This window comes from Microbacterium jepli, assembly GCF_047237905.1.
Lineage (GTDB): Bacteria > Actinomycetota > Actinomycetes > Actinomycetales > Microbacteriaceae > Microbacterium.
The window spans coordinates 283,099-337,687 of the sequence record NZ_JBDFLW010000003.1; the positions used below are offsets into that span (position 1 = coordinate 283,099).

At 71.1% G+C, this 54,589-nt stretch carries 59 protein-coding genes and 1 pseudogene (2 of these 60 running past the window's edge); 34 read left to right on the forward strand and 26 right to left on the reverse strand.

Translation table 11 applies throughout. The features are described 5' to 3' along the window. The 6 genes from ABC304_RS01950 to lysS form a co-directional block, all read left to right on the forward strand. Positions 1–109 carry the final stretch of a DUF3180 family protein gene (locus ABC304_RS01950; RefSeq protein ID WP_412928632.1) on the forward strand. It extends 368 nt beyond the left edge of the window, so 109 of the gene's 477 nt are visible here — the last part of the coding sequence; its start codon lies beyond the left edge, outside the window; its stop codon occupies positions 107–109. After that, positions 66–641: a PH domain-containing protein gene (locus tag ABC304_RS01955; protein WP_412928633.1), complete on the forward strand. Its 576-nt coding sequence runs from the start codon at positions 66–68 to the stop codon at positions 639–641. Before ABC304_RS01950 ends, ABC304_RS01955 begins: the two co-directional genes overlap by 44 nt. Beyond that, on the forward strand, positions 638–2,269 hold the full coding sequence (locus ABC304_RS01960; protein WP_412928634.1) for a PH domain-containing protein: 1,632 nt from the start codon (positions 638–640) through the stop codon (positions 2,267–2,269). Before ABC304_RS01955 ends, ABC304_RS01960 begins: the two co-directional genes overlap by 4 nt. Continuing rightward, complete coding sequence (locus ABC304_RS01965) at positions 2,266–2,985, forward strand: DUF2520 domain-containing protein (RefSeq protein WP_412928635.1); 720 nt, start codon at positions 2,266–2,268, stop codon at positions 2,983–2,985. The genes ABC304_RS01960 and ABC304_RS01965 overlap by 4 nt, the downstream gene beginning before the upstream one ends. Next, complete coding sequence (gene panC, locus ABC304_RS01970; protein ID WP_412928636.1) at positions 2,982–3,827, forward strand: pantoate--beta-alanine ligase; 846 nt, start codon at positions 2,982–2,984, stop codon at positions 3,825–3,827. The genes ABC304_RS01965 and panC overlap by 4 nt, the downstream gene beginning before the upstream one ends. A gap of 171 nt (positions 3,828–3,998) precedes the next feature. Further along, the gene (lysS, locus tag ABC304_RS01975; RefSeq protein WP_412928637.1) at positions 3,999–5,534 is read left to right on the forward strand and encodes a lysine--tRNA ligase; all 1,536 of its coding nucleotides are present in this window, start codon (positions 3,999–4,001) and stop codon (positions 5,532–5,534) included. 6 nt (positions 5,535–5,540) lie between these two features. Here the strand turns inward: lysS and ABC304_RS01980 are convergent, their stop codons facing one another. Continuing rightward, the gene (locus tag ABC304_RS01980) at positions 5,541–6,674 is read right to left on the reverse strand and encodes a DUF4192 family protein (protein WP_412928638.1); all 1,134 of its coding nucleotides are present in this window, start codon (positions 6,672–6,674) and stop codon (positions 5,541–5,543) included. 211 nt (positions 6,675–6,885) lie between these two features. Between ABC304_RS01980 and ABC304_RS01985 the strand changes: the two genes are divergently transcribed. The 3 genes from ABC304_RS01985 to ABC304_RS01995 all read left to right on the forward strand — a co-directional run bounded on the left by ABC304_RS01985 (position 6,886) and on the right by ABC304_RS01995 (position 9,563). After that, positions 6,886–7,095, forward strand: a complete 210-nt coding sequence (locus ABC304_RS01985) for a hypothetical protein (RefSeq protein WP_412928639.1) — start codon at positions 6,886–6,888, stop codon at positions 7,093–7,095. A 151-nt stretch (positions 7,096–7,246) separates the two neighbouring features. After that, positions 7,247–8,713, forward strand: coding sequence for a cardiolipin synthase (cls, locus tag ABC304_RS01990; protein WP_412928640.1), 1,467 nt, complete (start codon positions 7,247–7,249; stop codon positions 8,711–8,713). A 136-nt stretch (positions 8,714–8,849) separates the two neighbouring features. Then, on the forward strand, positions 8,850–9,563 hold the full coding sequence (locus ABC304_RS01995) for a hypothetical protein (RefSeq protein ID WP_412928641.1): 714 nt from the start codon (positions 8,850–8,852) through the stop codon (positions 9,561–9,563). Between the two features lie 21 nt (positions 9,564–9,584). On the opposite strand, the gene ABC304_RS02000 is transcribed toward ABC304_RS01995, so the two are convergent. Together ABC304_RS02000 and ABC304_RS02005 are read right to left on the reverse strand one after the other, a co-directional pair. Continuing rightward, the gene (locus tag ABC304_RS02000; RefSeq protein WP_412928642.1) at positions 9,585–9,818 is read right to left on the reverse strand and encodes a helix-turn-helix domain-containing protein; all 234 of its coding nucleotides are present in this window, start codon (positions 9,816–9,818) and stop codon (positions 9,585–9,587) included. Further along, positions 9,815–10,423, reverse strand: coding sequence for a hypothetical protein (locus tag ABC304_RS02005; protein WP_412928643.1), 609 nt, complete (start codon positions 10,421–10,423; stop codon positions 9,815–9,817). Before ABC304_RS02005 ends, ABC304_RS02000 begins: the two co-directional genes overlap by 4 nt. 230 nt (positions 10,424–10,653) lie before the next feature. On the opposite strand from ABC304_RS02005, the gene ABC304_RS02010 reads away from it, so the two are divergent. Then, on the forward strand, positions 10,654–13,176 hold the full coding sequence (locus ABC304_RS02010) for an ATP-dependent Clp protease ATP-binding subunit (RefSeq protein WP_412928644.1): 2,523 nt from the start codon (positions 10,654–10,656) through the stop codon (positions 13,174–13,176). A 116-nt stretch (positions 13,177–13,292) separates the two neighbouring features. Further along, entirely contained in the window at positions 13,293–13,805 is a 513-nt protein-coding gene (locus ABC304_RS02015) for an amino-acid N-acetyltransferase (protein ID WP_412928645.1), read from the forward strand. A gap of 13 nt (positions 13,806–13,818) precedes the next feature. On the opposite strand, the gene ABC304_RS02020 is transcribed toward ABC304_RS02015, so the two are convergent. From ABC304_RS02020 to ABC304_RS02065, 10 genes and pseudogenes are all read right to left on the reverse strand, one after another. Beyond that, a complete protein-coding gene (locus ABC304_RS02020) occupies positions 13,819–14,589 on the reverse strand; it encodes an enoyl-CoA hydratase/isomerase family protein (protein ID WP_412928646.1) in 771 nt (256 codons plus the stop codon). Between the two features lie 9 nt (positions 14,590–14,598). Next, positions 14,599–15,720, reverse strand: coding sequence for a 1,2-phenylacetyl-CoA epoxidase subunit PaaE (gene paaE, locus ABC304_RS02025; protein ID WP_412928647.1), 1,122 nt, complete (start codon positions 15,718–15,720; stop codon positions 14,599–14,601). Continuing rightward, positions 15,720–16,211 carry a 1,2-phenylacetyl-CoA epoxidase subunit PaaD gene (paaD, locus tag ABC304_RS02030; RefSeq protein WP_412928648.1) on the reverse strand — a complete coding sequence of 164 codons (492 nt, stop codon included), beginning with the start codon at positions 16,209–16,211 and terminating at the stop codon, positions 15,720–15,722. The genes paaE and paaD overlap by 1 nt, the downstream gene beginning before the upstream one ends. Beyond that, positions 16,208–17,023: pseudogene (gene paaC, locus ABC304_RS02035) on the reverse strand (1,2-phenylacetyl-CoA epoxidase subunit PaaC). Before paaC ends, paaD begins: the two are co-directional and overlap by 4 nt. Then, positions 17,020–17,301 carry a 1,2-phenylacetyl-CoA epoxidase subunit PaaB gene (gene paaB / locus ABC304_RS02040; protein WP_127094451.1) on the reverse strand — a complete coding sequence of 94 codons (282 nt, stop codon included), beginning with the start codon at positions 17,299–17,301 and terminating at the stop codon, positions 17,020–17,022. Before paaB ends, paaC begins: the two are co-directional and overlap by 4 nt. Further along, positions 17,298–18,251 carry a 1,2-phenylacetyl-CoA epoxidase subunit PaaA gene (gene paaA, locus ABC304_RS02045; RefSeq protein WP_412928649.1) on the reverse strand — a complete coding sequence of 318 codons (954 nt, stop codon included), beginning with the start codon at positions 18,249–18,251 and terminating at the stop codon, positions 17,298–17,300. The genes paaB and paaA overlap by 4 nt, the downstream gene beginning before the upstream one ends. Before the next feature lie 97 nt (positions 18,252–18,348). After that, a complete protein-coding gene (gene paaI / locus ABC304_RS02050) occupies positions 18,349–18,768 on the reverse strand; it encodes a hydroxyphenylacetyl-CoA thioesterase PaaI (RefSeq protein WP_412928650.1) in 420 nt (139 codons plus the stop codon). Then, complete coding sequence (paaZ, locus tag ABC304_RS02055) at positions 18,765–20,843, reverse strand: phenylacetic acid degradation bifunctional protein PaaZ (protein WP_412928651.1); 2,079 nt, start codon at positions 20,841–20,843, stop codon at positions 18,765–18,767. The genes paaI and paaZ overlap by 4 nt, the downstream gene beginning before the upstream one ends. After that, the gene (locus ABC304_RS02060; RefSeq protein ID WP_412928652.1) at positions 20,840–21,712 is read right to left on the reverse strand and encodes a 3-hydroxyacyl-CoA dehydrogenase family protein; all 873 of its coding nucleotides are present in this window, start codon (positions 21,710–21,712) and stop codon (positions 20,840–20,842) included. Before ABC304_RS02060 ends, paaZ begins: the two co-directional genes overlap by 4 nt. Next, positions 21,709–22,452 (reverse strand): enoyl-CoA hydratase/isomerase family protein, encoded by a 744-nt coding sequence (locus tag ABC304_RS02065; protein ID WP_412928653.1) that lies wholly within the window; start codon positions 22,450–22,452, stop codon positions 21,709–21,711. The genes ABC304_RS02060 and ABC304_RS02065 overlap by 4 nt, the downstream gene beginning before the upstream one ends. A 131-nt stretch (positions 22,453–22,583) precedes the next feature. Between ABC304_RS02065 and ABC304_RS02070 the strand changes: the two genes are divergently transcribed. Then, positions 22,584–23,201: a TetR/AcrR family transcriptional regulator gene (locus ABC304_RS02070; RefSeq protein ID WP_412928654.1), complete on the forward strand. Its 618-nt coding sequence runs from the start codon at positions 22,584–22,586 to the stop codon at positions 23,199–23,201. A gap of 53 nt (positions 23,202–23,254) precedes the next feature. Continuing rightward, complete coding sequence (locus ABC304_RS02075) at positions 23,255–23,974, forward strand: hypothetical protein (RefSeq protein WP_412928655.1); 720 nt, start codon at positions 23,255–23,257, stop codon at positions 23,972–23,974. Between the two features lie 368 nt (positions 23,975–24,342). Here ABC304_RS02075 and ABC304_RS02080 read toward each other — a convergent pair whose 3' ends face one another. Then, a complete protein-coding gene (locus ABC304_RS02080) occupies positions 24,343–25,893 on the reverse strand; it encodes an amino acid permease (RefSeq protein WP_412928656.1) in 1,551 nt (516 codons plus the stop codon). Between the two features lie 156 nt (positions 25,894–26,049). Between ABC304_RS02080 and ABC304_RS02085 the strand changes: the two genes are divergently transcribed. From ABC304_RS02085 to ABC304_RS02110, 6 genes are all read left to right on the forward strand, one after another. Then, the gene (locus ABC304_RS02085; RefSeq protein WP_412929043.1) at positions 26,050–27,405 is read left to right on the forward strand and encodes a glutamine synthetase family protein; all 1,356 of its coding nucleotides are present in this window, start codon (positions 26,050–26,052) and stop codon (positions 27,403–27,405) included. Beyond that, positions 27,386–28,162, forward strand: a complete 777-nt coding sequence (locus ABC304_RS02090; protein WP_412928657.1) for a gamma-glutamyl-gamma-aminobutyrate hydrolase family protein — start codon at positions 27,386–27,388, stop codon at positions 28,160–28,162. The genes ABC304_RS02085 and ABC304_RS02090 overlap by 20 nt, the downstream gene beginning before the upstream one ends. Next, positions 28,159–29,514: an aldehyde dehydrogenase family protein gene (locus tag ABC304_RS02095; RefSeq protein WP_412928658.1), complete on the forward strand. Its 1,356-nt coding sequence runs from the start codon at positions 28,159–28,161 to the stop codon at positions 29,512–29,514. Before ABC304_RS02090 ends, ABC304_RS02095 begins: the two co-directional genes overlap by 4 nt. A gap of 46 nt (positions 29,515–29,560) precedes the next feature. Further along, the gene (locus ABC304_RS02100; protein WP_412928659.1) at positions 29,561–30,340 is read left to right on the forward strand and encodes a 3-oxoacyl-ACP reductase; all 780 of its coding nucleotides are present in this window, start codon (positions 29,561–29,563) and stop codon (positions 30,338–30,340) included. Between the two features lie 148 nt (positions 30,341–30,488). Beyond that, positions 30,489–31,202 carry a FadR/GntR family transcriptional regulator gene (locus tag ABC304_RS02105; protein WP_412928660.1) on the forward strand — a complete coding sequence of 238 codons (714 nt, stop codon included), beginning with the start codon at positions 30,489–30,491 and terminating at the stop codon, positions 31,200–31,202. Positions 31,203–31,224: 22 nt separating this feature from the next. After that, positions 31,225–31,635, forward strand: a complete 411-nt coding sequence (locus tag ABC304_RS02110) for a dehydrogenase (protein WP_412928661.1) — start codon at positions 31,225–31,227, stop codon at positions 31,633–31,635. A gap of 126 nt (positions 31,636–31,761) precedes the next feature. Here the strand turns inward: ABC304_RS02110 and radA are convergent, their stop codons facing one another. Together radA and ABC304_RS02120 are read right to left on the reverse strand one after the other, a co-directional pair. Next, complete coding sequence (radA, locus tag ABC304_RS02115) at positions 31,762–33,129, reverse strand: DNA repair protein RadA (protein WP_412928662.1); 1,368 nt, start codon at positions 33,127–33,129, stop codon at positions 31,762–31,764. Positions 33,130–33,242: 113 nt separating this feature from the next. Then, positions 33,243–34,625, reverse strand: coding sequence for an MFS transporter (locus tag ABC304_RS02120; RefSeq protein ID WP_412929045.1), 1,383 nt, complete (start codon positions 34,623–34,625; stop codon positions 33,243–33,245). 144 nt (positions 34,626–34,769) lie between these two features. Between ABC304_RS02120 and ABC304_RS02125 the strand changes: the two genes are divergently transcribed. Further along, a complete protein-coding gene (locus ABC304_RS02125) occupies positions 34,770–35,633 on the forward strand; it encodes an LLM class F420-dependent oxidoreductase (RefSeq protein WP_412928663.1) in 864 nt (287 codons plus the stop codon). Here the strand turns inward: ABC304_RS02125 and ABC304_RS02130 are convergent. Then, entirely contained in the window at positions 35,626–36,087 is a 462-nt protein-coding gene (locus tag ABC304_RS02130; protein WP_412928664.1) for a DUF3237 family protein, read from the reverse strand. The genes ABC304_RS02125 and ABC304_RS02130 overlap by 8 nt on opposite strands. Positions 36,088–36,229: 142 nt before the next feature. On the opposite strand from ABC304_RS02130, the gene ABC304_RS02135 reads away from it, so the two are divergent. From ABC304_RS02135 to ABC304_RS02180, 10 genes are all read left to right on the forward strand, one after another. Further along, positions 36,230–36,469 (forward strand): hypothetical protein, encoded by a 240-nt coding sequence (locus ABC304_RS02135; protein ID WP_412928665.1) that lies wholly within the window; start codon positions 36,230–36,232, stop codon positions 36,467–36,469. A gap of 317 nt (positions 36,470–36,786) precedes the next feature. Continuing rightward, positions 36,787–37,308, forward strand: a complete 522-nt coding sequence (locus tag ABC304_RS02140; protein WP_412928666.1) for an Asp23/Gls24 family envelope stress response protein — start codon at positions 36,787–36,789, stop codon at positions 37,306–37,308. After that, the gene (locus ABC304_RS02145; RefSeq protein WP_412928667.1) at positions 37,305–37,493 is read left to right on the forward strand and encodes a DUF2273 domain-containing protein; all 189 of its coding nucleotides are present in this window, start codon (positions 37,305–37,307) and stop codon (positions 37,491–37,493) included. The genes ABC304_RS02140 and ABC304_RS02145 overlap by 4 nt, the downstream gene beginning before the upstream one ends. Then, positions 37,493–37,894 carry an Asp23/Gls24 family envelope stress response protein gene (locus ABC304_RS02150; protein ID WP_412928668.1) on the forward strand — a complete coding sequence of 134 codons (402 nt, stop codon included), beginning with the start codon at positions 37,493–37,495 and terminating at the stop codon, positions 37,892–37,894. Before ABC304_RS02145 ends, ABC304_RS02150 begins: the two co-directional genes overlap by 1 nt. Continuing rightward, a complete protein-coding gene (locus ABC304_RS02155; protein WP_412928669.1) occupies positions 37,891–38,475 on the forward strand; it encodes an Asp23/Gls24 family envelope stress response protein in 585 nt (194 codons plus the stop codon). The genes ABC304_RS02150 and ABC304_RS02155 overlap by 4 nt, the downstream gene beginning before the upstream one ends. Next, complete coding sequence (locus ABC304_RS02160; RefSeq protein ID WP_412928670.1) at positions 38,472–39,086, forward strand: hypothetical protein; 615 nt, start codon at positions 38,472–38,474, stop codon at positions 39,084–39,086. The genes ABC304_RS02155 and ABC304_RS02160 overlap by 4 nt, the downstream gene beginning before the upstream one ends. A 26-nt stretch (positions 39,087–39,112) precedes the next feature. Beyond that, positions 39,113–39,334, forward strand: a complete 222-nt coding sequence (locus ABC304_RS02165; RefSeq protein WP_412928671.1) for a hypothetical protein — start codon at positions 39,113–39,115, stop codon at positions 39,332–39,334. A gap of 50 nt (positions 39,335–39,384) precedes the next feature. Then, the gene (locus ABC304_RS02170; RefSeq protein WP_412928672.1) at positions 39,385–39,651 is read left to right on the forward strand and encodes a GlsB/YeaQ/YmgE family stress response membrane protein; all 267 of its coding nucleotides are present in this window, start codon (positions 39,385–39,387) and stop codon (positions 39,649–39,651) included. A gap of 71 nt (positions 39,652–39,722) precedes the next feature. Continuing rightward, positions 39,723–39,893: a CsbD family protein gene (locus ABC304_RS02175; RefSeq protein ID WP_412928673.1), complete on the forward strand. Its 171-nt coding sequence runs from the start codon at positions 39,723–39,725 to the stop codon at positions 39,891–39,893. Positions 39,894–40,015: 122 nt separating this feature from the next. Continuing rightward, positions 40,016–40,540 carry a hypothetical protein gene (locus ABC304_RS02180; protein ID WP_412928674.1) on the forward strand — a complete coding sequence of 175 codons (525 nt, stop codon included), beginning with the start codon at positions 40,016–40,018 and terminating at the stop codon, positions 40,538–40,540. Positions 40,541–40,562: 22 nt separating this feature from the next. Here the strand turns inward: ABC304_RS02180 and ABC304_RS02185 are convergent, their stop codons facing one another. The 4 genes from ABC304_RS02185 to ABC304_RS02200 all read right to left on the reverse strand — a co-directional run bounded on the left by ABC304_RS02185 (position 40,563) and on the right by ABC304_RS02200 (position 43,640). Further along, positions 40,563–41,624: an alpha/beta hydrolase gene (locus ABC304_RS02185; RefSeq protein ID WP_412928675.1), complete on the reverse strand. Its 1,062-nt coding sequence runs from the start codon at positions 41,622–41,624 to the stop codon at positions 40,563–40,565. Between the two features lie 100 nt (positions 41,625–41,724). Continuing rightward, a complete protein-coding gene (locus ABC304_RS02190) occupies positions 41,725–42,156 on the reverse strand; it encodes a hypothetical protein (protein ID WP_412928676.1) in 432 nt (143 codons plus the stop codon). 91 nt (positions 42,157–42,247) lie between these two features. Then, positions 42,248–42,913, reverse strand: a complete 666-nt coding sequence (locus tag ABC304_RS02195) for a hypothetical protein (RefSeq protein ID WP_412928677.1) — start codon at positions 42,911–42,913, stop codon at positions 42,248–42,250. A 7-nt stretch (positions 42,914–42,920) separates the two neighbouring features. Further along, the gene (locus ABC304_RS02200; protein ID WP_412928678.1) at positions 42,921–43,640 is read right to left on the reverse strand and encodes a GntR family transcriptional regulator; all 720 of its coding nucleotides are present in this window, start codon (positions 43,638–43,640) and stop codon (positions 42,921–42,923) included. An 88-nt stretch (positions 43,641–43,728) separates the two neighbouring features. Between ABC304_RS02200 and ABC304_RS02205 the strand changes: the two genes are divergently transcribed. Further along, positions 43,729–46,530, forward strand: coding sequence for an FAD-binding and (Fe-S)-binding domain-containing protein (locus ABC304_RS02205; RefSeq protein WP_412929047.1), 2,802 nt, complete (start codon positions 43,729–43,731; stop codon positions 46,528–46,530). Between the two features lie 21 nt (positions 46,531–46,551). On the opposite strand, the gene ABC304_RS02210 is transcribed toward ABC304_RS02205, so the two are convergent. The 3 genes from ABC304_RS02210 to ABC304_RS02220 form a co-directional block, all read right to left on the reverse strand. Next, the gene (locus ABC304_RS02210; RefSeq protein WP_412928679.1) at positions 46,552–46,938 is read right to left on the reverse strand and encodes a DUF7882 family protein; all 387 of its coding nucleotides are present in this window, start codon (positions 46,936–46,938) and stop codon (positions 46,552–46,554) included. Positions 46,939–47,123: 185 nt separating this feature from the next. After that, entirely contained in the window at positions 47,124–48,275 is a 1,152-nt protein-coding gene (locus tag ABC304_RS02215) for an NAD(P)-binding domain-containing protein (protein ID WP_412928680.1), read from the reverse strand. Positions 48,276–48,311: 36 nt separating this feature from the next. After that, positions 48,312–49,193, reverse strand: a complete 882-nt coding sequence (locus ABC304_RS02220) for an ATP-grasp fold amidoligase family protein (protein ID WP_412928681.1) — start codon at positions 49,191–49,193, stop codon at positions 48,312–48,314. 293 nt (positions 49,194–49,486) lie between these two features. On the opposite strand from ABC304_RS02220, the gene ABC304_RS02225 reads away from it, so the two are divergent. Continuing rightward, entirely contained in the window at positions 49,487–49,702 is a 216-nt protein-coding gene (locus ABC304_RS02225) for a hypothetical protein (RefSeq protein ID WP_412928682.1), read from the forward strand. A gap of 21 nt (positions 49,703–49,723) precedes the next feature. Here the strand turns inward: ABC304_RS02225 and ABC304_RS02230 are convergent, their stop codons facing one another. Both ABC304_RS02230 and ABC304_RS02235 read right to left on the reverse strand, forming a co-directional pair. Next, complete coding sequence (locus ABC304_RS02230; RefSeq protein WP_412928683.1) at positions 49,724–51,331, reverse strand: amidohydrolase; 1,608 nt, start codon at positions 51,329–51,331, stop codon at positions 49,724–49,726. Further along, positions 51,328–52,548, reverse strand: a complete 1,221-nt coding sequence (locus tag ABC304_RS02235) for an MFS transporter (protein WP_412928684.1) — start codon at positions 52,546–52,548, stop codon at positions 51,328–51,330. The genes ABC304_RS02230 and ABC304_RS02235 overlap by 4 nt, the downstream gene beginning before the upstream one ends. A 401-nt stretch (positions 52,549–52,949) precedes the next feature. Here ABC304_RS02235 and ABC304_RS02240 point away from each other — a divergent pair, with 401 nt between their 5' ends. Further along, complete coding sequence (locus tag ABC304_RS02240; RefSeq protein WP_412928685.1) at positions 52,950–54,374, forward strand: APC family permease; 1,425 nt, start codon at positions 52,950–52,952, stop codon at positions 54,372–54,374. Further along, a protein-coding gene (locus tag ABC304_RS02245; protein ID WP_412928687.1) for an alpha/beta hydrolase crosses the window boundary here: on the forward strand, positions 54,358–54,589 show its beginning. Its footprint extends 707 nt past the window's final position; the window shows 232 of its 939 coding nt (coding positions 1–232); it begins with the start codon at positions 54,358–54,360; the stop codon falls past the right edge of the window. The genes ABC304_RS02240 and ABC304_RS02245 overlap by 17 nt, the downstream gene beginning before the upstream one ends.

Sequence of the window (54,589 nt, forward strand, 5' to 3'; positions counted from 1 at the left end):
CGGGGCGATCCTGGTCGCCGCCGCCCTCGTCGCGGAGCACATGTGCACGATCCCGAAGGACGACGATGACGAACAGCCTGGAAGCACCGGTGCCGGACCCGACACCTGACCCGGTCCTCGACGCCGGCACGTACACGAGCATCCGCGAGCCGCGCAGCGCGCGCCGCCTCCCGCTCGGCGACGGCATGTGGCATCAGATCTCGCCCGCCTACGTGCGGGTGCAGCTCATCTCGAACGGCCTTTTCCTCCTGGTCGTCGTCGCCGCGATGCTCGCCGTCGCCCTCGTCTGGCAGCAGTGGTGGGCGTGGATCCCCGGCGGCACCGTCTCGCTGCTCATCGTGTGGACGATGGCGATCACACCGCGCCAGGCACGCTCCATCGGCTACCAGCTGCGCGAGGACGACCTCGTCTTCCGCCGCGGCATCCTGTGGCAGCGCACGGTCGCCGTGCCCTACGGGCGGATGCAGCTGGTGGACATCACCCACGGACCGCTCGACCGCGGGTTCGGCATCGCGCAGCTCAAGCTCGTGACGGCCGCGGCGTCCACGGGCGTCGTCATCCCGGGGCTCGCCCAGCAGGCCGCCGACAAGCTCCGCGACACGCTCATCGACGTCGCCGAGACGCGCCGGACCGGACTGTGACCGACCCGATCCCCGCCGCGGGCCGAACGGACATCGGCCCTCCGGCGCCGTCCGCGCCTGAGACGCCGCCGACCGCTCCGGACCCGCGACAGGTCGGATCGCCGCTCAGCGACGGCGAGTGGCATCGCCTCCATCCGCTCACCCCGCTCTTCCGGGGCGGGCTCTTCCTCGTCGTCGTGATCGGCATCGTCATCGCGAACTTCCGCGATCGCCTGATCGAGCTGTTCTTCCCGCTGCCCGCCGGCCGCAACGGACGCGCCGCTCCACCCGATCCCATCGACTACGTCCTCAGCCACGACCTCGCCGTCGTCGCGGTCCTGGTCGTCGTGGGTGTCGCCGCCCTCCTCGTCGGGGCGTTCTACGTCTCGTGGCGGTTCCACACCTTCCGTATCACCGGCGATGACGTCGAGGTGCGCTCCGGCGTGCTGTTCCGCTCGCACCGCCAGTCGCCGCTGGACCGCGTGCAGGGGGTCAACCTCACGCGCCCGATGGTCGCGCGGCTGCTGGGCATGGCCAAGCTCGAGGTCGTCGGCGCCGGGCTCGACGCGAACGTGAAGCTCGAGTACCTCTCGACCTCCAGCGCGGAGGCCGTGCGCGCCGACATCCTGCAGCTCGCCTCCGGGCGCCAGCTGGCCGAGCGCGCCCTCCGCGGCGAGCCGCGCACCCGCCGCGAGGCGGCCTCGTCCGCGGTCAGCGAGGGAATCACCGGACTCATCGTCGGCGCGGAGCAGCCGGTGGAGGACCCCTCATCGGTCGTCCACATCCCGATCGGGCGCATCGTGGCATCCCATCTCCTCAGCGGCTCGACCATCGGCCTCGTGATCCTGATCGCGGCCATCGTCGTCGGAGCGGTCCTCGGCACGCCGTGGATCCTGTTCGCCGTGCTGCCCACCGTGCTGGGCTTCGGCGCGTACTGGGTGCGCGGCATCACGAAGACGCTGCGATACTCGATCGCGCCGAGGTCCACCGGCGTGCGCATCACGTTCGGGCTCTTCACGACGGTGACCGAGGTTCTGCCGCCCGGCCGCATCCACGCCGTCGAGATCCGCCAGTCGGTGCTGTGGCGGCCCTTCGGCTGGTGGTCGATCACGGTCAACCGCCTCTCCGGCGGGAGCGCCGCGCAGAGCGCCGCCGACCCCTTCACCACCGTGCTGCCGGTGGGCGCGCGCGAGGACGTGGCGAAGGTGCTGCAGCTCCTCCTGCCCGCGATGCCCGAGGCGGAATGGCCCGTCGTCTTCGACGACGGAGTGCTGGGTCCGCGCGCGGATGACCCGTACACGAACACCCCGCGACGCGCGCGTCTGCTGCGTCTGCTCTCCTGGCGCCGCAACGGCTTCCTCCTCGTGCCCGGCGTGCTGCTGCTGCGCCGCGGGTTCATCTGGCGCACGCTCGGCATCTTCCCCCTGGCGCGCGCACAGAGCTTCGGGCTGGAGCAGGGTCCGCTGGCCCGGGCGCTGGGCCTCGCCGCGGTGACGGTGCACACGATCGCCGGCCGGGTGACCGGAAACCTCGGCGTCGTCGATCGGGATGCTGCGCTCGCCCTGTTCGCGGACGTGTCGGCCGCCACGGTCGCCGCGGCCGCCACCGATCGCAGCCACCGCTGGGCCGGCGGGGAGGATCTCTCGTGAGGCGCGACGGACGCCTGGGCGTCGGCATCATCGGCGCGGGCCGGGTCGGACCCGTGCTCGGAGCGGCGCTGGCCGGCGCCGGACACGCCCTCACGGGCGTCACCGCGGGATCCGATCCCGAGCGGGTCGAGGCGGTGCTGCCGGGAGTTCCGGTGCTGGACGCGGTCGAGGTGGCGCGACGCAGCGAGCTGGTGGTCCTGGCCGTTCCGCACGACCAGCTGCCCGGCCTCGTGAAGGGCCTCGCCGACCTCGGAGGGTGGCAGCCCGGACAGCTCATCCTGCACACCGATCCCGCCTACGGCGTGGCCGTGCTCGCACCGGCGATGGCGATCGGCGCGATCCCGCTGGCGGTGCACCCGGCGATGACCTTCACCGGCACGTCGATGGACCTCCGGCAGCTGCCCCACAGCTACGCCGCGGTGACCGCCCCCGGACCGGTGCTCCCCATCGCGCAGGCGCTCGCCGTCGAGATCGGCTGCGAGCCCGTCGTGGTGGCCGAGGCCGACCGCCCCGACTACGCCGAGGCGATCGCGACGGCGACGGAGTTCTCCCGCTCGATCGTGCGGCAGGCGGCCTCGATCCTCGCGCGCGTGGGCGTGGAGAACCCGGGGTCGTACCTCTCCTCCCTGGTGCACTCGACGGTCGACCATGCCCTCGCAGACGCCGGGCGGCGCGTCACGGACGACGGTCCGCTCGACGCTACGATCGACGGATGATCCGCACCGTCTCGGAATTGCGTTCGCGGCTGACCGAGGCCCGTGCCGCTGCCGGCACGCCGCGGGTGGCCTTCATCTCGACGATCGGCGCGCTTCACGACGGGCACATCGACCTCGTCCACCACGCGCGTGAGATCGCGGACATCGTCGTGGTGTCGGTCTTCGTCAACCCGCTCCGCTTCCGCACCGCGGACGAGCGCGCCGCCTATCCGCGTACGCCCGACAACGACGAGGAGCTGCTCGCGTCGCTCGGGGTCGACATCGTGTTCGCGCCCGATGAGGCGGAGCTGCTGCCCCGCGGCTTCGACACGACCAAGATGACCGCCGGTGACCTCGGCCTCCGCTACGAGGGACGCACGCGCCCGTTCTACTTCGACGGCCTCCTCACCGTCGAGGCGAAGCTGCTGAACATCGTCCGCCCCGACGTCGCCGTCTACGGGCTGCGCGACCGGCAGCGGGTGTTCCTCGTCGAGCGCATGGTGCGCGACCTGTTCATGGACGTCGAGATCGCGACGGTCGACACGGTGCGCGGCGATGACGGCCTGCCGATCTCGACACGTGTCGGCATGCTCGAGGATCGCGACCGCGCGGCGGCGGCGAAGCTCCCCGCGGCGCTGGACGCCGCAGCATCCAATGCCGACCGCGGTGTCGACGCCTGCATCGCCGCCGCCCAGTCGTCGCTGATGGGCGAGCCGCGCATCCGCCTCGAGTACCTCAGCGTCGTCGATCCGGCCACCTTCCTGCCCGTCGACGAGGGGCACGCGGGTCGCGCGCTCGCGCTGATCGCTGCCTCCGTCGCCGGGCACCGGTTCATCGACAACGCCGAGATCGTCCTGAACTGACGCGGGTGCGCCCGCGCCCGCGGGTGGCTCAGGGCATGTCCCACTTCTAGCACAACACGCCGGGGGGTTGTGCAGGAAGTGGGACATGAAGTCCGGCGCGGGGCAACACACTGCTCGGGGTCGCCCGGGCGCCGCCGGTAGACTTCCGGAGACTTCCGAGGAGCCCCCACCGTGACAGACACGTCGTCGCCCGCGCCCGCCGATCCGGAGATCTCCGCCGAGGAGATCGCCGACGTCTTCGAGCAGAAGGCCGTGCGCCTCGCCAAGCGCGAGCGCCTCATCGCGGAGCGGACGGATGCCGCGGGTGGCGCCTATCCGGTCTCGGTGCCCGTCAGCGACACCATCCCCGCACTCCGCGAGCGCTTCGGCGCCCTCGAGGCGGGCGAGGAGACCGGCGTGACCGCCGGTGTCGCCGGCCGCGTCGTCTTCAGCCGCAACACCGGGAAGCTCTGCTTCGCCACGCTCCAGTCGGGCGACGGCAGCCGCATCCAGGCGATGGTCTCCCTCGCCGTCGTCGGCGACGAGAGCCTCCAGGGCTGGAAGGAGCTCGTCGACCTCGGCGACCACGTCTTCGTCTCGGGCGAGGTCATCTCGAGCCGACGCGGCGAGCTGTCGATCATGGTGTCGGAGTGGACCATCGCCTCCAAGGCCGTGCTGCCGCTGCCCAACATGTACTCGGAGCTGAACGAGGAGAGCCGCGTCCGCAGCCGCTTCCTGGACCTCATCGTGCGCGACCGCGCGCGCGAGACCGTCCTCGCCCGCGCGAAGGTCAACGCGAGCCTCCGCGCCACCTTCACCGCGCACGGCTTCGTGGAGGTGGAGACGCCGATGCTGCAGGTGCAGCACGGCGGAGCGTCCGCCCGCCCGTTCGTGACCCACTCGAACGCCTTCGACGCCGACCTCTTCCTGCGCATCGCGCCCGAGCTGTACCTCAAGCGCGCCGTCGTCGGCGGCATCGACCGCGTGTACGAGATCAACCGCAACTTCCGCAACGAGGGCGCCGACTCCACGCACAGCCCCGAGTTCGCGATGCTCGAGGCGTACCAGTCGTACAGTGACTACAACGGCATCGCCGACCTCACGCAGGAGATGATCCAGAACGCGGCGGTGGCCGTGACCGGCTCCACCACCGTGACATGGGCCGACGGCACCGAGTACGACCTCGGGGGTCAGTGGGACCGTCTGTCGATGTACGACTCGCTCTCGGAGGCGGCGGGACGGTCCATCACGCCGCAGACGCCGCTCGACGAGCTCGTCGCCTTCGCGGCCGAGGTCGGCGTGGACGCCCCGCCGCACCCGACGCACGGCAAGTACGTCGAGGAGCTGTGGGAGCACTTCGTCAAGGGCGGCCTGACCCGCCCGACGTTCGTGATGGACTTCCCCGTCGACACCAGCCCGCTCGTGCGCGAGCACCGGTCGATCCCCGGTGTCGTGGAGAAGTGGGATCTGTACGTCCGCGGGTTCGAGCTCGCGACCGGCTACTCGGAGCTCATCGATCCCGTCATCCAGCGCGAGCGCTTCATCGAGCAGGCGGCGCTCGCCGCCTCCGGCGACGTCGAGGCCATGCGCATCGACGACGAGTTCCTCCGCGCCCTCGAGCACGGCATGCCGCCGACCGGGGGAATGGGAATGGGCATCGACCGCCTGCTGATGGCCATCACGGGCCTGGGCATCCGCGAGACGATCCTCTTCCCGCTGGTCAAGTAGCACCGTTCACCGGCTCTCGCCGGCGCGGAAGGCCCAGTCGGGCAGATGCCCGGCGACCACGAACGAGCGCACGATCTCGGCGAGGCCGTGCTCGGGCTCGATCTCGCACGCCCACGACGCGTACTGCTCGGCGTGGCTGGAGCGTCCGAGCGCCCAGGAGAGCCAGGCGCACGTCGCGAGGGCGCCGGCGCGCTGTGCCGGCGGCGCGGCCCCCGCCGCGCGCCGTGCGACCTCCAGCGCCCGCGCGAGCCGGACATGGTCGGGCACCGGCCCTTCGCCCCACATGCGCATCGCGAGCCCCGACGGATACTCCTCGCCGGCTTCCCACCGCAGCTGCGCGTCGAGCGCCTCGTCGCCGTCGTCCACGCCGCCGCACCACTGCACGAGCGCGATGTCGCGCAGCGACGGCCGGCCGAGGGTCCAGATCAGGAGCGCCGTCTGGAACGGGGTGAGGGCCGCGGCATCCCATCCCAGGGCGTCTTCGAACAGCGAGGGCACATCGTCGAGCGCGCACATCGCCGTCAGCGCCGTCGGGTCGACACGGCCGGCCGCGCCCGTCGCCTCGGCGGCCGCATCGGGACCGCAGACGAGGGCGATGGCACGGCGCAGCGCGGTGAGCGCCCGCGCGACGTCCTTCCGCTCCGACGCGCCCGCCGCGGGCAGCGCCGCGCCGGCGAGCTGATCGCCGGTCGGCAGATCGGGCATCTCGCCCTCCGGTGCGGCGATCTCGTCGAGTGGCCGGCCCGTCGTCGGTCCGTCCGGATCGAGGAACGAGCCCCAGCCGTCCGCGGCGACGCAGAGCATGTCCGTCACGTGCAGCCCGCATTCGCGGGCGCGCAGGGCGAGCGCCTCGGCGAGGCCGCGATGAGGCATGCCGTCCGGCCTCCACGCGTCGTCGGTGTAGACGACCACGGCGACGGCGTCGACCGCGGAGACCCGGCACACCATGCCGATGAAGGTCGCCGCGAGCGGCGCGGGCGCGAGGTCGTTGGGTGGCAGGTCCACCCGCATCCCGCCGAGGCTGCGACCCCGCCCGAACGGGATCAGCACGATGCTGCGCCGCGGCAGGAAGCCCACCATGCGCGGCACGAGGGCGAGGAACTGCGCCGCGTCGGCGGCCTTCACAACCGGAGTGTCCATGACCTGAGGATCGGATGCCGCGGCTCCGGCCGTGCGGAGTCTCCACAGGGCGCGCACCGGGGCGCGGCGGGCCAGGCAGATGCATGCGGGTCACACGGAACGGGGGAGGAGCGGGCGATGGGGGAGGGATCGCCGAGACGGCCGAGCTGGGGAGGAGGCGCGTACGGGTCCTGCTCAGCCGCGACGTTCCGGGGCCGCGTATTCTGGAGCCATGGACAGCACATTCTGGGTGGCCGCGTTTTGGTCGCTGGTGCCGACGATCGTCGTCAGCACCCTGTTCTTCTGGGTGCTGCGCAGCATCATCCGCTCCGACCGCACGGAGCGACGCATCTACGCGCGCATCCAGGCGGAGGAGCGCGCCAAGCGCGGTCTGCCGCCCGTTCCGGCGACCGGATCCGCGGCCGCCCCCGCCGAGCGCTGAGCCGCGCCACCGCTGAACGCTGAGCCGAGCGCTGAGCCGCGCCACCGCTGAGCGCCGCGCCGCGGACTGAGCGCAGGGCTGAGCGCCCGCTCCCAGGGAGCCGTCCCGGGGCGCACTACGCTGGGTGGACTGCCCGCCGGGAGGACGTTCCGTGGTCGACATCACCTTCGACGCGTCATGGTGGCTGATCCTCGTCTTCGTCAGCGATGTGATCATCCGCATCGCCGCCATCATCGTGGTGCCCCGCAACCGCCGTCCGACGGCCGCGATGGCCTGGCTCCTGGCGATCTACTTCATCCCGTTCGTCGGGGTGCTGCTCTTCCTGCTCATCGGCAACCCGCGTCTGCCGCGCAAGCGGCGGCGCAAGCAGGAGCAGATCAACGAGTACATCACCGACACCAGCAGCCACCTCGACTTCGGCACGCTCCGCCCGCATGCGCCCGACTGGTTCACGTCGCTGGTGACGATGAACCGGCGCCTGGGCGCCATGCCGCTGGCGGGTGACAACGCGGCGCACCTGATCGCGGACTATCAGGAGAGCCTCGACACGATGGCTGCCGCCATCCGCACCGCCCAGGGCTACGTGCACGTCGAGTTCTACATCCTGCAGACCGACGACTCCACCGACAACTTCTTCCAGGCGCTGGAGGAGGTCGCGGCCCGCGGGGTGACCGTGCGGGTGCTGCTGGACCATTGGGCCAACCGCGGCAAGCCGTTCTACAAGAAGACCCTCGCGCGGCTCGATGCCATGGGCGCGCAGTGGCGGCTGATGCTGCCGGTGCAGCCGCTCAAGGGCAAGTACCAGCGTCCCGATCTGCGCAACCACCGCAAGCTGCTGGTGGTCGACGGCACCGTCGCGTTCATGGGATCGCAGAACGTGACCGACTCCACCTACAACCTGCGCAAGAACATCCGTCGCGGGCTGCACTGGGTCGACCTGATGGTGCGCCTGGAGGGGCCGGTCGTGGCATCCGTCAACGCCGTCTTCCTCAGCGACTGGTACAGCGAGACCGACGAGGTGCTCACAGACGAGATCGACCTCTTCGACGTCACGAGCGGCCCCGGAGATCTGGACTGCCAGGTCGTGCCGTCGGGTCCCGGGTTCGAGGTGCAGAACAACCTGCGCCTGTTCGCCGCCCTGCTCTACTCGGCCCAGCGCCGCATTACGGTCGTCAGCCCGTACTTCGTGCCCGACGAGGCCATGCTGCTCGCGATCACCACTGCGTGCCAGCGCGGGCTGCAGGTCGAGCTGTTCGTCTCGGAGGAGGGCGACCAGGCGATGGTCTACCACGCGCAGCGCAGCTACTACGAGTCGCTGCTGCGCGCGGGGGTGAAGATCTGGATGTACCGGAAGCCGTACATCCTGCACACGAAGTGCTTCACGATCGACGACGAGGTCGCCGTCATCGGCTCCAGCAACATGGACATGCGCTCGTTCGGTCTCAATATGGAGATCTCGCTCCTCGTGCGCGGCGAGGAGTTCGTGCAGGAGATGCGCGACGTCGAGGACCGCTACCGGCGCATCAGCCGCGAGCTCACGCTGGAGGAGTGGCTGAAGCAGCCGCTGCGCTCCACCATCCTCGACAACATCGCGCGCCTCACCTCAGCGCTGCAGTGACGCGGTGACCACCGCGGGGCGGATCGCGTTCCCCCAATGGGCTCTGGGCGAACCGTTACAGGGGTGTAGCCAACCCGTTATGGCGCCGTGACCGCATTCGCCGGGAACCCCCGGAGGGCTCGGACAGAATCGAGTCATGCCCCTCTTCTCGCGTCGCGCCGTCGCCGCGGCATCCGCTCTTGCATTGGCCGTCGGCCTCGCCGGGTGCGCCACCGCCTCGGGCCCGGGGTCCGCGCCCGCCTTGCCGTCCGATGACCCGACGGCGACGGCGCAGCTGCACGCGGCGTGGCTCGACGACGGTCGCGCCGTGGGCATCGTGACCGAGGGCAGCTCGACCTGCGTGCCGATGGCCGACGAGCCGACGTACGCCGACGGCGTTCTCACGGTGGAGCTCGCCGACCCCGAGGGTCAGGCCTGCACCAAGGACCTCGTGCCGCGCGCGAGCGTCGTCACGCTCCCGTCCGGTGTCGACCCGGCGGCCGGCCTGTCCATCGTCGTGACCGGCACCTACGCGGGGGAGGCCGACCTCGAGGGCGACGACGCACTGACCGGCGTGCCCGGCGACCCGACCGAGTACCTGCCCAGCGCCGGCTGGTTCGACAGCGGCGCCCTGGTGATCCTCACCTGGGGCAGCTCGACCTGCCTGCCGGTGGCCGAGTCGGTCACCGCGACGGGTCCGAGCGACGTGACCGCGGTCTTCGCGACTCCGCCGGCTGATCAGGTCTGCACGGCCGACATCGCCCCGCGCGTGCTGGTCACCGCGGTCGACGGCCTCCAGGAGCAGAGCGGCGCACACCTCACTCTGCAAGGCGACAAGTTCGACGGCGTCCGGATCCCGATCGCGGGCTGATGCCGAGGGGGCGCGCGGCGGTCAGTCGGTGCGCACCAGCAGGTCGCCGACGCTGCAGTCCAGCGCCCGGCAGATCGCTGACAGCGTCGAGTAGCGGACGGCCCGCGCGCGGTCGTTCTTGAGGACCGACAGGTTCACGATCGACACGCCGACCAGCTCGCTCAGGCGGGTGAGCGTCATGCCCCGCTCGGCGAGGAGCTCGTCCAGACGGCAGTGGATGCCGGACGGACCGTCGTCGGCCTCCGCAGGGCTCATACGAGCCCCTCGGTCTCGCGCTGCAGCCGCTCGCCCACCTGGAACGCCGTGGCCACCACGGTGAGGGCCAGAAGGGCCACCACCGGGGCGAAGTCGAACTCGAACGACGTGCCGTCGTAGGTGTGGTCGCTCACGGCGGAGAGGGCTCCGTTGACGGTCATCGAGGTGAGGATGGAGCCGGCGAACCACCCGACCGCGAGGATGCCGATGCCCGTGTAGACGAGGCGCGACGTGCCCTTCTTGAACGCGAGCCCCCGCGCCAGCCGCAGGCAGAAGAGGGCGGCCACCACGATCCCGGCGATGATCGCCAGTCCGATCACGATCGGCTGCGCCCACAGTGCGAACAGCGTAGCGGCGGCGGGGTCGGCGACCGTCACGGTCGCCTCGTGCACGGTCACCTCGACGGGCGCGCCGCCCGGGCCGATGGGAAGAGCGGCCGTCTCGTCGACGAAGGGGACCAGGACGGGGATGTCGCGGCCCCGTGCGACCTCGATCAGCCGGCCGATGACGAAGACGAGCACTGCGCCGATCCCCACCGCGCCCACCCCCGCGTAGAGGTACATGCCGAGGCGGTCGCTCTGGGACAGCTGGGTGTCAGAGAACATCGGAGTCTCCTATCGATGATCGTTACCAACGACTTTCGATAACAACGATAAACGATACAGACGCCGTGTCAAGACCTCGTTCTCGAGCACCGCCGCGTCGGAAGAGGACGGCGCCGCAGGGGCCGCTATGCCGACGGCGAACACGGGGATGCGGCATCCGTCGCCTGGTTACCCTCGTTACAAGACGCGGAGACCCGCATCGGAAGTGGCCCCCGGCCGGAGGAATTGAGATGTTCGAGAGATTCACGGACCGTGCTCGACGCGTGGTGGTGCTCGCCCAGGAAGAGGCGAAGATGCTCAACCACAACTACATCGGCACCGAGCACATCCTGCTCGGGCTGATTCACGAGGGAGAAGGCGTCGCAGCCAAGGCCCTCGAGTCCCTGGGCATCTCGCTCGACGCCGTGCGCGAGCAGGTGCAGGACATCATCGGCCAGGGCCAGCAGCAGCCGACGGGGCACATCCCGTTCACGCCGCGCGCCAAGAAGGTGCTCGAGCTGTCGCTGCGCGAGGCTCTGCAGCTCGGCCACAACTACATCGGCACCGAGCACATCCTGCTCGGCCTCATCCGCGAGGGCGAGGGCGTCGCCGCCCAGGTGCTGGTCAAGCTCGGCGCCGACCTGAACAAGGTGCGTCAGCAGGTCATCCAGCTGCTGTCGGGCTACCAGGGCAAGGAGCCGGCGGCCGTCAGCGGCGCAGCCAACGAGTCCGGTCAGGCGGCCCAGGGCGGCTCCGCGGTGCTCGACCAGTTCGGCCGCAACCTCACGCAGGCCGCCCGCGACAACAAGCTCGACCCGGTGATCGGGCGCGAGAAGGAGATCGAGCGGGTCATGCAGATCCTCTCGCGTCGCTCCAAGAACAACCCCGTCCTCATCGGCGAGCCCGGCGTCGGCAAGACCGCCGTCGTGGAGGGTCTCGCGCAGGCCATCGTCAAGAACGAGGTGCCCGAGACGCTGAAGGACAAGCAGGTCTACTCGCTCGACCTCGGCTCGCTCATCGCCGGCTCCCGCTACCGCGGTGACTTCGAGGAGCGCCTGAAGAAGGTCACGAAGGAGATCCGCACGCGCGGCGACATCATCGTCTTCATCGACGAGATCCACACCCTCGTGGGTGCGGGTGCCGCCGAGGGCGCGATCGACGCGGCCTCGATCCTGAAGCCGCTCCTCGCCCGGGGAGAGCTCCAGACGATCGGCGCCACCACGCTCGACGAGTACCGCAAGCACTTCGAGAAGGATGCTGCGCTCGAGCGCCGCTTCCAGCCGATCCAGGTCGCCGAGCCGAGCCTGCCCCACGCGATCAACATCCTGAAGGGGCTGCGCGACCGCTACGAGGCGCACCACAAGGTGCAGATCACCGACGGCGCGATCGTCGCGGCGGCGAACCTCGCCGACCGCTACATCTCCGACCGCTTCCTGCCAGACAAGGCCATCGACCTGATCGACGAGGCCGGCGCCCGCCTGCGCCTGTCGATCCTGTCGAGCCCGCCGGAGCTGCGCGAGTTCGACGAGAAGATCGCGAAGGTCCGCGAGGACAAGGAGCGCGCCTCCGAGGAGCAGGACTTCGAGAAGGCCGCGGGGCTCCGCGACGAGGAGAAGTCGCTGCTCGCCGAGCGTCTGCGCCTGGAGAAGCAGTGGCGCAGCGGCGACGTCGCGTCGCACGCGGTCGTCGACGAGGGCCTGATCGCCGAGGTGCTCGCCCAGGCCACCGGCATCCCCGTCTTCAAGCTCACCGAGGAGGAGTCGAGCCGGCTCGTCTTCATGGAGAAGGCCCTGCACCAGCGGGTCATCGGCCAGGAGGAGGCGATCGCGGCGCTGTCGCGCACGATCCGCCGCCAGCGCGCCGGCCTTAAGGACCCCAAGCGTCCCTCGGGATCGTTCATCTTCGCCGGCCCCACGGGCGTCGGAAAGACGGAGCTGGCCAAGGCCCTCGCGGAGTTCCTCTTCGACGACGAGTCCGCGCTGATCTCGCTCGACATGTCGGAGTTCGGCGAGAAGCACACCGTCTCGCGGCTGTTCGGTGCCCCTCCCGGGTTCGTCGGCTTCGAAGAGGGCGGCCAGCTCACCGAGAAGGTGCGCCGCAAGCCGTTCTCGGTCGTGCTCTTCGACGAGATCGAGAAGGCGCACCCCGACATCTTCAACTCGCTGCTGCAGATCCTCGAGGAGGGTCGCCTGACCGACGGTCAGGGCCGCGTCATTGACTTCAAGAACACGGTCATCATCATGACGACCAACCTCGGCTCGTCGGCCATCGCCGGCGGACCCGTGGGCTTCCAGGTCGAGGGCAACGCGAAGACCAGCTACGAGCGGATGAAGGGCAAGGTCGACGAGGAGCTCAAGCGCAGCTTCAAGCCCGAGTTCCTCAACCGTGTCGACGACGTCATCGTCTTCCCCCAGCTGGACAAGGACGAGCTGCGTCAGATCGTCGGCCTCTTCACCAAGCGTCTGAGCGAGCGCCTGCTCGACCGTGACATGACGGTGGAGCTGTCGGACAGCGCGAAGGACAAGCTCATCGAGATCGGCTTCGACCCGACCCTGGGCGCTCGTCCGCTGCGCCGGGCGATGCAGCGCGAGATCGAGGACCGCCTGAGCGAGAAGATCCTGCACGGCGAGCTCAACTCCGGTGACCACGTGAAGGTCGATGTCGAGAACGGCGAATTCGCCTTCGAGACCGGCCCGCGCGGCGACAAGGTCGCCGTCGGCGTGGGCGCCGCGGGCGAGATCACCGCGACGCCGGACATCGTCGCCGGGGCCTGACACACGGTTCGACACGAAGGGGCGGATGCTGCGGCATCCGCCCCTTCGTCATGTGCGGGTCGTCGCGGCGACGCGTCGCGGGCGAACGGCCGGCGCGGCGAGCCTAGGCTGGGGGGATGAGCTCCTTCCAGGTCCGTCCGGCGCGCACGGGTGACGTGCGCGCGATCCAGGACCTGCTGGAGCCGTTCGTGCAGAAGCGCATCCTCCTCGGCAAGGACCTCGTCGTGCTCTACGAGGCTGTGCAGGAATTCCTCGTCGCGGAGACCTCCGCCGGCGAGATCATCGGGTGCGGCGCCCTCCACGTCATCTGGGAGGACATCGGCGAGGTGCGCACGCTCATCGTCGGCGACGACTGGCTGCACCGCGGCGTCGGTCGGGCGCTCGTCGACGGCCTGGAGGAGCGGGCGCTGCGCCTCGGCCTGTCGCGCCTCTTCTGCCTCACCTTTGAGGTCGACTTCTTCACGCGCCGCGGCTTCTCGCCGATCGGCGAGCAGGTCGTCGACCCCGATGTGTACTCCCAGCTCGTGCGCAGCCCCGACGAGGGCGTCGCGGAGTTCCTCGACCTCGCCCACGTGAAGCCGAACACGCTCGGCAACACGCGCATGCTCAAGCGCCTCTGGTCGAAGTAGGCCGCGCGCGGGGTCAGCGGCCGCGGAAGGTCGGCGTGCGCTTCGCCCGGAACGCGGCGAAGCCCTCGCGATAGTCGTCCGTGGCGCTGAGGGCCGTCTGCGCGGCGCTCTCCTCGGCGATGACCTCCCACAGTGAGAGGCGCTCGTCGCGGATGCGCGCCACCAGGCGCTTGCTCGCGAGGAACGCGGCCGTGGGTCCGGTCGCGGCTCGGGCCGCGGCATCCTGGATCGCGGGCAGCACCTCGTCGGCGGCCAGCACGCGGGAGAAGAGGCCGGACTGCACGGCCTCCGCGCCGGTCATGAGGCGTCCGGTGTAGATGAGGTCGAGGGTCTTGTGCACGCCGAGACGCTCGGCGAAGAGCGCGTGCCCGCCCGAGTCGAGGGTCGCGCCGAGGCCGGCGAACGGCGACCCGATCCTGGCGGTCTCGGCGACGTAGACGACGTCGGTGGCGAGGAGCAGGCCGAGTCCGACGCCCAGGCAGGCGCCGTGCGCGGCGGCGAAGGTCGGCGCGGGGAAGGCGGCCATGCGCCGCAGCAGCGGAGTCAGCAGACCGTCGAGGTAGCCGGTCACGTCGTCGGTCGCGGGATCGACGGCGGAGATGTCGCGGCCGGCGCAGAAGGCCCGCCCCTCGCCGCGCAGCACCAGCGCCCGGACGCCCGCCTCCTCGGCCCGGTCGTAGGCGGCGGCCAGTTCGCCGAGGCCCGCCTCGTCGAGCGCGTTCAGGCGATCGGGGGCGTTCAGCACGACGGTGGCGACGTCGTCCACGATGCTCACGTCGATCATTCGGCCCTCCTAGCCGTCGTAGTCCACGACCACCCGCGGGGTCTGCGGGTGCGACTGGCACGTGAGCACGTAGCCGCGCTCGATCTCGTCGGGCTCGAGCGCGAAGTTCTGCGTCATTCTGACCTCGCCCTCGAGAACCCGCGCGCGGCAGGTGCCGCAGACACCGCCCGCGCACGCGAACGGCACGTCGCCGCGCACGCGGAGGGCGGCATCCAGGATCGCCTCGTTCGCCGCGAGCGGCGACTCGACGGTGGAGGACAGCCCGTCGAGCGTGAACTCGATCGAGACCGTCGCGTCGCCGGCGTCGGCCACGACCGGTCCCGCGCGCTCGGGCCGTGGACCGTCGGCGTCGCCGGTGAAGAGCTCGAACCGCACGTCCTCGTCGGGCACGCCTCGTGCAGACAGCGCCGTGCGGCACAGCGCGACCAGGTCGAAGGGTCCGCACAGGAACCATTCCGAGACGGAGGCCGGCGGCACCAGGCGGTCGAGGATCGTGTCGAGCTTCTCGGCGTCGATCCGCCCCGACAGCACGGGCGCACCGCGCTGCTCGCGGGAGAGCACGTGGTGCAGGGCGAGTCGTGCGGGGTACCGGTCCTTGAGGTCCGCGAGGTCGTCGAGGAACATGACGTCCTGCGTGGCGCGGTTCGTGTAGACGAGCGTGAAACGGGCGGTGGGGGAGGAGGAGAGGACGGATGCCGCGAGCGACATCATCGGCGTGATGCCCGAGCCCGCGGCGATGCCGGCCAGATGAGCGTCGTCCAGAGAGGGCAGCCGCGAGGTGAACCGCCCCTCCGGGCTCATCACCTCGATCCGGTCGCCGACCCGGAGGTTCTCGTGCGCCCAGACCGAGAAGAGCCCGCCGCGATCGCGCTTGATGCCGACGCTGATCCTCCCCGGCGAGGGCGGACGGCACAGCGAGTAGCTGCGACGCACCTCCCGGTCGTCGATCCGCGCCCGGAGCGCCACGTACTGCCCCGGCAGGTAGTCGTAGTCGGCGGTGAGCTCGGTGGGGACCGCGAAGGACACCTCGACGCTGTCCGCGGTGAGGGGGCGCACGTCGGCGACCTCGAGCTCGTGGAACCGCGCCCGCCGACGCGATCCGTCCGTCGTGGGCGCCTCGGCCGTCGTCATCAGATGACCTTGAAGAAGTCGAAGGGCTCGAGGCAGGCCCGGCACTCGTAGAGCGCCTTGCAGGAGGTCGATCCGAAGCGGGCCACCTCGCGCGTGTCGAGCGATGCGCACCGCGGGCACTTGACCGCCATCCGCACGCGCAGCGGTCCGTCCCCGAGCGAGGAGCGTCCGGTCGGCGGCGCGATGCCGTAGGCGGTCAGCTTGTGCTTGCCGGCATCCGTCATCCAGTCGGTCGTCCAGGCGGGGGTGAGGGTCGTGCGCACCTCCACCTGCGCGAAGCCGGCGGCGGTCAGCGCCAGGATCACGTCGTCGCGCATGGTCTCCAGCGCCGGGCATCCGCTGTAGGTCGGGGTGAGGGTGACCGTCGCGCGGTCGCCGTCGACCTGAACGGCGCGGAGCACGCCGAGGTCCTCGATCGTGAGCACGGGCACCTCCGGGTCGGTCACGGTGGCGGCGATGCGCCAGGCGTCCGCGCGCGTGGCCGCGCTCACCAGGTCGCCCCCGGGTGCTGACGCGCCAGCACCTGCATCTCGGCGAGGAGGTACGCCATCGCCGGGAAGTGCGCGCCGCGCCGCCCGCCGCCCGACTAGACGAAGCCGTCGGGGGCCCGCAGCCCCGCCTCGGCGAAGACCGAGGCGATGACCGCGTCGAAGGGCGCGCGCAGGCTCGACGGCCGGACGGCCACGCCCTCCAGCCGGTCGATCACCGGCTCGTCGCGGAACAGCTCGTCGACGTAGGGCCAGACCGTCTCGATCCCGCGGATCATGCGCGCCCGCGACTCGTCGGTGCCGCCGGCGAGGCGGAGCGTCCACTGCACGGCGTGGTCGCGGTGGTAGTCGACCTCCTTCACGGCCTTCGCCGCGACGGAAGCCAGCGTCGGGTCGGCGGAGTCGCGCAGGCGCAGGTAGAGCTCGAAGAGGTAGACGGATGCCGCGAGCTGGCGCGCGATCGTCTGGGCGAAGTCTCCGTTCGGCTGCTCGAAGAGCCACGCGCTGCGGAACTCGCGCTCGTCGCGGAAGTAGGCCAGGTCGTCCTCGGTGCGGCCGTCCGCGGTCCCCGCGTAGCGCAGGAGGGAGCGCGCGTGACCGAGGAGGTCGAGGGCGATGTTGCCCAGGGCGACGTCCTCCTCCAGCTCGGGAGCGTGCGCGATCCACGCTGCGAGCTGCTGCGACAGGATGAGCGCGTCGTCGCCCAGCCAGAGCGCGTACTCGGCCGCGTCGGCCGAGGCGACGGCGTCGGCGTCGCCCGCGAGCTCCGCGGAGAGGTCGAGGGCGTCGACGGTGACATGGGCGGCGTCGCTCACAGGTGCGGCACCCCCTCCGACGCGGTGTAGTACACCGCGTGCCGGAAGTTCTTGCCCTCCGGGCTCTCGAAGAACGCGTCCTTCTCATCGGGATCGCTCGTCGTCATCGCGTCGGCCGGCACCACCCAGATGGAGACGCCCTCTCCGCGCCGCGTGTACAGGTCGCGGGCGTTGCGGACGGCCATGTCGGCGTCGGGGGCCAGCAGCGACCCGACGTGCACGTGGCTCAGTCCGCGGCCGGCCCGCACGAACACCTCCCACAGCGGCCAGGTGCTCATGCGGCCACCGTCGCGGCCGCCTGCTTCTGGGCGTAGGCGGCCGCGGCCTCCCGCACCCATGCGCCCTCCTCGTGCGCGGCGCGGCGCGCGCGCAGCCGCTCGGCGTTCATGGGTCCTCGGCCGGCCAGCACCTCGCGGAACTCGGTCCAGTCGATCTCGCTCATGTCCCACCGGCCCTCGGCCTCGTTCCACCGCAGCTCCGGATCGGGGAGCGTCACACCGAGCGCAGCGGCCTGCGGCACCAGCATTCCGACGAAGCGCTGACGCAGCTCGTCGTTCGAGAAGCGCTTGATCTTCCACGCGGTCGACTGCGCGGAGTTCGGGGAATGCTCGTCGGGCGGCCCGAACATGATCAGCGACGGCCAGTACCAGCGGTTCACGGATTCCTGCGCCATCGCCTGCTGTGCCGGCGTGCCCCGCATGAGGGTGAGCAGGATCTCGAAGCCCTGCCGCTGGTGGAAGGACTCCTCCTTGCAGATGCGCACCATCGCGCGGGCGTACGGCCCGTACGACGCCCGGCACAGCGGCACCTGATTGCAGATGGCGGCGCCGTCGACGAGCCAGCCGATGGCCCCCATGTCGGCCCACGAGGGCGTCGGGTAGTTGAAGATCGACGAGTACTTCGCCCGCCCCTCGATGAGCTGCTGCGTCATCTCCTCGCGGGTGATGCCGAGGGTCTGCGCGGCCGAGTAGAGGTAGAGCCCGTGACCCGCCTCGTCCTGCACCTTCGCCATGAGGATGGCCTTGCGCTTCAGGCTCGGCGCGCGTGTGATCCAGTTGCCCTCGGGCTGCATGCCGATGATCTCGGAGTGCCCGTGCTGGGAGATCTGGCGCACCAGCGTGCGGCGGTAGGCCTCCGGCATCCAATCCCGCGGCTCGATGCGGGAGTCGGCGGCGATCAGGGCGTCGAAGCGCTCCTGGGCGCGGGTGTCCTCGGTCGGGGAGGTCATCGTCGACTCCTTTACAGAACGATCGTTCAGTTAGTCTAGGCGCGGGCCGGTGCCGGGACAAGAGACCGGATGCCGCGGCATCCGGACATCGCGCCCATCAGCCGGTCTGCGGTCTGTCGGTCGCGAACGACCGCCCGCGCATCTCGGCCACGACGTCACCGGTCTCGTCGGTCACCGTCACGTCGTAGATCCCGTTGCGGCCGCGTCGCACGCGGCGCACGGCGTGGGCGGTGAGCACCTGTCCTGCGGAGGTCGGCTTGAGGAACGCGATATCGGCTCCGGAGGCGACCGTGACCTGCTCGTCCTCGTTGCACGCGATCGCGAAGGCCGTGTCGGCGAGGGCGAAGACGAGGCCGCCGTGGGTGAGTCCGAAGCCGTTGGTCATGTCGGCGCGGACCGGCATCGACACGACCGCGTCGCCGGGGAGGTCCTTCTCGACGACCATGCCCAGCGCGGCGGACGCGCGGTCGCGGCGCATCATCGGGCGCACCGGCGCCTGTCCGTCGGGGCCGGTCATGCGGGCACCGGCTCCGCCGTCTCCCACGTCTTCGCGACGAGGGTGAGCACGTCGTAGGTGGCGACGGTCTCGTCGCGCTGGTTGCGGATGAGGGCGTCCCAGCGCACCTCGCCATACTCGTCGGTCTCGCGCGGCGTGATCTGCTTGGCCGTCAGCGTCACGCGGATGCGGTCACCGGGCGAGACGGGCGTGACGAAGCGGAGGTCCTCGAGTCCGTAGTTGGCCAGCACCGGACCCGGGTCGGGGTCGACGAACAGGCCAGCGGCCCACGACACCAGCAGGTAGCCGTGCGCCACGCGGCCGGGGAAGAAGGGGTTGGCCGCGGCGGCGTCCTCGTCCATGTGGGCGTAGAAGGTGTCGCCCGTGAACCGGGCGAAGGTCTCGATGTCGGCGAGGGCGACCTCCCGCTCGGGCGAGTCGACGCGGTCGCCGACGCGCAGGCCGCTCAGCGGCTTGCGGAACGGATGGATGCCGGCGCTCGCCGCCTCGGCGCCGGTGTGCCAGACGCCGGTGAGGGCGGTGAGCATGTCGGGGCTGCCCTGCACGGCCGTGCGCTGCATGTGGTGCAGCACGGCCCGCATGCCGCCGAGCTCCTCGCCGCCGCCCGCGCGTCCGGGGCCGCCGTGCACGAGGTGCGGGACGGGGGCGCCGTGACCGGTGGAGCTGCGCGCGTCGGCGCGGTCGAGGAAGAGCATGCGGCCGTTGGAGGCCGCGGTGGCCGTGAGTAGCTCCAGGGCGACGGCGGGGTCGCTCGTGGCGACGCTGGTGACCAGCGATCCCCCGCCCCGCGTGATGAGGTCGGCGGCCTCCGCCACCGTGGCGTAGGGGAGGAGGCTGGCGACGGGGCCGAAGGCCTCGACGTCGTGTGCGACAGCGGTGGTCGGATCGTCGAAGCCGATCAGCAGCGGCGCGAGGAAGGCGCCGTCGGGGGCGGTTCCGGTCGTGCCGTCGGCGCGGCGCACCCGCGGTTCGGCGAGGTCTCCGAGGAGCAGGCGACCACCGGCATCCTGCAGCACCCCCACCTGGCGGACGACCTCGTCGCGCTGCGCGCGCGAGACGAGCGGACCCATCGTCACGCCCTCCGCGCGCGGATCGCCCAGCACCGTGCGCGCCGCCAGCAGTGCGCGCAGCGCCTCGACGATCGCGTCTGCCGCGGCGGCGGGCACGATCGCCCGGCGGATGGCCGTGCACTTCTGCCCCGCCTTGGTGGTGAGCTCCACCATCAGCTGCTTCACGTAGGCGTCGAACTCCGGCGTGCCCGCCGCCGCGTCGGGGCCGAGCACCGACGCGTTGATCGAGTCGGTCTCGCTGGTGAAGCGGACGTCGGGCGTCACGAGCGCGCGCAGCCGCCGGGCGGTGTCGGCGCTGCCGGTGAAGCCGACGAGGTCGCCCAGCCGGAGCGCCTCGAGCAGGCCCGGCACGGGACCGCTGATCAGCTGCAGCGCGCCGTCGGGCAGGAGCTCCGCCTCGGCCAGCATCCGCACCCATGCCTCCGCGATGTAGGCGGTCGGGGTGGCGGGCTTGACCACCGACGGCACCCCGGCGAGGAACGCCGGCGCGAATTTCTCCAGGGCCCCCCACATCGGGAAGTTGAAGGCGTTGATCTGCACCGCGACGCCGGTGAGGCGCGTGTAGACGTGGCGACCGAGGAAGGTGCCGTCCTTCGACAGCGTCTCGACCGGACCGTCGAGGTAGACGCGGCCGTTCGGCAGTTCGCGGCGCCCCTTCGACGAGTAGGTGAACAGCACGCCGATGCCGCCGTCGACGTCGCTCAGGGAGTCGCGGCGGGTGGAGCCCGCCGCCATCGACAGCTCGTACAGCTCCTCCTTCCGCTCCGTCAGCGCCGTCGCCATCTGCTTGAGCAGCACGGCCCGCTGGTGGAAGGTGAGCGCGCCGAGCGTGCGTTGCCCGACCGTCCGGGCGTGGTCGAGCACGGCCCGCGTGTCGATGCCGGTCGTGCTGACGCGCGTGATCGGCGCTCCGGTCGACGCGTCCGCGACGATCGCCGCATCGACCGGCTCGGTCGGCCTCCACCAGGAATCGCGCAGATAGCTGGGCAGCACCTCGGTCGTCATTCGTCGCTCCATTCGTAGAAGCCGGAGCCGCTCTTGCGGCCCAGCCGGCCTTCCGCGACCATGCGGCGCAGCAGTGCGGGGGCGGCGAAGCGCTCGCCGTAGGCCGCCTCCAGCTCCTCCGCGATGCCCAGGCGGACGTCGAGTCCGACGATGTCGGTCGTGCGCAGCGGGCCCATCGGATGCCGGTAGCCGAGCTCCATGGCGCGGTCGATGTCGGCCGCCGACGCGACGCCCTCCTCCAGCATCCGGATCGCCTCGAGCCCGAGCGCGACTCCGAGGCGGCTGGAGGCGAAGCCGGGCGCGTCGCGCACCGTGATCGCCTGCTTGCTGAGCGAGGCGACCCACTCCTGGGCGCGCACGACGAGGTCGGCGTCCGTCGATGTGCCGACCACCACCTCGACGAGCTGCGACGCCGGCACCGGATTGAAGAAGTGCAGTCCCAGGAAGCGGTCCGGATGCCGCAGCTCGAGGCCGAGCGCATCGATCGAGATCGAGGAGGTGTTGGTGGCGAGCGCGCCGTCGCCGTCGAGCGCGTCCTCGACCCGGCGCAGGCCGTCGAGCTTCAGGGCGCGGTCCTCGGGCAGCGCCTCGACGACCAGGGTGCGACCGGCGAAGGCGCCGACGTCGGTGCCGACCTGCAGTGCGGCCGCGATCTGCTCGGGTGCGGCATCCGTCGTGCCCTTCGCGACGGACCGCTCGATCGACGCGAGGATGCGGGAGCGAGCGGATGCTGCGGCCTCCGCATCGCGCTCGACCACGGCGACGTCGGATCCGGCGAGGAGGAACGCGTGGGCGATGCCGGCGCCCATGCGACCGCCGCCGAGCAGGCCGACACGGGCGGGAGGGCGAGGGGCGTCGGTCGCGGTCACGGGCGTCTCCGTTCGAGGAAGGCGGTCATGCGGGTGCGCTTCTCGGGGCGATCGAACAGCTCGGCCTGGAGTTCGAGCTCGAGGTCGGGGTGCGCTGTGGCCGGCGCGCGGAGGGCGGTCTTGGTGTGTCGGGTGGCGAGCGCGTCGGCGCGAGCGATGCGGTCGGCGATCGCGTGCGCCGCATCGAGGAGGCGATCGGCGGGGTGGACGGCCGCGACGAGACCCCAGGCCAGGGCCTCATCGGCGTCGAGGACGCGGCCGGTGAGGAGCATGTCGGCGGCGCGCGCGGCGCCGACGAGCTCCGGCAGCAGCCAGGTGGCGCCGGCCGCGGCGATGATGCCCAGACCGGTCTCGGGGTTTCCGATGCGCAGGTCGGGTGCGGCGATGCGCACGTCGGAGGCGTACGCGAGCTCGGCGCCGCCGCCCAGTGCGTAGCCCCGGATCGCGGCGATGACCGGCATCGGCAGGTCGTGGATGCGACGGAACACCGTGGTGTTGATGCCGCGCCGGGCGTCGTCCGCCGTGCGGTCGCGCAGCTGCGCGATGTCGGCGCCCGAGGCGAAGACGCCGCCGGCCCCGGTGAGGATGAGGGTCCGCGGGTCCGTCTCCAGCTCGGCGCACAGTGCGTGGAGCGCATCGACGATCTCGAGATCGATGGCGTTGCGTGTCGCGGGGCGGTCGAGGGTGGCGACGACGCGGTCGCGCCGCCGGTCGACGCGGAGCGCAGCATCCGTCGTCATCGTCCGTCCTTCCCGACCCCCGCGGCGTGCACCTTTGCAGACCGATCGTTCAGTAATCATGTCAGGCCGGTGGAGGAGCGGCAAGGCGATGTGAGGAGCGAGACGAAACGCGCCGGTGCCACACTGGGGGCATGACCTCCGCGCCCGCGTCCGTGCGTCGCGGCCGCCCAGGGCACGACCGCGCGCAGGTGCTCGCCGTCGCCGTCGCGCTCTTCAACGAGCAGGGCTTCGACGCCACGTCGGTCGCCGACCTGACCGGACGCCTCGGGGTCACCAAGTCCGCGCTCTACCACCACTTCCCGTCGAAGGACGCCCTGCTCCAGGTCGCCCTCGACGAAGCGCTCGACGGTCTCGAGGCGGTGCTGCGCGACGCGCAGTCCGACGCCGGCGACGCCGCACAGCGACTGCGGGTCATCGTCCGCGGCGCGGTCTCGGTGCTGACCGACAAGCTCCCGTACGTCACGCTGCTGCTGCGCGTGCGCGGCAACAGCGAGGTCGAGCGCGCGGCCCTCGCCCGGCGGCGCTCGTTCGACCACGCGGTGACGCAGCTGGTGCGCGTCGCGCAGGACGAGGGGATGCTGCGCCCCGACATCGACGCGGCGGTGGCGACGAGGCTCATCTTCGGTATGGTCAACTCCCTCGTCGAGTGGTACCGGCCGGGTGGCGCCGTCGATCCGGAGGAGCTGGGCGAGGACGTCCTGCGTGTCGTACTCGAGGGCCTTCAGGCCGACTCCGCACCCCGACCCTGACCTCGGGGCGCGCCGGAACGGGAGCGCGCAGAACCGCCGCTTAGCCTGGAGGGGTGACTGCTCCGACCACCCGCACGCGACGCTCGAAGGCGGTGTACCGACGCCGCCGCCTCGCGCTCCTGCTCGCGGTGCTCGTCGCCGTCGCACTGGTGTGGGTGCTCGTCGCGCAGCCCTGGCGCGGAAGCGCGCAGCCCACGGGTGCCGCGGTGCCCGCGGCATCCGCTTCGCGGTCGGCGTCTCCGACCGAGGAACCCGTGCCCGACGAGGCGCCGGACGCCACTCCGACGCCGACCTCGACGCCCGCGGATGCCGCGGCCTCCGCCTCGCCCGCTCCGAGTCCCTCGGCTACGGCGACCCCGGCTCCTGAGCCGTGCCGGGCATCGGATGTGACCGTGCAGGCCCGCACCGATCAGGACACGTACGCGGCGGGCCAGAATCCGCAGCTGTCGATCACGCTGACCAACAACAGCGCCGTTGGCTGCACGATGAACGTCGGAACGACGACGCAGAAGTTCACCGTCAAGAGCGGCGAGGACGTCTGGTGGCGCTCGACGGACTGCCAGACCGAGCCCAGCGACATGGTCGTGCTGATCGCCCCCGGCCAGTCCGTCTCCAGCGCGACCCCGCTCGTGTGGGACCGCACGCGCTCCTCGGTCTCGTCCTGCGATGCGACGGACCGCCAGCGCGCTCCCGGCGGTGGGGCGTCCTACTTCCTGTCCGTCGAGATCGGCGGCGTCGCGTCCACAGATCCGGCGCAGATGCTGCTGTACTGACACCGCTCCGCAAAAACCCGAGTGCGGACCGGGATTTTGTCCCCCGAAGAGGGGACAGACGGGATTTGACCGGCCGCTTAGCATTGAGCTAGCTCCCAAATGACTCGTCGCTTCCCCCAGTAGCGATTCCGGACCTCGTCCCCAGCGAACCGGTACGAATCAGGCGGAGAGCCCTGGGCCCTCTCGAATCGTCCGCCGCGCAGCGGGGGAGTCGAGAGGGCCCTGTGTCTTTCCCGGGGCGTGAAAGGGCGAACCGGGCGGGGCGCCGTCCTGGAGCACGAAGGTCTCGTCGCCGGCCACGCCACTCTCGTCGCCGGGCACGAAGAAGGCCCGCCGACGGATGCCGGCGGGCCTTCGTGCGCGATCCGTCAGCGTCGGTCGCCGAAGACGTCCTTCTCCATCGCGTCGTAGCCCTCGGCCTGCGGATCGCCGTGCTCGCCCCCGGACAGGGCGTACTCCTCCTCCGGCGAGAGCACCAGGCGGTGCCGGAAGAAGAGGGCGAAGCCCAGCAGGATCACGACGTAGACGATGACGATGGCGACGATGGCCGGTCCGAACGTGGGGTTCAGCAGGAAGCCGACGAAGATGAGCGCGGAGATCGCCGCGGCCAGCACCGCTCCGGGGATGCCCCACGGGCTGCGGTACGGACGACTGGCGTTCGGGAACTTCCTGCGCAGGATGACGAACGAGATCATCTGCAGCAGGTAGGCCAGCACGGCGCCCCACACGGCGATGTTCAGCACGATCGCGCCCGCCAGCGCTCCGGCGCCCTCGTTAAGCGTGGCGAGCACGTCCAGCACCACCAGCGCGACGAACCCGATCACCGCGCCCACGATGAGCGCGACCCACGGCGTCTGGCGCTTGCCGGTGAGCGAGAGGAACTGCGGGTAGTAGCCCGCCCGTGACAGCGAGTACATGTTGCGGCCGTAGGCGAACATGATGCCCTGGAGCGAGGCGAGGAGGCCGATGAGGGCGAACAGGGCGAGCACGGCGGCCGCCTGGTCGCCGACCATCGCGCGGAAGCCGTTGAGCAGCGGCTCGCCCTGGTCGGGCGCGCCCATCGCCTCGGAGCCGATGAGCGCCGTGTTGAAGAAGAGGACGAGCAGGCCGGTCACGATGAGGGTGCCGCGGGCCCAGAAGCCGGCCTTGGGGATGTCGCGGACCGGGTCATGCGCCTCCTCCGCGGCCAGCGGGAGCTCCTCGATGCCGAGGAAGAACCACATCGCGAACGGCAGCGCGAACAGGATCGGCAGCACGCCGTGGGGAAGGAACTCGTTCCAGCCCGGGTCGGGGGCGATGTTCCACAGCGAGCTCCAGTCCAGCGCGGGCGAGAAGATCGCCATGCCCGTGAAGACCAGCAGGATGCCGATCGAGATGATCGACACGACGATCGCGAAGCGGAAGGAGATGTTCGCGCCGGCGGAGTTCAGTGCGATGAAGATGCCGTACAGGATGATGTACAGCACCCATCCGGGCAGGGTGATGCCCAGCAGTGACTCGAGGATGCCGTTGGCGTAGCTCGCCGAGAAGTAGACGATGACCGCTGTGGTCGCGACGTACTCGATCGTCTCGGCGGCGCCGGTGATGAGGCCGCCCCACGGCCCCATGGCCGACCGCGCGAAGGAGTAGGCGCCTCCGGTGTGGGGCATGGCGGCCGCCATCTCGCCGATCGAGAAGATCATGCCGTAGTACATGAGCACGAGGATCGCGAAGGCGATCAGCATGCCGCCGAATCCGGCGAACCCGATGCCGAAGTTCCACCCGGAGAAGTCGCCGGAGATGACGGCGGCCACCGCGAGCCCCCACAACCCCCAGACGCCGGCCGAGCGCTTCAGCGTGCGCTTGTCGAAATAGCCCTGTCCGGCGCGCGTATAGGTCGCGCCGGCGACCTTCCGGCCGCCGCTGCTCTCGTGAGACATCCATCCTCCGGGGTTCGGGTGGCGCGCTCGACGGCGCGTGGCCCCCATGGTGATGCCTATTGGTACCCCATGTCTACCTTTGCGTGTAAGTTCCTCGTTACGATCACTCGACGGATGCGCACGGCGTCCGGCGTCGACGACGAAGGGGCGCAGCACATGCCGGGAAACCTCAGCGTGACCGACCTGAAGGCCGACATCGCATCGGGAGCCGTCGACACGGTGATCCTGGCGTTCGCCGACGCGCAGGGACGCCTCGTCGGCAAGCGGGTCGCGGGGCGCTTCTTCGCCGAGGAGGTGCTCGGCCACGGCGCCGAGGCGTGCAACTATCTGCTCTCCGTCGACGTCGACATGAACACCGTCGACGGCTACCCCATGGCCAGCTGGGAGACCGGCTACGGCGACATGGTGCTCTCACCCGACCTCTCGACGCTGCGCCGGATCCCCTGGCTGCCGGCGACCGCGCTGGTCATGGCGGACCTGCAGTGGGAGAACGGCGACCGCGTCGTGCAGTCGCCCCGCGACATCCTGGATCGCCAGCGCGCACGCCTGGCGGACCGCGGCCTCACGGCCTACGCCGGGACGGAGCTCGAGTTCATCGTCTTCGACGACTCGTTCCGGGATGCCTGGGCGAAGGGATACACCGGACTGCAGCCGGCCACGGACTACAACGTCGATTACAACATCCTCGCCTCCACACGCATGGAGCCGCTGCTGCGCGACATCCGCAACGGCATGGAGGGTGCCGGCCTCTACTGCGAGGGCGTGAAGGGCGAGTGCAACTTCGGTCAGCAGGAGATCGCGTTCCGCTTCGCCGAGGCGCAGGAGACGGCGGATCAGCACGCGATCTACAAGAACGGCGCGAAGGAGATCGCCGACAAGCACGGCAAGTCGCTGACGTTCATGGCGAAGTTCAACGAGCGCGAGGGCAACAGCTGCCACATCCACCTGTCGGTCCGCGGCGACGGCGGCGAGGCGGTCATGGCCGGCGACGGCCCGCACGGCTTCAGCCCGTTCATGGAGCACTGGATCGCGGGCATCCTCGCGACGCTGCGCGAGTTCACCCTCCTGCTGGCGCCGAACATCAACTCCTACAAGCGCTTCGCGAAGGGGTCGTTCGCTCCGACCGGCATCGCGTGGGGTGTCGACAACCGCACGTGCGCCCTGCGCGTCGTCGGCCACGGCGGCTCGCTGCGCGTGGAGAACCGCGTGCCCGGCGGCGACGTGAACCCCTACCTCGCCATCGCGGCCATCATCGCCGGGGGCCTGCACGGCGTCGAGAACGAGCTGCCGCTGCCCGACCCGCTCTCCGGCAACGCCTACGCGGCCGGCGTCGACCACCTCCCGACGACCCTGCGGGAGGCCGCGCAGCTCTTCAGCGAGTCGGCCGTCGCGCGAGCGGCGTTCGGCGACGACATGGTGGAGCACTACCTGAACCAGGCGCGCATCGAGGTCGAGGCCTACGACGCCGCCGTCACAGACTGGGAGCGGGTGCGTGGCTTCGAGCGTCTCTGACCGCCCGCCGGTCATCGGCCTGACGACCTACCTCGAGCGCGCGACGCAGGGTGTCTGGGATGTCCGCGCCGCCTTCCTGCCCCAGCAGTACTTCGACTCCGTGACCGCTTCCGGTGGTGTCGCCGTGCTGCTGCCGCCGCAGCACGCGACGGATCCGGAGATGGTGGATGCCGCGGCATCCGCTGTCCTCGAGGGCATCGACGGGCTCGTCCTCACGGGCGGCATGGACGTGCAGCCGGAGCTGTACGGCGCCGAGCGCGACCCGCGGACCGATCCCGCCCGGCCCGATCGCGACGCGTGGGAGCTCGCCCTGTACCGCGGAGCGGAGGCCCGGCGCATGCCCGTGCTCGCGATCTGCCGCGGGCTGCAGCTGGTCAACGTCGCGCGGGGCGGCACCCTGCACCAGCACCTGCCGGAGGCGCTGGGCACCGAGCGCTACCGCATCGGCGGCGGCGTCTTCGCGACGAACACCGTCGAGGTCTCCTCGGACTCGCGACTGGCCGGGATGCTGGGCGCCGGACCCTTCGCCGTGCACAGCTACCACCACCAGGGCGTCGACCGGCTCGGCGAGGGTCTCGTCCCCGTCGCCGCCGCCGACGACGGTCTCGTGCAGGCGTTCGAGTCGGCTCCGGGGGAGTCGTACCTGATCGGCGTGCAGTGGCACCCGGAGGAGAACATCGAGGATCGGCGGCTGTTCGCCGGGCTCGTCGGGGAAGCGGAGCGCTACGCGGCCGCCCGGACAGGAGTGCACACATGACCGCCACCTTCACGCTGATCGATCCGTCGACCGGCCAGGCATTCCAGGAGGTGCCGCGAGCCTCCGTCGACGAGGTCGATGCCGTCATCGCACGGGCCGTCGACGTGCAGCGGACGTGGGCGGACCTCGCACCGCTGGCGCGCGCCGACGCCCTGCGTCGCTTCGCGCGGGTGGTCGAGGAGCACGTCGAGGAGCTCGCGCAGCTCGAAGTTCGCAACTCCGGGCACCCGATCGAGTCGGCCCGCTGGGAGGCGTCGCACGTCGCCCAGGTGCTGAACTTCTACGCCGGCGCGCCCGAGCGCCTCTCCGGGCAGCAGATCCCGGTGAGCGGCGGGCTGGATGTCACGTTCCACGAGCCGTACGGCGTGGTGGGCATCATCGTGCCGTGGAACTTCCCGATGACGATCGCGTCGTGGGGCTTCGCCCCCGCGCTCGCCGCGGGCAACGCCGTCGTGCTCAAGCCCGCGGAGCTGACCTCGCTCACGGCGGTGCGCCTGGGGGAGCTCGCGGTCGAGGCGGGGCTGCCGGAGGGGCTGTTCGCCGTCGTCACGGGCGCCGGCTCGGTCGTCGGGGAGCGGTTCGTCACGCACCCGGACGTGCGCAAGGTCGTCTTCACCGGCTCGACCGAGGTCGGCGTCTCGGTCGCCGCCGGCTGTGCGCAGGGACTGAAGCCCGTGACGCTCGAGCTCGGCGGCAAGAGCGCGAACATCGTCTTCGACGACGCCGACCTCGAGCTCGCGGCGCAGTCGGCGCCCGCCTCGGTGTTCGACAACGCCGGCCAGGACTGCTGCGCCCGCAGCCGGATCCTCGTGCACCGGTCGGTCTACGACCGGTTCCTCGAGCTGCTCGAGCCGGCCGTCGCCGCGTGGCAGGTCGGGGATCCCCGACTCGAGTCGACGCAGATGGGTCCGCTCATCTCCGCCTCGCACCGCGACTCGGTCGCGTCCTTCCTCGAAGGAGCTGACGTCGCGTTCCGCGGGTCGGCGCCCGAGGGCGACGGGTTCTGGTTCGCGCCGACCGTCGTGCTGGCCGAGCGCGGAGACCGCATCGCGCAGGAGGAGATCTTCGGACCGGTCGTCGCGGTCATGCCGTTCGACGACGAGGCCGATGGCATCCGTCTGGCCAACGACACCATCTACGGTCTCGCGGGCTCCATCTGGACCGAGAACCTCGGTCGCGCGGTGCGCGTCTCGCGGGCGGTCAAGAGCGGCGTGCTGTCGGTCAACTCCCACGCGTCGGTGCGCTACTGGACGCCGTTCGGCGGTATGAAGGCGTCGGGACTCGGACGCGAGCTCGGACCCGATGCGGCCGAGCACTTCACCGAGACGAAGAACGTGTTCTTCGCGACGTGATCCTCCTCTTCCCGCACACTCCCCTCACGACCGAAGGAATCGCACCATGACCATCGACCTCACGCAGCGCCTCAAGGACCGGGTCGCGATCATCACGGGCGGAGGCTCCGGCATCGGACTGGCGACGGCCCGTCGCTTCGCCGCGGAGGGCGCGAAGGTCGTCGTCGCCGACGTGGACCCGACGGCCGGCGAGGCGACCGCGGCCGAGGTGGGCGGCGTCTACCGCCGCGTGAACGTCGCGGACGAGGCATCCGTCGATGCCCTCTTCGACGGCGTGGCGGAGGAGTTCGGCCGCCTCGACATCGCGTTCAACAACGCCGGCATCTCGCCGGCCGACGACGACTCGATCGAGACGACCGAGCTGCCCGCATGGGATCGCGTGCAGGACGTCAACCTCAAGAGCGTCTACCTGTGCTCGCGCGCGGCGCTGCGGCACATGGTGCCCGCCGGTCGCGGGTCGATCATCAACACGGCGTCGTTCGTGGCGCTGCTGGGGTCGGCGACGTCGCAGATCAGCTACACCGCGTCGAAGGGCGGGGTGCTTGCCATGACCCGCGAGCTCGGCGTGCAGTTCGCCCGGCAGGGGGTTCGGGTGAACGCGCTGTGCCCCGGACCGGTGAACACGCCGCTGCTGCAGGAGCTGTTCGCGAAGGACCCCGAGCGCGCGCAGCGTCGACTCGTGCACGTGCCGATGGGCCGTTTCGCCGAACCCGAGGAGCTCGCCGCCGCGGTGGCCTTCCTCGCGTCGGACGACGCGTCGTTCATCACGGCCTCGTCGTTCGTGGTGGACGGCGGGATCACCAACGCCTACGTCACCCCGCTCTGATGAGCGCGCGCCACGCCTTCGTAGGGGCCTCACGCTCGGCCGACGTGCACACCGCAGGCAGGTCGCAGCTTTTGGGCGGCGGACCGGCGGTTCCCTCCGCCCGGCGCGCGGTTCTGCCTGGGTTGTGCACGCGGGCGACGGGGTGGTCGTGACGGAGGCGCCGCTCGAGGAGGTGCAGCGGGCGGTCTATCGGCCGGTGCGCGAGGGGAACGCCCTCGAGGACACCGTCGCCCGCCTCGTGCAGACCCTGCGGCTCGGGGTGGTGGCGCCGGGGGAGTCGCTGCCGCCGGAGCGCGAGCTCGCCTCGCGCTTCGCCGTCAGCCGCGACACCGTCCGTGACGCGATCAAGGAGCTCGCCGACGCCGGCTACCTCGTCCGCCGGCGAGGCCGCTACGGCGGGACCTTCGTCGCCGACCCGGTGCCGCCGCCCGCGCACTCGACCGTGACGCCGGCCGAGATCGACGACATCCTCGGCCTGCGGCGCGTGCTGGAGGCGGGTGCAGCGCGCGCCGCCGCCGAGCGGACCTTCTCCGCCGAGGAGCGCGCGGCGCTGTGGGCGCGTCACGAGGCGACGGTGGCCGCCGGCGAGGGCGAGTACCGCCGAGCCGATACTCTGCTGCATCTCGCGATCGCCGAGGCGGCCGGCATCCCGTCGCTCGTCCCGCTGATCGCCGAGAACCGGGCGCAGGTGAACGTGTGGTTGGACACGTTCCCGCTGTTGCCCCGCAACATCGAGCACTCCAACGCGCAGCACGAGCAGGTGGTGACGGCGATCCTGTCGGGGAGAGCGGATGCCGCCGAGGCCTGCGTGCTCGCCCACCTCGCCGGATCCGAGGCGCTGCTGCGCGGCTTCCTCGCCTGACCGGCGCGGCTACCCTGGAACGATGGCTTCCGGAAAGAAGAAGGGCGGCACGGGCGCGCCGCTCGATTTCCGCAACACCGCGCTGACCGACGCCCTCCAGACCCAGGACATGGCCGCGGTCGCCTTCGCCCTGCGACACGGTCCGACGGTCGTCCCGCTGATGAAGCAAGGCGACCGCGACGACCCGCTCGACTCGGGCGAGGTGTGGACGTACCGCGATCCGCGCACGGGCGACGTGGCGCTGCTGCTGTTCAGCGACGCGCTGCACAAGCCCGAGACACTGCCGCCGGCGGTCGCGATGCAGGGCCCGGCGTGGCTGAAGGCTTTCCTCAGCGCGCACGGCGACCAGATCACCACGGTGTTCTTCGACATCGCCGGCCCGCATCCGATGCAGGCGTCGCCCGCCGACGTGATCGCGGCGCTGGAGGCCTGACAGCTCGGGGCGACGTCTGCACGGGCGGGTGGTGGCGGCGCGTTTCGGCTCGCTGCGCTCGCTCAACGGGCGGGGGTGGAGGGGCGTTTCGGCTCGCTGCGCTCGCTCAACGGGCGGGCGCGGGGGTCAGAAGGTCGGGGCGGCGTCCCCGGGGCGGGAGCGGGCCCGGGTGCGGACGTCGTTCAGCGCGCTCGACAGCTTGGCGGAGCGGTCGTCGATCAGTTCGGAGTAGCCCAGGCGGGCGGCCTCGCTGCGCCGCTGCGCGGTCTGGGTGACGGGCCGGATCTCGCCGGCCAGGCTCAGCTCCCCGATCGCGGCCAGGTGCGTGGGCGTCGATTCGTTGCGCAGCGCACCCGCCACGGCGATGGCGATCGCGAGGTCGGCCGCAGGCTCGGTGAAGCGCACACCGCCGACGGTCGAGACGTAGACGTCCTGGTCGGAGGTCTTCACGCCCGCCTTCTTCTCCAGCACCGCGAGCACCATCGCGACGCGGGCGGAGTCGACGCCGTTGACGATGCGCCGCGGGTTCGGGGCCGTCGAGTGGATCGTCAGCGCCTGCACCTCGACCGGCAGCGCCCGCTTGCCCTCGAGGGCGATCGCGACGCACGTTCCGGGCTCGGAGATGCCCGAGCCGAGGAAGAGCCGGCTGGGATCGGGAACCTCGGCGATGCCGGATCCGGTCATGTCGAAGCAGCCGACCTCGTCGGTCGCACCGAAGCGGTTCTTGAGTGCGCGGACGAAGCGCAGCGATGTCTGCCGGTCGCCCTCGAAGTGGCAGACGACGTCGACGAGGTGCTCGAGGATGCGCGGACCGGCGATCGATCCGTCTTTCGTGACGTGGCCGACGATGATGACCGGAAGGTCGCGTTCCTTGGCGATACGGATCAGCGTGGATGCCACCTCCCGCACCTGACCGGGATGCCCGGCCATGCCCTCCGACAGCGACGACGAGACGGTCTGCACGGAGTCGACGATGAGCAGTTCGGGCCGCACCTCGTCGATGTTGCCGAGGATCGTCGCGAGATCGGTCTCGGCGGCGAGGTAGAGCTCGTCGTGCAGGGCGCCGGTGCGCTCGGCGCGCAGGCGCACCTGTCCGATCGACTCCTCGGCGCTCGCGTAGAGCACGCGGCGACCGGCGCGGGCGCTGGCGGAGGCGACCTCCAGCAGAAGCGTGGACTTGCCGACGCCCGGCTCGCCGGAGAGCAGGATGGCCGCTCCCGGCACGATGCCGCCGCCCAGCACGCGGTCGAACTCGCCGACGCCGGTGCTGCGGCGCGGGGTGTCGCGGCTGTCGACCGTCGTGATCGGTCGCGCGCGGCGGTCGGCCGTCGGCGCGACGGCCGTGATGGTGCGCAGGATGCCGGTCTGCTCGGCGGCTTCGACGACCGTGCCCCACTGCTGGCACTCGCCGCAGCGACCTGCCCACTTCGACGTTGTCCAGCGGCACTCGGTGCAGCGGTACGGCGCGACGGCGGGAGCGCGACGGGTGGCCATGAGATCAGGCTAACCGCGACCCCCGACACCGCCCGGCCGCGACGCGAGCCCGACCGCGACGCGAGCCGGCCGCGACGCGAGCCCGACCGCAGCAGCCGCGCACGCGCGGCGCGCTAGCCCGCAACCGGTGCGTCGGCGCCGGGCTGCAGCATCCGGTTCCTGATCCCGAGCCACGAGACCAGGCCTCCGAGCACGAGGAGTCCCGCCGTCACGAGTGCGGCCCGATGGAAGCCGGCGAGGTCGAGCGATCCGCCGACGATCGTGGCGAGCGCGGCGATGACCAGCAGACCGGCGACGCGCGAGACGGCGTTGTTGACCGCCGACGCGATGCCCGAGCGCTCGGTGTGCACGGCGCCGAGGATCGCCGAGGTGAGCGGCGAGACCGTGGTCGCGAGCCCGAGGCCGAAGAGGATCATGCCCGGCAGCACCTGCCACCAGTAGTCGAAGGACTCCGAGACGAGCAGCAGCAGGAGCGAGCCCGCCGCCATCACGAGCGGTCCGACGGTCATGAACAGGCGGGGGCCCAGGCGTCCGGCGAGGGTGCCCATCCGCGAGCTGAGCAGCACCATGAGGATCGTGGTGGGCAGGCTCGCGAGGCCGGCGAGGGTGGCCGGGAGTCCGGCGCCCTGCTGCAGGTAGACCGACAGCACGAACCCGTTGAGCGAGAGCGCGCCGTAGATGAAGAAGGTGGCGATGTTGCCGCTGGAGAAGTTGCGCGACGAGAACAGGTCGAGCGGGAGGATCGGCGAGGCCACCGTGCGCTGACGCAGGAGGAACCCGATGAACAGCAGGATGCCGGCGATGCCCGGGATCCAGATGGCGGGCGAGCCCCACCCCAGGTTCGGCTCCTCGATCAGCGCGAAGACGGCGGCGCCCAGTCCGAGGGTGCACATCGCTCCGCCGATCCAGTCGATGTGCGTGCCGGGCTCGCGGTGGTCGTGCGCGGTGAGCCGGGTCAGCAGCCACAGCGTGATCGCGATCGGCAGCACGTTGATGAGGAAAACGAAGCGCCACGACAGGTAGTCGACGAAGAGGCCGCCGATGAGCGGCCCGACGATCATCGCGCCGGTCGTCAGCGCCGTCCAGGTGCCGATGGCCTTGCCCTGCAACGGCCCGCGGATGGTCGAGGTGATGAGCGCGAGCGAGCTCGGCACGAGGAAGGCGCCCGCCGCCCCCTGCACCGCGCGGGCGACGATGAGGAAGAGGGGATCGGGCGCCGCGGCGATCGCGATCGAGGCGATGCCGAAGCCGATCAGCCCGATGCGCATGACCAGGATGCGGCCGAACGCGTCGCTGACCGATCCGGCGAGCAGGATGAGCGCGCCGAGCGTGATGAGGTAGGCGTCGACCACCCACTGCTGGGTGATGAGGCCACCGCCGAGCTCCCGGTCGATCGCGGGCAGGGCGACGTTGACGACGGTGCCGTCGAGGAACGCCACGAACGACGCCAGCGCGGCGATCGCGACGACGAGACGCTGCTGCGCGTCGAGGGTCATGCTCACGTCGCCAGGCTAGTCCCGTACCTGGACGGGGCACATGATCCTCGCAGGAGCACCCCCGCGACGGCGGCCGCGAACAGGCCTACCCTGACTGATGCGGTCGGATGCGGCATCCGACGCCCTCGACAGGACGGACCCCCCATGGAATTCGGCATTCACATCGCGGACTTCACCTGGAGCAGCGGATCCGAGAGGCTCGGTCCCGCGCTCGCCGCGCACGTCCGCAACGCGGAGGCGGCCGGCATCCAGCGCATCACCGTCATGGACCACTTCTGGCAGCTGCCGGGCATCGGACCCGCCGACCACGAGATGCTCGAGGCCTACGCCACGCTCGGCTTCATCGCCGCGCACACAGAGAAGGCGCTGCTGCACACCCTCGTCACGGGGGTCATCTACCGCGAGCCGGCTCTGCTGGCCAAGGCCGTCACGACGTTGAACGTGCTGTCGGGCGGCCGCGTCGGCCTCGGTCTGGGCGCTGCGTGGAACGAGGAGGAGTCGGCGGGTCTCGGCTTCGCCTTCCCGCCGGTGGCCGAGCGCTTCCGCCAGCTCGAGGAGACCGTGCAGATCTGCCTGCAGATGTGGTCTCCGTCGGAGGAGCCCTACGAGGGCGAGGTGTTCCGGCTGGGCCGGACGCTGAACTCGCCGCAGTCGCTCACGCAGCCGCACCCCTACCTGATGATCGGCGGCTCCGGGGAGAAGAAGACGCTGCGCATGGTCGCGCAGTACGCCGATGCCTGCAACCTCGGAGTCATGGACGGACTGGTGCCCACCCGCAAGCTCGAGGTGCTGCGGGGGCACTGCGAGGCGGTCGGCCGCGACTACGACGACATCGAGAAGACGGCCATGATCCCGATCAATCCGGAATCGACTCCCGAGGCGCTGGCGTCCGTCGTCCGCGACCTCGCCGGGGCCGGCTTCGCGGCGACGTACGTGTTCGCCGTCGGGATGCCGGAGCCCGAGCGCGTCGTGGACGTGATCGCCGAGACGGCTCGCCTGGTCAGCTGACGCGGTAGGCGTCGTAGCGGACGCGGTTCGCCTCGCGCACGCAGGATGCCACGAAGACGGCGTCCTCGAGGGTCCGGTCCGTGGCGCACTCCAGGGTCAGCGCCGTGCGGAAGTAGTAGGCCGAGGGATCGACGTCGGCGCCGTCCAGCAGCGACTGCAGGACGACAGGATCGCCGCTGCGCACCCCGCGCGCCGTCACGTACAGCAGAGCGCCGTCCTCGGCGCGTGCGCTGTACCGCCCGTCGATCTCGATGGAGCCGTCGGCGCGCACGTTCTGCCAGTCGGCGCCGCCCGGGAGGAGCACGCCGGTGAAGGCGCCGGTCACGGTTCCGCCGGCGATGGGGATGATGCGGCGATGGCCGGCCCGCGTCATCCCGTGGTCCTGAAGCGGGCCCAGTTCGGCATCGACGGAGAAGGCCCACTCGAGGCCGGGTACGGGCGGTGTCACGGTCACGGTTGCTCCTGTCCGCGCACCAGTGAAGCGGTGACCGTTGAGGATGTCAATGAATGCCGTCGGGTCGTCGGGTGGAGTCACCTCGTCGAGCCCGAAGCGCAACCCCTCGAATCGGGCAGGTTCTGCTTCCTATGCTCGGCGCATGGACACCAATGACATCCGCTGGAACGACGAAGCCCGTGCCAAGATCCTCTCCGATTCCGACCGCGTGCTGCGCGAGGCCGTCCTCGCCGTCGCGTCGTCGAAGGATCTGACCTCCGATGAGGCGTTCGCGCAGCTGAACGGCCGACTCAAGGACCGATTCATCGACTACGAGCCCGGCCCGGACATCCGCAAGTACGCCGATGCCATCGTCGCGGGAGAGTTCTCTGACGCCTCCTGATGCGGCACCTTCGGACTCCCTGTGAACGCGCCCCTCGAGGGGGCGGCGACGTAGGCTGAGTGCATCCCAAACCCCGGCATAGCCGGCGCGGAACGCGTGTCATCGCAAGCGACACGCTCCGACGGCCCCACCGTCGAGTCCATCCCCCCAAACGGACTCCGGTCGGGGCCGTTCCGCGTTCCCGGGCGGCTTCCGAAATCCGCGAAAACTTTTTTGTGACGTTTCCCGTCGCGTCCGCCTCTTATCTGCAGAGCACAACGACACGCTCCCCGAGGCGGGATGACCGCACGGGCCTACAGACAGAAGAGGACACCATCATGGCCGAGGACCAGAAGCCCACCACCACCGCTACGCCCGCCGCGCCGGTCTCCGAGACCGCCGCCCCGAAGCCCGCTTCGACGCCGGCCCCCCGCGTGGACCGCTCGTCGTTCTCCTCGTCCCGCGTCCCCGCTGACGAGAACGCCGCAGGCAAGACGACCATCGCCGACGGCGTGGTCGCGAAGATCGCCGGCATCGCCGCGCGCGAGGTGGCCGGCGTCTACGCGCTGGGCGGCGGCGGAGCCCGCGCCTTCGGCGCCATCCGCGACGCCATCAACGCCACCGACCTCTCGCAGGGCGTGAAGGTCGAGGTCGGCGAGACGCAGGCCGCCGCCGACCTCACCATCGTGGTCGAGTACCCGGCCCCCATCCAGGAGGTCGCCGGAAACGTGCGCGCCGCCGTCGCCGGCGCCATCAGCCGCCTGGTCGGACTCGAGGTCGTCGAGGTCAACGTCGAGGTCAACGACGTGCACATCGCCGGCGCCGACGACGACGAGAACACGGAGTCGCGAGTCGCATGAGTGCCACCGTCAAGGGTGCCATCGTCGGCGCCGTCCTGGCTCTCGCCGCCCTGATCTTCGGCTTCTGGGGATTCCTCCTCGTCGCCCTGTTCATGGGGATCGGCGCAGTGGTCGGACGCATCGTCAGCGGTCAGCTGGACGTCCGCGGCCTCGCGGACGCCTTCACCGGCCGCCGAACGAGCTGATGAGCAGCACGCAGGCCTTGGTCCCCGGCAGCCGCGTCCGCGCGGCCGCCGGGGAGGGGCCCACCACGCTTCCCGGGCGCATCGAGGTGCGCGACAAGGTCGTGAAGAAGCTGCTCCAGCACGTCGCGGCCACCGTCGTGGGTGTGGAGTCCGGCCGGATCGATGTCTCGGCCGCCGAGCACCGCGACGGCATCGCCGTCCGCATCACGACGCCGCTCCCCATCCCCCCGCTCGATGACCCCGCTGCCGTCGCGGCGGCCGGCTCGGTGACCGACGTCGCCGCACGCATCCAGCACGATGTGCAGGATCAGCTCGGCCGCATCCTCGGACAGCAGGTCACCCGCGTCGACGTCACCGTCGACGGGGCCACCACCGCCACCACCAGAAGGAGAGTCCGATGACCACCCCGGTGCTTCGTCGGGTCGTCCGACGCGAGACGCACTCACCGCGCACCGTCGCGATGATCATCGCCGTCGTCCTCGTGATCCTGGCGCTGCTCTACGTCGGCACCGAGATCGTCCTCAGCGTGCTGGGCCAGCCCGCGCTTCTGCTCGGGCCCGGTGCCGCGCTCGCCGGTCTCGCTGGTCTGCCAACCCAGGTTCCGCAGGGCGTGAGTATCGCCGTCGGAGTCGTCCTGGCCATCCTCGGCCTCATCGTAGTGGTGCTGGCCCTCAAGCCCGGCCGCCTCCCGCGCCACTCCCTCACCGTCGGGGACCGCGCCGTGGTCGTCGACAACGGCGTGATCGCCTCCGCGGTCGCGCAGCGCGTCAGCGACGAGACGGGGTTCCCCCGCGATCAGGTCCGGGTCGGTGTCTCGCACCGCACCGTGGACGTCGTGGTCGAGCCAGCCTTCGGCATCGACGTCGACGAGGCGCAGGTGCGCAGCGTCGCCGCCGCCGAGGTGGACGCCTACGGCCTCACCCCCTCCGTCACCACGAAGGTCCGCGTCCTGCGGACCAAGAAGGACGAGGACTTCCGATGAACAACACCAATCGCGCGCTGAACCGCATCGTGCTGCTGATCCTGGGCGTCGTCCTGCTGGTGATCGGCGGAGGTCTCGCCACCGCCGCCGCCGTGCCGGCCGCAGGCCAGGCCTGGGACATGACCGGCCAGGGGCTGCAGCAGTGGACCACGCAGCTCTGGGAGTCGTCCAAGATCGCGGGCGGCCAGCTGACCTGGCTCGCTGTCGGCGTGCTGGCCGCTCTGCTGTTGCTGGTGATCATCGCCATCGTCGTGATCTCGAAGGGCGTCCGCGGACGCAGCCGGACGACGCTCCGCGCGACCGGCTCCGCGAACTCGCTCGGACGCATCACGGTGACCGAGGGCTTCGCGTCCGACGCGCTCAAGAACGCGCTGGGCGGATACGACGAGATCCTGTCCGCGAAGGTGACCGCCAATGACGTCGCGCACGAGCCCGTGCTGCACGTCAGCGTCACCCCCCGTCAGAACACCTCGCCGCTGCACGTCGCGGAGACCGTCGACCGGCTCGTGACGAACCTCGGTACGCTCACCGGTCAGCAGCTCACCACGTTCATCTCCGTGCACAGCGGTCTGCGGGCGAAGCTCGCCCACGACCAGCGTCGCCTGAGCTGATCGAACTCACGAAAGGGAATCAGGACATGCGAAACAAGCTCCTCCTCATCGGCGGGATCGTCTTCCTCGCCTATGTGCTCGGAAGCCGCGCCGGCAAGGGCGAGTCGCTCGCTCACCAGCTGGTGCGCGAGTGGAACGACCCCAAGGCGCGCAAACGCCGCCACAAGGCCTACGAGAAGTCCTCGAAGGCCCTGGAGAAGTCCGCCAAGGAAGCCAAGAAGAAGCTCCACAAGCTGGCCGATTCCTGACCCGCGCCCCCGGGCGCATCTGCACCACACCCCTGTGAAAGGACCCCCTCATGGGATTTTTCGGATTCCTCCTGCTCGGCCTCATCGCCGGTGCCATCGCCAAGCTCATCCTCCCGGGCAAGCAGGGCGGCGGCTGGCTCATCACCCTCCTCCTGGGTGTCGTCGGAGCACTGCTCGGCGGCTTCCTCGGCGGACTGCTGCTGGGCGCGCCGCTGCAGGACTTCTTCTCCATCCAGACGTGGCTCCTCGCGATCGGCGGCTCGCTGATCGTCCTGCTGATCTACGGATTCATCGTCGGCCGCCGCGCCACGAAGTAAGACGACGGCGCGGACACCCGCGACCGCCGAACCGGACCCCGCAAGAAACAACACACGAAAGGAAGACCCTCATGGGACTCGACGACAAGATCAAGAACGCTGCTCAGGACATCGCCGGCAAGGCGAAGGAGGCCATCGGCAAGGCCACTGACAACGACCGCCTCGCGGCCGAGGGTCAGGCCGACCAGGCGAAGGCCGACGCGAAGAAGGCCGGCGAGAACGTCAAGGACGCCTTCAAGTAAGTCGAACCGACAGAGGGGGATGCCGCACCGGCATCCCCCCCCTCTCATGTTCCGCCCAGGACGGCCGGCCTGCAGACGGCCGAACGTGATGACGATCCGATGCGACAAGACCGAGGAGAACCATGAACGGTGAACGCCAGGATCACGCCGGTGCCCGTCGCACGAACGGGGATGCACAGGCGGGGCCGTGGTCGCAGCCCGCGGTCGCGCTGACCGTGGCGACACCTCTGGTCGCCGCCGACCCGGTCGCACCCTCCGCCGAGGTGCCCACCGTGTCGGTCCTCGCCACGACGCCCGTCACGCGGAACGCGTCGAGCAGTGCGGCGCTGTTCATCAGCGCAGCGGTTGTCTACACCGCAGCGGGCACCACGGCCACCACGGGTCAGGTGCACCTCGAGTTCACCTCCGACGGTCCGTTCGAGCCCGACTTCGACGAAGACGACTTCGCCGCCGCCGGATGGACGCGCGTCCCGGGTCGGCCGCGCGCGGTCTTCTTCTGCGGCGCATCGATGAGCGACGGTCAGTCGCGGCGCGTTCCCCGCTTCCGCTGGCGCGGAGCGGTCGCGGCCAGGGGACGACTGGCGGCCGACGTGCGCGCCGACAACCCGGACGTCGCGACCCGCGGAGTGTCCGTCGATGTGAGGTGAGCGCCACCGGCGCAGTCCGGCCTCAGTCGAGCGGCACCGTGTCGTGGAGCCACTGCTTCGTCCGGTCCAGCGCTTCGCGGGCCTCGGGCCGGTCGAGGTGGAACTGGTACTCGTGCGGCAGCGCCGGCTCGTGCGTCGCGGGCCAGAAGAGCTCGGTGACCGGCACGCCCAGCTCCGTCAGCCTCGCGGCCATCGGCACGGACTGCAGCCACGTCAGCCCGTCGCCGTTGCCGCCGCTGATGTAGGTCGGAGGGAAGTCCGGCGTCACGAAGCGCAGCGTCGACATCGTGGCGCCGGACGACTGCTGCGACCAGTCCTTCGTGCCCGTGTAGGCCCACAGCGCCACCTTGAAGCCCCACGCGGACAGTCCCTGCAGCTCGGCCATGGCGCTCAGGTCGTAGACGCCGCAGTTGAGGATGATGCCCGCGAGCTGCCGGGGCGCGATCGTCGGCGCGACACCGACGAGGTGCGCGTAGCGCGGGTTGGTCACCATCGCCGCCAGCTGACTCGCGAGCTGGGCGCCCGCGGAATCTCCGGCCAGCACGATGCGGTCGGGATCGATGCTCAGCTCGTCGGCGTGATCCTGCAGATACGTCAGAGCCTGGAAGAGCTCGGTGATCGCGGTCGGATAGTGCTCCTCGGGGCCCACGGAGTAGTCGACGCCGACCGTCGTGTACCCGTCCGCGGCGAGGATGCGCAGGTACGGGTCGACGTTCTCCGCCGACCCCGAGATCCACGCGCCGCCGTGCACCCAGACCACGGTAGGACGACGCTCGCCCGCGGCCGCCTGTGTGAAGACGTCGAGGGTGGATGCTGCATCCTCCCCGTAGCGGACGTCCTGCTGCTCGCGCAGGGCCGTCGCCGGCACGTAGGGCTCCATCTCCGTCACGGTCGCCGCTCCGCCGCGCTCGAACACGCTCCGGATGATCATCGCGGACGGCCACGGCGTCAGCGACGTGACGATCGCCACGACGAGGACGACGGCCAGTGCGCTCGCCAGCGCGATGCCCCAGGAACGCCGCCGTCTGTGACGGCGACCGGTGGCAGCGGGTGTCGCCGCAGCATCCTGCTCGCTCCCGGACATCCCGACCTCTCCGAAGCGACCGTCGACGGCGCGTCTGGATCGCGACCGGCGTGCGCCGGTGCGTGGTTCCCAGAATGCCCGAGACTGCGGCGCGACGGTGCTACGGCGCGACGGTGGTGCGGCGACCGAAGAACTCGTTCGCGGAGGGCAGCCACATCAGCACCGACGCGATGACGATCAGGGCGATCCCGATCCCGCCGAGTGCGGCGCTCAGCCCGAGCGAGAAGATCGCGTTGACGACCTGCAGCACCGCGAGGATGGTCAGCGTGACGCGCGCCCAGTTGCGTCCGGCGCGCAGGCGCCAGACGACGACCGCCTGGATGATCGACAGCGCCAGCACGAGCAGCCCGGCGAAGACGTAGGTGATTCCGAAGAAGTTCGCCGTCGTGGTCGCATCCCCTTCCGCCACCACGTTCCCGGCGCTGATGAACGAGAACACCGCGGTGATCACGCCGAGTGCGGTGGCCAGCAGCCAGATGAAGAACGACGCGGTGACCGTGGTCGGACGTGCGGGCATCTTCGGATCCGTCATGGGAGTCCCTTCTCGGACCGTTGGAGTGCCCACGCTAGGTCGCCCCGGCGCGATCGCCCCGAGGGTTGACAGGTCGCGGTGCGCTCCGACGTCAGCGGTCGGCCGTCTGCACTGCCACGGTCACCGCCCCGTCGCGCATGGTGAAGCGCACCTCGCTGCCCTGCGGCAGTCCGCCGACGAGAGCGCGACGCACCTGGTCGCCGACGCGGAGGGCGACCGAGACGGGAGCGGTGGTGTCGGCGCACTCGACGCGCAGCGCATCGCTCTCGCCGGAGCCGACGAGCAGGCACGTCGAGCCCGCGCTGGTGGCCGACCAGACCCACAGCTTCTCGAAGTCGGCGAAGGGCTGCAGCCGGGCGCCGATCATGTCGATCCGGGCCAGGTCGACCCGGTCGACGAGGCGCTGGCGCTCCGCCGCGGTGGCGACGATCGAGGTGTCGTCCGAGCGTCCGGAGGCGGCCAGGACGCCGGCCCCGACGAGTGCCACGAGGGCGGCGGTGAGCGCGGAGGCGCTGATCCGACGACGGCGCGGCGGTCGCCGGCGCGCTGACTGCGAGTGCGCGACCGAGGGCGCCGACGGGCGGGGGAGCGTGGCGCCCTCCGGAGGAGCGGCCGACGCGTGGCCGAGCCGCTCGAGCTCCTCGAGCCGCTTCAGCGCGTCCGGATCCGCGGCGATGTCGGCGTCGGGCCCGAACGCCCGACGTCGGAGGTCCGCGAGTTCACGGGCGAGCGCGGGCGGGAGCGACGTCGCATCCACCCTCCGATCATGCTCCCGCGGTGTCCTCTTGGCCAGCGCTTGCGCGAAGCACCGACGAGGGGGCGGATGCTTCGGGCCCGGGCTCCCCGCCGAGCCTCTCGACCAGGCGCTCGCGCGCGCGACCGATGTGCTCGCCGAGGAGGGCGGCTGCAGCATCCCCCTCGCCCGCCTCGATGAGCTCGAGCAGGCGCTCGTGCTCCGCGACGATGACCTCGGTGGGCAGGAGGGAGGCGCCCTGCACCTGCGACATGCAGAGCACGACCTCCGAGACGAGGCTGCGGTACATCCGTGTGGTGCGCTCGCTGCCGATCGCGTCGACGAGGCTCGCGTGGAACCGCATGTCGGGGTCGACGGCATCGCGAGGCGACGCGTCGGTCAGGGCCGCGATCTCGGCGTTCGCCGCGCGCGCCTCCGGCGGCACGATCCCGGTGCGCGCCAGAACGCGCAGCGCCTCGGCCTCGATGAGGGCGCGACTGCGGTAGATGTCTCGGGCGTCCGCGGGCGTGAGCCGCATCACCCGCGCCGTCTTGTGGGCGCTGCGTTCGAGCAGGCGCTCGCGCACGAGGTTCTCGATCGCCGCCTTGGCCGTCGGGCGGGCGACGTCGTAGCGGCCGGCGACGTCGGTCTCGACGAGGGCGAGACCGGGCGGCAGGTCGCCGGACAGCACGCGGGCGCGCAGATCAGCGGTGACCGCGTCGATCACCGAGACCACTTCCAGTCGCACCATGGCATCGAGGGTACGCGTCCGCCCGCGAGATGTACACTTGTCAGACAATCCGGCGGTGAGGGCAGGAGACGATGGCGTGGACGCACTGATGACCGCCGCGGTCGCGGATGCGACCCGCATCAGCGAACGGTCGATCGACCGGGTCGCGTACGCCTCGGATGCCTCGCACTACCTCTTCACGCCGAGCGCCGTCGTCACGGCCGCCGACGCCGGCGAGGTCGCCGCGATCCTCCGCGCCGCCTCGGCCACGGGCTCGCGGGTCACCTTCCGCTCGGGTGGCACCAGCCTGTCGGGGCAGGCCTGCACGGACGGCGTGCTGGTCGACACCCGGAAGGCGTTCCGGCGGATCGACGTGCTCGACGGCGGCATGCGGGTGCGGGCGCAGCCCGGTGCCACCGTCCGCCAGGTCAACACGCGGCTCGCGCGACACGGTCGCCGGCTCGGTCCCGATCCGGCGAGCGAGGCTGCGTGCACCATCGGCGGCGTCGTGGCCAACAACTCCAGCGGCATGGCCTGCGGCACCGTCGAGAACAGTTACCGCACGCTGGAGTCGATGGTCTTCGTGTTGCCCTCGGGCACGACCATCGACACGGCCGACCCCGATGCCGACCGCCGCCTCCGCGAGGAGGAGCCGGAGCTGTCCGCCGGACTCGAGCGCCTCCGCCGGCGCGTGCAGGACGACCCCGCGTCGGTTGCGACGATCCGCCGGCAATTCGCGATGAAGAACACCATGGGCTACGGCGTGAATGCGCTGCTCGACTTCGACAGCCCGGTGCAGATGCTCGCGCACCTCATCGTCGGCAGCGAGGGCACGCTCGCCTTCGTCGCCGAGGCGACGTACGTCACGGTGCCCCTCAAGCCACGCATCGCCACGGCGCTCGCCGTCTTCCCCACGCTCGATGACGCGACCCGCGCGCTGCCCGCACTCGTGGAGACGGATGCCGCGACCCTCGAGCTCATGGACGCCACCAGCATCCGGGTGGGTCAGGGCTTCGCCGACGCCCCGTCGCAGATCCGCGGCTTCGAGGTCGGCGCCGAGGCCGCCCTGCTCATCGAGTACCAGGCGATGGAGCAGGAGCACCTCGACGAGCTGGTCGCCCGCGGCGCGCGGCTGCTCGGCGGACTGCCGCTGCGCGCTCCGGCGGAACTGTCGCAGGACGCGGCGGAGCGCGCCCGCGCGTGGAAGCTGCGCAAGGGCCTCTACGCGACGGTGGCCGGCGCGCGCCCGGCCGGCACGACCGCCCTCCTCGAGGACGTCGTCGTGCCGGTGCCGGCGCTGGCCGCGACCTGCGAGGCGCTGCAGGAGCTCTTCACGCGCTTCGCGTATCGCGACAGCGTGATCTTCGGGCATGCCAAGGACGGCAACATCCACTTCATGCTCACCGACCGGTTCGAGGGCGACGCCGCCATCGGCCGGCTGGCGGACTTCACCGACGAGATGGCCGACGTCGTGCTGGCCGCGGGCGGCAACCTCAAGGCCGAGCACGGCACGGGTCGCGCGATGGCGCCCTTCGTCCGTCGCCAGTACGGCGACGAGCTCTATGCCGTGATGTGCGAGATCAAGCGGCTCTGCGATCCCCGCGGCATCCTGAACCCCGGCGTGATCATCGACGACGACCCGGTGGCGCACCTCCAGAGCTTCAAGCTCGCCGAGCCCATCGAGGCGGAGGCCGACCGCTGCGTCGAGTGCGGCTACTGCGAGCCGGTCTGCCCGTCGAAGGACCTGACGCTCACACCGCGGCAGCGGATCGTGGTGCGCCGCGGGATGGCGCGGGCCGAGGCCCACGGCGACCATGCGCTCGCCCGCGAGCTGCGGAAGGACTACGACTACGCCGGGGTCGACACCTGCGCGGTCGACGGGATGTGCGCCACCGCGTGCCCCGTGCTGATCGACACCGGGCAGCTGGTCAAGCGCCTGCGCCGGGAAGACCAGAATCCTGTTCTCGCCGTGGGCTGGAAGGCCGCCGCCGCCGCGTGGGGACCGGTGACGCGGGCGGGCTCAGCGGCGCTGACGGTCACCGATCGTGTGCCGTCACAGGCCGTCTCCGCCGTCACGATCGCCGCGCGCGCCGTGCTCGGCGCCGACACGGTGCCGCTGTACACGGGCGACCTGCCCGGGGGCGGCCCCGACCGGCGGCGTCTGGCCGGCGTGCAGGGCGGGGGCCAGGGCGAGGCCGTCGCGGTCTACTTGCCGGCGTGCGTGAACTCCATGTTCGGCGCGGCCGCCGGCAGGATCGGCGCCACCGAGGCGTTCGTGCGGCTGGCGGAGCGCGCGGGCGTGCGGGTGGTCGTGCCGGAGGGCATCGAGTCGCTCTGCTGCAGCACGCCGTGGACGTCGAAGGGCTACACGGGAGGCCGGGACGTGATGGCGAAGCGGGTGGTCGCGGCGCTCCGCGATTCCACCCGCGACGGCGAGCTCGTCGTGGTCAGCGACGCCTCGAGCTGCACGGAGGGCTTCGCGCACATCCTTGACGACGCCGGACTCGACTACCGCACGGAGGACGCCGTCGCCTTCGTCGAACGGCTCGTGCTGCCGCAGCTGGGCGCGGTGATGCCGCTCGTCGACTCCCTCGTGCTGCACCCGACGTGCTCGTCGACGCAGATGGGGCTGAATCCGGCGCTGGCAGCGCTGGCCGACGCCGTCGCGACGGACGTGCGGACTCCCGATGCGTGGGGATGCTGCGGCTTCGCCGGAGACCGGGGGATGCTGCATCCCGAACTCACCGCGTCGGCGACCGCTGCGGAGGCCGCCGAGGTGGCCGGGATCGGTGCGCAGGCGCACGCCTCCTGCAACCGCACCTGCGAGGTCGGGATGACCCGGGCGACCGGGTCGGAGTACCGGCACGTGCTGGAGCTCCTCGAGGAGGCCACGCGCCCCGAGCGCGCCTGACCTGTCGGCGCGTGCGGCCGGTCAGGCGTCCGGGAGCGTGCCGGTGTCGTCGGCTCGCGTCGCGTCCTGGAGCGTGCCGGTGTCGCCGGCCCGCGTCGCCTCCGGGAGCGACCGCGCGGGCAGGTCGAGCACCAGGCCGTTCGTCGAGAAGGCCGCTTCCGACAGGCGGTGGAGCACGGCGGGGTCGAGGTTCGTCGGCGCGGACGCGTCGAAGGAGAACTGCAGCGGGATGGCGGGCTGCAGCCAGACGGAGGTCATCCCCTGCTCCTCCGCGCCGGCGTAGCGCCACGACAGCATGAAGCATTTATTGCGCCGCAGCTTGACGCTCGCGATCGTCTTGACGTAGGCGAGGATGTCGTCCGGCATGGGAACCGCGTCGAACATGGTGCCGTAGAAGAAGGTGCCCACGGGTGTGCTCCTGGTGTCGAGGTGGCAAGGTCTGTCAGCCGAGGTCCAGGGCAACGTCTCACGCAGGCTACGTCGCGGCGCCGGAGCCCCGCACGGGGGTTACGAACCGGCGCACCGATGTGAGATTGGCACCGCTCACCGCGCGAGCGAACGAGCGCAGCGAGCGAGACGGTTCCGGCGTCGCCCTACCGCTGCGCCAGATACCGCACCAGGGCGCGCACCGCATCGCGGCCCGCCCGGTTCGCGCCGACCGTCGACTGACTGGGTCCGAAGCCGATGAGGTGGACGCGCGGCTCGGCCGCGACTTGGGTGCCGCGCATCGCGATGCCGCCAAGGGAGTTGCGCAGCGCGAGCGGGTCGAGATGCGAGAGCGCGGGGGTGAAGCCGGTGGCCCAGAGGATCACGTCGACCGGGGTGAAGGTGCCGTCCGCCTCCCGCACGCCGTGCGGCTCGACGCGGGTGAACATCGGGCGGCGCTCGAGCGCACCGCGCTCCTTGGCGGCGACAACGTAGGGCAGCCAGCCCAACCCCGTGTACGACACCACGCTCGCCGACGGCTCGCCGGCCTCGACCGCCGCGGTGACCTTCGCGATGGTCTCGCGTCCCTCGACCTCGGGCCGGAAGTCGCCCTCCCAGAAGACGGGCTCGCGGCGCGTGTACCAGAACGTCGTCGCGTCCCTCGAGATCTCCTCGAGCAGCTGCACCGCCGAGATGCCGCCGCCCACGACCGCCACGCGACGACCGGCTGTCTCGGCGGAGGAGACGTAGTCGCGCGTGTGCAGCTGCACGCCGAGGAAGGTGTCCTGGCCCGGGTAGTGCGGCAGGACGGGGCTGGTCCAGGTGCCGGTCCCGTTGATGACCGCACGGGTGCGCCACACCCCGGCGGATGAGTCGACGAGGAGATCGCCGTCCGGGTCGTCGTCGGCTCGACGGACGGCGCTCACCGTCACCGGCCGCAGGATCGGCGGATGCATCGCCGACTCGAAGGCCGCGAAGTAGCGGGGCACCGCGTCGCGACTCGCCTCCGCGTCGTCGATCGGCGGCTTCGGGAACCCCGGCAGGTCGAAGATGCCGTTGACCGTCGACATCCTCAGCGACTCCCACCGGTGGCGCCACGCGCCGCCGGGGCCGGTCTCGGCGTCGAGGACGATGAACGTGCCGGGAGACGGCGTGCCCTCTGCGGAACCAGGGCCGCCGGCATCCGTCGCCGCTGCCCTGTCGAGTGCGCTGACGAAGCCGCGCTGGGCGAGGTGGAACGCGGCCGACAGGCCGGCCTGGCCGGCGCCGATCACGACGACCGTCGCCGTGCGTTCGGCTGCCGTCGGTGAGGCGGTCACACGCTCAGGATACGGTCCTGCCGGCGTCGGCCGTCGTCAGCGATAGCGACGGGGGACCGTCCAGTGCCGTCCGAACTCCTCGTCGAACGTCTCCGGGTCGAACGGGCTGTCGCCGCCCGCCGGGAAGCTCGTGAGCTCGCCGAACACGACCCTGCCGTCGACGTCGTAGAGGTCCACCCGCACGAAATCGGTGCCGGCGGCGAGGCGCTGTGCGACGTCGATCATCTCGGCGAGGTGCGCCGGTCGCGCGGGCGCGGGGTCGGCCCAGGGCGGACCGCCGGAGAGCGGGAGGTGGGTCCAGTCGGGCAGGAAGAAGTCCTGCGTCCGCGTGCCGAAACGGCCGCTGTCGACCTGGATGTAGGCGCAGCGCCCGTGGAAGACGAAGAACTTGAAGTCGTCCGGCACCGAACCGTCCGGTCCGGCGAGGAACTCCTCCACGATCACGCGGGGACGGATCCGCCCGTAGACCCATTCGCGGTTCGGCCCCTGACCGTAGAGCTTCGTCAGCCAGGTCTCCGCGATCCGGGCGACCTGCTCGCGCGGCGCGTGCTCGGCTCGCACGTGCCGGTAGACCCAGCCCCACTGCGCCTCGGGGAGGCGCGTGTCCTCGGGGGCGTACGGCGAGACGACCAGCGCCGCCCCACTGCCATGGGTCGGCTTCACCACGTAGGCGTCGGGCAGCTCCAGGTCGCGCAGCGCGCGCGCGTCGTCCAGAATGGCGAACGCCCGCGGGAGATACTCCTCGCCGATCGCCGCGGCGACGTGGTCACGGACGGCGGCCTTGTCGGCGAACGTCACGATCAGGTCGCGGTGGTCGCGCAGCATCTTGTAGCGCACCTTCTCGCGGAAGGTGCGCGGGTGCCGCGTGCGCCACAGGCGGAGTGCGCGAACCAGGATGCTGCGCTCCCGCCATCTCACCCGCGGACGCCGTCGCGGAGGATTCGGTGAGGGACGCGGCACCCGTCGAGACTACGTGCGGTCGGAGTTCGCCTGGCACCTGGACGGCAGCGACCCGCGGCCGCCGCCGCGTCGCCGTCGCCTTGGGCGCCGACTTGGAGACAGCGGGCGCCAACGGCGAGCGACGGCGCAGCGGCGGCCGTAGCGTGAAGCCGTCTCCGACGTGCACGGAGCCGTGGCCGTTCGCTTACGTGAAGCGATCGCCAGACCGATCGGGACCCGAGCGTCCCGCCGAACAGTCCGGAGAACCCGCTGTGACCGATGACCTCGCCGTTCCCTCCAAGGGCCGACAATTCCTGCTCGCGCTCATCAGCGCATTGGCGGCAGCGGTCGGGTATCTCGTGGCGGAGCTGCTGATGCAGCACGACACCTCGTCGGTCCTCCTCGGCATGATCGGCATCACCGTCGTGCTGACCCCGCTCTTCTACCTGATCAACCTTCGCCGGAGCCGTCCCGTTCGGCGGCGCTGACGACGAGGCCGCTGCTCGGTCTCACGTGCGTCGGCGGTGGGTGACGCGCCCGCCCACCACCGTCAGGACCGCCGCGTTCCGTAACAGTCCGTCCGGCTCCGCAGGATCCAGGGCCAGCACGGTGAGGTCGGCGGCGTAGCCGGGCGCAATGCGGCCGATCCGGTCCTCGACGCCGTACGAGGCCGCCGCGTCGATGGTGGCGTGACGCAGGGCGTCGTCGAGGGGCAGGACCGAGTGCGGGGTGTTAGCCGGCAGATCGAGCTGGATGACGGATTTCCGCGTCGTGGCGATGTAGAGGTTCAGCAGCGTCTCGTGGGGCGCGGTCGGAGCGTCCGTGCCGAACGCGATCCGGGCTCCCGCGGCGCTGAACGTCGGCCAAGGATAGCCGCGCTCGACACGGTCGTCGCCGAGCTGAGCGCGCCAGTTCGACTGGATGGCGGGGTCGGCGTGGACGGGTTGCACCGACGCGGTCACGCCGAGCGCCGCGAGGCGTGCCGGCGTCGCTTCCGAGACCACCTCCAGGTGCTCGATGCGGGGTCTCCAGTCCCACCGCTCGTTCGTCGCGGCGACGTGCTCCATGACATCGAGCGCGATGTCGCTGGCGCGGTCCCCGATCGCGTGCAGGGCGAGGCGCAGTCGGACGGCGTCGGCATCGACCGCGACGGCCGTCAGGCGGTCGACGTCCCACATGAGGTCGGCGTTGGTGCCGAAGGAGTACGGATGCCGCATCGCGGCCGTGCAGGCGTCGATGACGCCGTCGAGCACGAGCTTGATGCCGATCACGCTGAGCCACTCGGTGTTGCCCGCACGGGCCTCCTCGGCCTCGCGCACCTGGGCGAGGTTGGCCTCGTCGGAGCCGGCATCCGCGACGAGCCAGTGCGCTGCGACCCGCAGGGGAAGCCTGCCGCCGTCCTCGGCTGCCAATGTCTGCAGGGCGCGCCATCCGTGCCGGTCCATGCCCATGTCGACGACGGAGGTCACCCCGGCGGCCGCGAAGGCAGCAAGGGCGCGACGTGCGGACGCGACGCGATCGCCGTCGGTGGTCTCCCGGCTGAGGTGCGCCCACGCGATCTCGTGCGCAGCGCGTTCGTGCAGCATCCCCGCAGGCTCCCCCGACGGCAGCCGTGACAGGTGCCCGGCCGGTGGATCGGGCGTCGAGGCATCCACGCCCATCGCCCGCAGTGCCGCGGAATTGACCCACACCGAGTGCATGTCGTTGGAGTCGAGGAAGACCGGGATGTCGGACACCACCTCGTCGATCATGGCCGCGGTCGGCTCGCCCCCGACGGCGTCATACAGCCAGCCCTTGCCAAGGAGAAGACCGGCGTCCGCGCCGAGGCGGGCGCGCTCCGCGACGAGCCGCCGCTGGATCTCGGCGAGATCGGCCGCATCCGTGAGGCCCACCTTGGCGAGGCTCTCGCCGGTCCACACGAGGTGGACGTGCGAGTCGACGAAGCCGGGCACGACGACGTGACCCTCGACGTCGATGACCGTCGCATCGGACTCGACCTCGCCGGCTGTCATCTCGACGATGACTCCGTCCGCTGTGACGATCGTCGACTCCGACGGCGGGGCCGTTCCTGTGGAGAGATCGAGGGCGCGGGCGCGGGTCAGGTTGAGGCGGGTCACCGGGCGACCTCCGGGGTGGAAGCGGATGCTGCGGCGAGGACGCGTTCGCGCCGTTGGACGCGGGTGGACAGGGCCGCGATGGCGACCACGGGGACGATGAGCACCCAGCTCGTGATCGCGATCGCCCAGCCGAAGCCGACGTAGCCGACCGACTGGGCCAGCCATCCCCCGACGAGCGGAGAGAAGGCGGAGCCGAAGAGGTAGACGCCGATCGACGGACCGGAGAAGCGGCCGTTGGCGTCGAGCGCGGCAGCCGTGGCGATGAAGAGCAGGAACGCCGCCAGGTAGACGGTGTTCCAGGCGATGAGGACGATCGTGTAGACCGTGGGGTCGTCGGTGAGGGCGGCGGCGAGCTTCAGCGCTCCGCCCGCGGTGAGCAGGATCGCGAGCGGCGCCGCGCGGCCGAGCTTGTCGCCCACGAAGATGAGCGCGAGGGCGGCGACGAAGCCGCCGGCGCTCGAAACGCTGAGCACCACGCCGAGGCCGGCATCGGTGAGACCGGTCTGATCCGCCCCCATCGTGCCGGCCAGCGCCCAGACCGAGTCCTCGCTGATGGCCCACACGGCGAACATCGCGAGCAGGGCCACGCCGGCGAGGGTGACGGCACGGCTCTGCGGTGCTGCGGCCGTCGCAACCTCCGCGGGGGCCGAAACGACGGGCGCCTGCGGAAGCCAGGTCGCGGCGAGGAGCAGGGCGAGGGACAGGGCTGCGACGAACCCGAAGACGCTCCCGGTCGTGATGCCGATCAGCGGGATGGCCGCCAGCACGACGGTCACGATCGCACGGTTCACCAGGCCATTCACCGCCGACATGCGATTCGGGTTGCGAAGCGCCGCCAGCGCGGCGCCGCTCGCGGCCAGAGCACCGCCGACGCCGGCGCCGCCGAGGATGACGGCGGCGACCGTCGCGACGGCTCCTATGTTCAGCGCGGCGACGGCGAAGGCCGCGGCCGACACGATGAGGCCGATCTGCGCCACGCGCGTCCGTCGGGTGCCTTCCGCCCACCGCGTCGACGCCGTGCACGCGACGGCCGTCGCCAGAAGCGATCCGGTGAGCACGCCGCCAGCCTCCGCGACGCTCATCCCGAGCGACTCCTCCAGAGCGATCAGCATCAGCGGCAGCAGGTTCGCCGTGAGGAGGCCGAGCACCGACATCCCGAACGTGGAGACGGCGCGTCGCGTGGTGAGAGGCAGTCGGGTCGTGTCGACGACGGACATGGGCGCTCGATTCTCCGGCATCGTCGCCGGCGGGGAGGTTCGGATCACACAGCGGTGGGGATGCGGGCGGGTGCGGTGCGGTGCGGTGGGGTGCGGTGGGGTGCGGTAAACATACACCGTTTGTTTTCGATCAGCCACCCTCGGTGCCTTCGCGAGACGCGCACGCGGATCCGTGGTGGTCGGCTTCAAACAAACGGTGTATGTTTTGTTCGGCTCGGGGTCGGCCAGCCAACAGCAGCCCGTCCTTCCGCCCCGACGCCGAACCCGCCCGCGACGAAGAACACCCCTCCTTCGTGGCCGGCGGCCCCCTCGCCGGTGACGACGCTTCGCCCTCCCGTCACCCTGCCCGCCGCGCGACACTGCCGTCGCCGCCAGGGCCCATCGCAGCAGAGAGGTCAGCAATGACAGAGTCATCACGGACGCGCATCGCGGAGACGACCGACGCATCGGAGAAGAAGCTCGAGCGTCGCCTCGGCGTCGGGGGGAACGTGCTGCTCACGCTGTCCTCGATCTCGCCGGCGGCCAGCGTGTTCATCCTCGGCGGAGCAGCGCTCGGCGCGTACGGCACCGGCGTCTTCTGGGGATTCCTCATCGGCGGGGCCATCAGCCTGCTCGTGGCCCTCTGCTACGCCGAGCTCGGCTCGCGTTACCCGATCGCCGGGGGCGACTACGGGCTCGTCAGTCGGACGCTGGGTCCGGCATCCGGATCGGCCGTCTTCTTCCTCGGCCTGATCGGCCTGCCGCTGTTCCAGGCGGTCTTCGCGCTGGGGGTGTCGGACTACCTCGGGGTGACGATCGCCGGTCTCGACCCCATCGTCACGGCCCTCATCGTCACGGTGATCTCCACGGTGGTCTCCTGCCTCGGCATCCGCACGAACGCGTGGGTCACCGGCACCTTCCTCGTCGTCGAGGCGCTCGCGCTGGTGCTGCTCACGGGCCTGGGCGCGGTGCACATCGAGCGGCCGCTGACCGACCTGCTCAACCCGCAGGCGCTGGACGCGAGCGGGGCGCTCGCCCCGATCGGCGTCGCCGGTCTCGTGCTCGTCATCACGCAGGGCGTCTTCGCGCAGTTCGGCTTCGGCGGCGCTGTCTACTTCGCGGAGGAGACCGTGAACCCGAGACGCAATGTCGCACGCGCCGTGATCCTCTCGGCGATCATCACCGTGATCCTCGAGGTCGTGCCGCTGACGTTCGTCATGCTCGGGGCGGATTCGATTGAGGGGCTCGTCGGCTCCGACCTGCCGGTGCAGGCGTTCCTCGAGCAGCGCGCCGGCCACGCCCTGTCGGTCTTCGTGCTCCTGTCGATGGCGCTCGCCATCCTCAACGCGAACATCGCCCTGAGCCTCCAAGCCGGGCGACTGCTCTACGTCGCCGCCCGCGACCGTGCCCTGCCGCCGGCGCTGGCGAAGCCGCTCGCACGGGTGTCGGGCGCCGCCCACATGCCGCGTATCGCGACCATCGTGATGGGCGTGATCTCCGGCATCTGCTGCCTCATCCCGATGACCGTGCTCCTCAATGCCACCGGATCCACGGTCGTGGCGGGTCTCGCCTTCATCGCGATCGCCGCAATCGCCCTGCGCCGGTCACGGCACGGTGCTCCGTCCGACGTGTTCCGGATGCCGCTGTGGCCGGTGCCGGCCGTCGTGGCACTCATCGTGATCGTGGCCGTGGTCGGCATCGGCGTGTTCGATCCGGGCCAGTGGGTGAGCCTCGGCATCGCCGGGGGCATCGTCGTCGCCGGCTACCTGTACTACTTCCTCTACCTGCGATCGCGCGGAGGCCTGCCGTTCTTGGGGGAGGGGCAAGACGATGACCATTCCCGCTGACCCGATCTTCGAGTCGGCGCTCGCGCAGACCGCGGCGCATCTGCCTGGTGTCGCGCGCGGCGATGCCCTCGACCTGCGGGGCGCGATCGACGCCGGACTTCGCGAGGAGTTCGGACGTCTGCCCGCGTGTCCGGAGGTCTCTCGACACGATGTCAGCTTTGTGGCGGATGACGGGGCAACCCTGCCTGCTCGCTGGTACAGGCCGGCGGGGTCGG

Excerpts from the sequence above, each read along its gene's own strand:
- ABC304_RS01955 (WP_412928633.1), top strand. The coding sequence starts at position 66 with ATGACGAACAGCCTGGAAGCACCGGTGCCGGACCCGACACCTGACCCG.
- panC (WP_412928636.1), top strand. The coding sequence starts at position 2,982 with ATGATCCGCACCGTCTCGGAATTGCGTTCGCGGCTGACCGAGGCCCGT.
- ABC304_RS01980 (WP_412928638.1), bottom strand. The coding sequence starts at position 6,674 with ATGGACACTCCGGTTGTGAAGGCCGCCGACGCGGCGCAGTTCCTCGCC.
- ABC304_RS01985 (WP_412928639.1), top strand. The coding sequence starts at position 6,886 with ATGGACAGCACATTCTGGGTGGCCGCGTTTTGGTCGCTGGTGCCGACG.
- ABC304_RS01995 (WP_412928641.1), top strand. The coding sequence starts at position 8,850 with ATGCCCCTCTTCTCGCGTCGCGCCGTCGCCGCGGCATCCGCTCTTGCA.
- ABC304_RS02000 (WP_412928642.1), bottom strand. The coding sequence starts at position 9,818 with ATGAGCCCTGCGGAGGCCGACGACGGTCCGTCCGGCATCCACTGCCGT.
- ABC304_RS02005 (WP_412928643.1), bottom strand. The coding sequence starts at position 10,423 with ATGTTCTCTGACACCCAGCTGTCCCAGAGCGACCGCCTCGGCATGTAC.
- ABC304_RS02010 (WP_412928644.1), top strand. The coding sequence starts at position 10,654 with ATGTTCGAGAGATTCACGGACCGTGCTCGACGCGTGGTGGTGCTCGCC.
- ABC304_RS02015 (WP_412928645.1), top strand. The coding sequence starts at position 13,293 with ATGAGCTCCTTCCAGGTCCGTCCGGCGCGCACGGGTGACGTGCGCGCG.
- ABC304_RS02020 (WP_412928646.1), bottom strand. The coding sequence starts at position 14,589 with ATGATCGACGTGAGCATCGTGGACGACGTCGCCACCGTCGTGCTGAAC.
- paaE (WP_412928647.1), bottom strand. The coding sequence starts at position 15,720 with ATGACGACGGCCGAGGCGCCCACGACGGACGGATCGCGTCGGCGGGCG.
- paaB (WP_127094451.1), bottom strand. The coding sequence starts at position 17,301 with ATGAGCACCTGGCCGCTGTGGGAGGTGTTCGTGCGGGCCGGCCGCGGA.
- paaA (WP_412928649.1), bottom strand. The coding sequence starts at position 18,251 with ATGACCTCCCCGACCGAGGACACCCGCGCCCAGGAGCGCTTCGACGCC.
- paaI (WP_412928650.1), bottom strand. The coding sequence starts at position 18,768 with ATGACCGGCCCCGACGGACAGGCGCCGGTGCGCCCGATGATGCGCCGC.
- paaZ (WP_412928651.1), bottom strand. The coding sequence starts at position 20,843 with ATGACGACCGAGGTGCTGCCCAGCTATCTGCGCGATTCCTGGTGGAGG.
- ABC304_RS02065 (WP_412928653.1), bottom strand. The coding sequence starts at position 22,452 with ATGACGACGGATGCTGCGCTCCGCGTCGACCGGCGGCGCGACCGCGTC.
- ABC304_RS02070 (WP_412928654.1), top strand. The coding sequence starts at position 22,584 with ATGACCTCCGCGCCCGCGTCCGTGCGTCGCGGCCGCCCAGGGCACGAC.
- ABC304_RS02080 (WP_412928656.1), bottom strand. The coding sequence starts at position 25,893 with ATGTCTCACGAGAGCAGCGGCGGCCGGAAGGTCGCCGGCGCGACCTAT.
- ABC304_RS02085 (WP_412929043.1), top strand. The coding sequence starts at position 26,050 with ATGCCGGGAAACCTCAGCGTGACCGACCTGAAGGCCGACATCGCATCG.
- ABC304_RS02095 (WP_412928658.1), top strand. The coding sequence starts at position 28,159 with ATGACCGCCACCTTCACGCTGATCGATCCGTCGACCGGCCAGGCATTC.
- ABC304_RS02100 (WP_412928659.1), top strand. The coding sequence starts at position 29,561 with ATGACCATCGACCTCACGCAGCGCCTCAAGGACCGGGTCGCGATCATC.
- ABC304_RS02110 (WP_412928661.1), top strand. The coding sequence starts at position 31,225 with ATGGCTTCCGGAAAGAAGAAGGGCGGCACGGGCGCGCCGCTCGATTTC.
- radA (WP_412928662.1), bottom strand. The coding sequence starts at position 33,129 with ATGGCCACCCGTCGCGCTCCCGCCGTCGCGCCGTACCGCTGCACCGAG.
- ABC304_RS02120 (WP_412929045.1), bottom strand. The coding sequence starts at position 34,625 with ATGACCCTCGACGCGCAGCAGCGTCTCGTCGTCGCGATCGCCGCGCTG.
- ABC304_RS02125 (WP_412928663.1), top strand. The coding sequence starts at position 34,770 with ATGGAATTCGGCATTCACATCGCGGACTTCACCTGGAGCAGCGGATCC.
- ABC304_RS02135 (WP_412928665.1), top strand. The coding sequence starts at position 36,230 with ATGGACACCAATGACATCCGCTGGAACGACGAAGCCCGTGCCAAGATC.
- ABC304_RS02140 (WP_412928666.1), top strand. The coding sequence starts at position 36,787 with ATGGCCGAGGACCAGAAGCCCACCACCACCGCTACGCCCGCCGCGCCG.
- ABC304_RS02145 (WP_412928667.1), top strand. The coding sequence starts at position 37,305 with ATGAGTGCCACCGTCAAGGGTGCCATCGTCGGCGCCGTCCTGGCTCTC.
- ABC304_RS02150 (WP_412928668.1), top strand. The coding sequence starts at position 37,493 with ATGAGCAGCACGCAGGCCTTGGTCCCCGGCAGCCGCGTCCGCGCGGCC.
- ABC304_RS02155 (WP_412928669.1), top strand. The coding sequence starts at position 37,891 with ATGACCACCCCGGTGCTTCGTCGGGTCGTCCGACGCGAGACGCACTCA.
- ABC304_RS02160 (WP_412928670.1), top strand. The coding sequence starts at position 38,472 with ATGAACAACACCAATCGCGCGCTGAACCGCATCGTGCTGCTGATCCTG.
- ABC304_RS02165 (WP_412928671.1), top strand. The coding sequence starts at position 39,113 with ATGCGAAACAAGCTCCTCCTCATCGGCGGGATCGTCTTCCTCGCCTAT.
- ABC304_RS02170 (WP_412928672.1), top strand. The coding sequence starts at position 39,385 with ATGGGATTTTTCGGATTCCTCCTGCTCGGCCTCATCGCCGGTGCCATC.
- ABC304_RS02175 (WP_412928673.1), top strand. The coding sequence starts at position 39,723 with ATGGGACTCGACGACAAGATCAAGAACGCTGCTCAGGACATCGCCGGC.
- ABC304_RS02180 (WP_412928674.1), top strand. The coding sequence starts at position 40,016 with ATGAACGGTGAACGCCAGGATCACGCCGGTGCCCGTCGCACGAACGGG.
- ABC304_RS02185 (WP_412928675.1), bottom strand. The coding sequence starts at position 41,624 with ATGTCCGGGAGCGAGCAGGATGCTGCGGCGACACCCGCTGCCACCGGT.
- ABC304_RS02190 (WP_412928676.1), bottom strand. The coding sequence starts at position 42,156 with ATGACGGATCCGAAGATGCCCGCACGTCCGACCACGGTCACCGCGTCG.
- ABC304_RS02200 (WP_412928678.1), bottom strand. The coding sequence starts at position 43,640 with ATGGTGCGACTGGAAGTGGTCTCGGTGATCGACGCGGTCACCGCTGAT.
- ABC304_RS02205 (WP_412929047.1), top strand. The coding sequence starts at position 43,729 with ATGACCGCCGCGGTCGCGGATGCGACCCGCATCAGCGAACGGTCGATC.
- ABC304_RS02235 (WP_412928684.1), bottom strand. The coding sequence starts at position 52,548 with ATGTCCGTCGTCGACACGACCCGACTGCCTCTCACCACGCGACGCGCC.
- ABC304_RS02240 (WP_412928685.1), top strand. The coding sequence starts at position 52,950 with ATGACAGAGTCATCACGGACGCGCATCGCGGAGACGACCGACGCATCG.